The organism is Mycobacterium sp. E1214 (assembly GCF_001666755.1).
Classification (GTDB): Bacteria; Actinomycetota; Actinomycetes; order Mycobacteriales; family Mycobacteriaceae; genus Mycobacterium.
The window spans coordinates 1-56,471 of record NZ_LZJC01000021.1; the positions used below are offsets into that span (position 1 = coordinate 1).

The window sequence follows — 56,471 nt, forward strand, 5'->3', positions numbered from 1 at the left end:
CCCTGCTCACGGCGCCCCCCGGGGGGGGCCCCCCCCCCGCGGCCGTGCGATTCGTGGACCTGGCGACCGCGCCGCCACCGCCGCCGCCGGGGCCCCCACCACCGGTGGGCCCGCCAGGCACGCCGCCGCCGCCCGGGGCGGACGATGGTGCGGGCGCCACGCTCGAGGACGGGGTGGTGCTGGGCGTGGTGGAGCTGGGGGCCTTATTGCCGCCACCGCAGGCGACGGCCAGAACGAGCATGGCCCCGCCGCCGAACATCGCGACCGCGGTCTTCAGTTCGTGCCTCATCGCAACCCCGCTCTCCCCTCGCAGTCCTGCTCTTCGATACCCCGGCGTCGTGGTTCCCAAACGTCTTGCGAGGCAAGCGGTCGCGGGCACTGCACGGCGAAGGTGCCGATGGCCCGCCGCCTCGGATGGCGGGCCATAGCGGGTCAGCAGTTCTCGCCGGAGACGCAGCCGGTGAGGACCGCGTGGGTGACGGCCGGAGCGGGCGCCGGCGCGTTGCCGGACGCGGGGTGCGCCGGAGCCGCTGCTACCGGCCCGACGCCGGCCCCCCCGAGTGTCAGGGCGGTCGCCGCGCCGGCGGCCGCCGTTGCCAACTTCAGATACGCCTTCATTGGCCTCTCCTCTCGCCCCAGGACGTGGTGCGCCCAGGTTTCGGCGTGTGACAACCCCAAGCGTACACCTCTGCAACTATCGCCAGAGGGCAGATTCGTTGCCGCAGGTCACACCGCAATACCCGAGGAGGCGCGGCGTGCCGGGGTGCCGGCGACCTACGCCTCTTTGGTGATGAGCTTGCGCAGGGCCACGCGGTCGGGTGCGAGCAGCTCGGCGATGCGCGGCTTGTTCACCTCGGCGACGATGATCTCGCCGACTTCCTGGTAGACCTCGCTGAAGATGCCGTGCGACTTCATCTTCTCGGTCTGATACAGGTTGTCCTCGGTCGGCGTCACGTAGTACACGGCGTCGGCCTTGAACCGGTGCACCAGCCACAGGTGAATCAGCGTCATCAGCCGCTTCTGGCGCAGCTTCTCGGCGAAGGTGTTCTGGTCACGCACCTGCAGGATGCTGCGCCCGTGCCGGTCCTTGATCGGGTCGACGACGACGTTGGCGAGTTGGTCGCCGGCCTCGCTGAGGATGCCGAGCTCCAGCACGTCAGATCCGGCCCGGCGGGGCCGCAGCTGCACGCGCAGCTTCTCCCCCAGGTGGTAGTTGTCGCTCCACAGCGCCAGCCACTCCTCCAGCAGCTTCTTGGGCACCTCGATCTGCGCGAGGTGCTGGTGCTGGGTCGATCCCTTGCCCATCGCCTTGGTCGTCGCGGTCCGGCCCGAGGACGCCGCCAGCGCGGCGTCGCTGCGGGGTCCACCGACGAGGGTCTGCGGCGTCCGGTAGGGGGATTCGACCAGGCGCATCTTGCGCTGCAGGCGGGCCAGCGCCAGCATGCCGTCCTGCTGCAGCGACGTGGCGAATTCCTCGGCGGCGACACCGTCGATCTGGTGGCCGCCGTAGGTGATGAAGTTGAAGACGAAGCCCATCTTGCCGAGCTCCTCCGGGAACCGCTTCATCTCGTCGTCGGTCATCCCGGTGGTGTCCCAGTTGAACGACGGCGACAGGTTGTAGGCCAGCATCTGGTCGGGGAATTCGGCGTGGATGGCGTCGGCGAATTGGCGCGCGTCGGCGAGGTCGGCGGTCTTGGTCTCCATCCATAAGATGTCGGCGAAGGGAGCCGCCGCAAGGGATTTCGCGATCGCGTACGGAATGCCGCCGCGGATCTGGTAGTACCCCTCGGGCGTCTTGGACAGCTCGGGGTCCCAGGGCGGGTCGACGCCCAGCTCCTTGGCCTTCTCGCGGGCGGCATAGAGCGACGCCCGCGCGGCGAACTGACGCCACTCGTCGGGCGTCAGCGCGGCCGGCTCGTCGTCGCTGTCCTCGGCCGCGAGCACCTCGGCCACCGCCTCGCCGTAGGTCATCAGCCCGGCGTCGTCCTCCCACGCCGCCACGAACCGCGACTCCACCTGGTCGAACAGGTCGTCGACGCCGGTCTGCCCGTTGTCCCGCCAGGTGCCGACGGCGTCGTCGACCAGGGCCAGGATGCCCTGGCGTTCCAGCCACGCGTTGGCGATGCCGTACTCGCTCTCGGCCAGGGCGTAGAGCAGGTGACCGTTGAGCTCCTTGACGCCCAGCTCGTAGAAGCGCCGGACGAGGGCCAGAAAGCAGCTCTTGTACGACGGGATGGTCAGGTTGGTGGCGCCGAGCAGGAACGGCTGGTCGCGCTCGTCGGCGCGGCTGTCGATGAGGTTCGCCGCCTCGGCGTCGGTGCGGGCGACGATGATGCCGGGCACCTTCATGATGTCGAGCTGGAACCGGGCGGCGTTGAGGCGCTTGATCTGCTCGTCCGACGGCACCAGCACCTTGCCGCCCTGGTGGCCGCACTTCTTGGTGCCCGGCCGCTGGTCTTCGATGTGGTAGCCGGCGACACCGACCTCGACGAACCGGCGGATCAGGTTGCGCACGTGCGGGTCCCCGCCGTGCCCGGTGTCGGCGTCGGCGATGATGAACGGCCGGTAGTCGTAGGCGGGGCTGGTGGCGCGTTGTCGCTCGCTCATGTGGAGCCGCTGGTAGTGCTGGTTGCGGTCGGCGGTGAGCAGCGCGCGCACCAGGACCGCGGCGTCGTCGGGCACCTGGCTGAGCGGGTAGCTGGCGAGGTCGGGCCCGGGGTCCTCGGTGGTGGAGCCCTTGGCCGATGTCGCCCAGCCGCCGAGGTAGATGCCCTCGATGCCCATGCGCTTCATGGCCACCGCCTGCCCGGGCGAGTACGGGCCGAACGTGGTGATGCTCTTCTTCTGGGCGAACAGTTCGCGCAGCCGCTCGTAGAAGGCGGCGGCCGCCTCGCGCGCCACCGTGTAGTCGGTGGGGATGGTGCCGCGTTGTTCCACCACCTGGCGGGCCGTGTAGAGGCGCGTGATGCCGGCAAAGCGTTGGTCGTCGAAGTGTCGCTGCGTGGCGGCGACCTCGTCGTCGAACGATGCCCGGACGCCGGTGTCCGTTTCAATGATGGCCATGGTTATCCGCTCCTGTTCGCACCGGTTTCTTCGCACACGGTTCCGCTGAACGTGAGTCTATCCCCGGCGGTGACGGATCAAGCAGGAGTTTTCGGATCGATCCGGGTGTGCCGCCGATTCCGTTGGGCCGCAACCGAATCGGAGCTTCGCCGCGATGGATCAATCCTGCCGGGCGGCGCGATCGCGCAGCCAGTCCCGCTGACGCCGGACGAAGGCGGCGTCGACGGCGGCGCCGTGGCCGGGCACGTAGACGGCCTCGGTGCCGCCGATCGCCAGCAGCCGGTCCAGGGTGGCCGGCCACGCGGCCAGGTCGGAGTCCGCGTCGATCGCGGGGTCGGCGGATTCCTCGACCAGGTCGCCGGTGAACACCACCGGCCGGTCGGCCCCGCCCGCCGGGGGCACAATCACCACCAGGTCCGAGGTCGTGTGGCCGCGGCCGGGGTGGGTGATCGTCACGGCCCGGTCCCCCAGGTCGAGCACCGCGTCGCGCGTCGGGTGATCCGGCCGGCGCAGGGCGCCGAGCGCGCGGTCCACCTGCGCGGCGTCGGCGCCATGGCGCACGGCGTCCTCGCGGAGTTGGGCCGCGGCCGACGCCAGGTAGTCGGCCACCTCGGGCGCGCAATACACCTCGGCGTCGCCGAACTGGGACGACCCGAGCACATGGTCGAAATGCTTGTGCGTCAAGACGATACGGGTGACGACGCGTCCGGCCAGCCGACGCGTGTCGGCGTCCAGGGCGGCCGCCTCGGCCGGCGTGGTGCCGGTGTCGACGAGCAACGCACCGGCCGAGCCGCACACCAGGCCGACGGTGACGTCGCAGAACGCCAGCCGGCACCGGTGGACGCCGTCGGCCAAGCGTTCCCAACGCAGCTGCACACCCGCGACGGTAGTCGCCGCGGGCGTCGCGAGTTTTGACCGGCACGGCACTGGTTATCTTCCGGGCATGGCTATCACCGATTCCCGCGAAGTCGTCATCGAGGCGCCGCCCGAGGACGTCCTGAAGGTGCTGTTCGATATCGAGTCGTTGCCCGAGTGGTCCTCGGTCCACAAGAAGATCGAGGTCCTCGACCGCGACGAGGAGGGCCACCCGCGCCGCTCCAAGCAAGTGGTCAAGCTCGTGGGCGTCAGCGACGAGCAGGAGCTGGAGTACACCGTGCACGACGACGGCGTGAGCTGGACGCTGATCGAGGCGAAACAGCAACGCGCGCAAGACGGCCGGTACACGCTGAGCCCCGACGGGGACTCCACCCGGGTGCGCTTCGAACTGAGCGTCGACCTGGTCATGCCCGTCCCGGGCTTCCTGGTCAAGAAGGGCACCAAGAGCCTCATGGACACCGCGACCAAGGGCCTGCGCGATCGCGTCCTGGAGGTCCGGAAGAGCGGCGCGTAGCGCGGCGGCGTCCGGCCGCGTCGCGGGCTTTGTTCTCGGCGCGCGCTCGGCCACACTGGTCTGATGCACCCTCGGCGCGTGGCAGCGAGCACGGCGAGTCGGCTGGCCTTCGGCGGCGTGGGCCTGGCCCTGTTGACCGTCGCGGTCGGCTGTGGGGCCCACGGTGACAGCGGCACGCCGTCGTCGGCGACACCCAAGGTCACCACCTTGGCGCGCACGGTGCCCGACGCGCCGGCCGACCGGCCGTTGACGATCAGTAGTCCCGCGTTCGCCGACGGCGCCCCGATCCCGGTGCAATACACCTGCAAAGGCGCGAATATCGCGCCGCCGCTGGCGTGGTCGGCGCCGCTGGGCGCCGCGCTGGTCGCCGACGATCCCGACGCCGTGCACGGCTTGTTCGTGCACTGGATCGTCGTGGGGATCGCCCCCGGCGCCGGCAGCACGGCCGACGGCCAGACCCCGGCCGGCGCGACGACGCTGCCGAACACCGCCGGCCAAGCCGCGTACAAGGGACCGTGCCCACCGGCCGGAACGGGCGAGCACCACTACCGATTCACCCTCTATCAACTCCCGAACGACTACCAGTTGCCCGGTGGCCTGTCCGGCGTGCAGGCCGACCAGGCGATCGCCGGGGCCGCGACCGCGCGGGCGCAGCTCACCGGGTTGTTCGGCGGCTGAGCCAGCCCCCGCCGATCAGCCGGCGGCGGCGCTGGCGGCCTCGACGAAGTGGCGCAGGGCCGCGCTGCGGGCGTTCTTGAGGAACGCCAGGCCGACCGGGATGTCCGGCGCCCCGCGCAGCGCGATGAACCGCACGCCGGGGTGAATGCTGCGCCGCACCGCGACGTCCGGGATCACCCCGATGCCGCGGTCGGCGGCGACGGATTCCAGCCACTCGTCGAAATTCGTTGTCTCCACGACGGTTTCGGGGCCGGCGCCCGCCGGCCAGGACCACGGCCCGGTGGTGCCGCTGGCGGTGTTGACCACCAGCGGCCACCGCGGCACCTCGGCCCAGTCCAAGGCCACCCTGTTGGCCAGCGGTGACTGCGCCGCGCACACCGCCACGCGAGACTCGTTGAACAGGTGCACGACTCGCACGGCCGCGGAGCTCACGCGCCCACGCACCAAGGCCACGTCCACCCGGCCCTGCCGCACCGCGCCCAGCGCGTCGTCGGTCCGGACGAGGTGCACGGTGGCCCCGGTCGCCCGCTCGAACCGCGCGACGGCGTCCTGCGCCCACGGGTCGGGCAGCAGCCAACTGAACCCCAGGCGAATGCTGGCCCGTTGCCGCATGGCGTCGAAACCCCGCCCCAACTCGGCGAGCGCGCGTTCGACGTGGTCGAGGAACACCGTGCCCGACGGCGTCGTCTCGACATGGCGCGAGCTGCGATCCAGCAGCGTCACCCCGAGCGCGTCTTCGAGTTGCCGCACGGTGCGGCTCAGGGCCGGCTGGGTGACGCGGAGCTCCTCGGCGGCCTGGGTGAAGGACTTGAGGCGAGCCACGGCCTCGAAGGTCCGCAGGTGCCGCAACTCGACCCTGTTGCGCTGGACCGCCTCCATGCCTGGCAAGCATAGATGCTCGACAACAGGCATTTCACACGCGGTCGGCGCCGACCTAACGTCGTCGGTGAGGCGGATATCGCCCGCCAGACAAAGGAGGCAACATGCCGCTGCTGTACATCGACCTCATCGAGGGCCGCAGTGCCGCACAGGTTCGCGACCTTCTCGACGCCGCCCACGACGCCGTCGTCGACGCGTTCGAGGTGCCCGCGCGCGACCGCTACCAGGTGGTGCGCACCCACCCCGCGTCCGAGATCGTCGCGTGGGACACCGGGCTGGGCATCGACCGCTCCGCCGAGTTGGTGGTGGTGCACGTGGTGAGCCGGCGGCGCACCCGCGAGCGCAAAGAGCGATTCTTCGAGCTGCTCGCCGGCAAGCTCGCCGAACGGTGTGGGCTCGATCCGGCCGACCTGATCGTGTCGATCACCGAAAACGGCGACGAGGACTGGTCTTTCGGCCACGGCCGCGCCCAATTCCTCACCGGCGAACTGAAGTAGGTGCCGCCATGCCGTTGACCACCCGACTCACGAAATTCTTCGGGATCGAGCACCCGATCCTGCTCGCGCCGATGGCCCTGGTGGCCGGGGGCCGGCTCGCGGCGGCGGTGACGGCCGCCGGTGGCCTGGGCCTCATCGGTGGCGGGGGTTGCGTCGGCAACCTCTGCGGCGGCTACTGAGCGCCGAACCGATATTCGACTTGTTTCCCTAGCCGGTGGGGCCATGAGAATCTGGCCCCACCGGCTGAGCACTATCTGGTCCTTCCCTTCCGCCCCGGCGCGGAGCAGTGTGAGTGATGTCAGCGGACTCGACTGCGAGGGAGCTTCATGACCAAGCTGAGGTTCGGGTACTTCATCGCCCCGTTTCACCGCGCGGGCACCAATCCCACGCTGGCCTTGCAACGTGACCTCGAGTTCATCGAGCACCTCGACGCCCTGGGCTTCGACGAGGTGTGGCTGGGCGAGCACCACTCGGCCGGCAGCGAGATCATCAGCTCGCCGGAGGTCTTCATCGCGGCCGCCGCCGAACGCGCCAAACGGATCCGGTTCGGCACCGGCGTCATCTCGCTGGCCTACCACAACCCGTTGTGGGTCGCCGACCGGCTGATGCTGCTGGACCATCTCACCCACGGCCGGGTGATCGGTGGCTTCGGCCCGGGCTCATTACCCACCGATTCAGCGATGATCGGGCTGAACCCGACCGACACCCCGAACTGCTGGAAACCAACCTCGATATCGTGCGCCTGCTGGCCGGGGAGGCGGTGACGGCCAAGACGCCGACGCACGAACTCGTCGACGCCCGCCTGCAACTGGCTCCGTATTCGGACGGGGGAATTCCGCTCGCGGTGGCCGCCGTGGCGTCACCGACCGGGGCGCGCCTGGCCGGCAAGCACGGCATCGGGCTGCTGTCCATCGGGGCGACGCTGACCGTCGAGGGGTTCAACGCGCTGTCCTACCACTGGGGCATCGTCGAGGAGCGCGCGGCGGCGTTCGGCACGCAGGTGGACCGCAGCAATTGGAGCCTGGTGGGGCTGTTCCACCTCGCGGAGACCGAGAAGCAGGCCCGCGAGGAGGTCAAGTTCGGCATCGAGCCGTGGTTCCGGTACTTCCAGAAGGTGGCCGCCTTCCCGCAGATGACCATGCCGGGTGAGCAGCTCGACGAGATGATCGACGTCATCAACGAGAACGGCGCCGGGATCATCGGCACGCCGGAACGGGCGCGGGCCCAGGTGCAGCGGCTGTGGGACCAGTCCGGCGGGTTCGGCTGCATGCTGCAGATGGGCCACGAGTGGGCCAACCCGGCGGCCACCAAGCGGTCGGCCGAACTGTTCGCCGCCGAGGTGATGCCGCACTTCCAGGGCCTGGCGCGACCGACGCTGGACGCCGCCGAACGCGCGGGTCAGATGCGCGAGGACCTGGCGCTGACCCAGCTGCAGGCCGTCGAACACATGACGAAGAAATACCAGGACGAGGTCGGCGCGGGCTAACCACCCGCAAGGTCGGGCGTGGCGACGCCGAACCACCGCGCCAGGGTGTCCCGCAACCGGCGCAGCTCGTCGTCGTCGGGCGCGGACGCCGACGACGCCCAGGCGACATAGCCGTCGGGCCGCATCAGCAGGGCGCTGGCCGGGACCGGACCGTCGGGCCGGCCCGCGGCGACCGTCAGCGCGTCGTCGTCGGCGCGGTCGGCGACCGCGGCGGCGACCACCGCCCCGTCGGTGAGGTCGATCAGCAGCGGTCGGCCGGTGCGCGCCAACTCGGCGACCCGTCGGCTGCCGCGGCCGTCGACCACCGCGAAGTCCGGCACCCAGTAGCCGGTCAACGGATGCTCGTCGGCGCCGTCCGCGCCCGCCAAATACCGGTTTTCGGCCCCGGACACCAGGTTGGTGAGGCGCCGCACGGCCTCGGGCGCCGCGAGCAACTCCCCGAACAGTTGGCGCAGGGCCGTCACTTCGGGGCCGGGCCGGACCAACGCCAGCTGGGCGCGGCTGTGCATGATCACCCGTTCGGCCGCGGGTCGGCGTTCGGCCTCGTAGGTGTCGAGCAGCTCGCCGGAGGCGCGCCCCTGCACGACGGCGGCCAGCTTCCAGCCGAGATTCACCGCGTCCTGCAGTCCGAGGTTCAGCCCGGGGCCGCCCATGGGGGAGTGCACGTGCGCGGCGTCGCCGACCAGGAACACCCGCCCGGCGCGGTAACTGGAGGCGATGCGGGAGTTGATTCCGGAAAAGCGGCGCAGGTCCAGGGGCGTGCCGGGCGCGGCCGGGCGCAGGGGCAGGTCGGCGCCCAGCACCCGCTTGGCGCTGGCCTCCAACTCCTCCAGGGTCATGGGCGGCTCAGCCACGGTCCCGGTGTCCGGTGGCGACAGGCGCGGGGTGCTGTCCAGCTCGAACACGATGACCGCCGGGCGGCCGCCGAGTGCGCCGCTGGCGATGACGCCGCGCTCGGCGCGGTGGAAGTGCAGCGGCGGGATGCGGCCGTAGCCCGGCACGTCCACGCCCCCGGTGGCGGGGTCGATCCAGTCCGCGGGCGGCAGCACGTCGAAACCCATCCGGGCGGTCACGTCGTACGACGACATGCCGGGAAAGTCGATGCCCGCGAGCTTGCGGGTCCTGCTGGTGCCGCCGTCGGCCCCGACGACATACCCGGCCCGCAGCTCGTAGGGCCCGCCGGGTCCCGTGACGCACAGCGTCACCGCGTCGGCGTCCTGCTCGAACCCGGTCAGCGCGTGCCCCCACCGGATGTCGACGCCGCGTTCGGCCGCCCGGTCCGCCAGCGCCTGCACCAACCGCGGCTGCTGCACGGCCAGCAGGAAAACTTGCGTCTCCGGCACCGTCGCCAGGTCGAGCGGGAACGCGGCGAACATCGCGCGCGGGTTCAGTTGCGGTGGCCCGTCGCTGCCGGCGAGATCGTTGTACAGGCCGCGGTGGTCCAGGATTCGGACTCCCTGGCCGATGACGCCGTTGGCCCGGCGGCCCGGATTGGGGCCGGGCATTGGATCCAGGACCACCGGCCGCAGCCCGGCCAAGGCCAACTCGCCGGCGAGCATCAGCCCGTTCGGACCCGCGCCCGCGATGACGACGTCAATCACTTCGCCCAGCGTAATGCGGCGCGCACCCGGCAAACGGCCACGAACCTCACAGGTGGCCGATAGCCCCGCCCCAGGCGGTAGCTAGCGGCGCGGCGCACGCTGCGAGCATGCCCGCCACCATCTTCCGCCGCCGGCGCCCCCCGCTTCCGCTCCTCGGCGTGTCGATCGCCGCCGCGCTCGCCGCCCTGCTCACGGCGCCCCCCGGCCCGGCGGGCCCCACGCCCGCGGCCGTGCGATTCGTGGACCTGGCGACCGCGCCGGCAGCACCGCCCCGCACGCCGCCCGGCTTCGCCGGTTTTGCCGTCGACGACAGCGACGATCAAGCCCAGCTACAGCAGCAGCAGGCCCTGCAGCAGATGTTGCAGTCCGAGCAGCAGACCGAACAGCTCAACGAGCAGGCCGAGCAGCAGTTCGAGCAGGGCATGGAGCAGGCTCAGCGGGACGAACAGCAGGCCGACAACCCGTGAGCCGCGCGAACTAGCGGGCCGACTGACGCTCGGCCGTCTTGACGAGTCGGCCGGCGAAGAACTGCACCGCCCCGCGCAGCGCCGCCCGCACCGCGGGGCCGGTCCCGCGAACGCCCTCGACGAACGAACCGCTCCAGCGGATGTCCGTGCCACCGGCGGCGTTCGGCGTCAACACGACCTCGCCGGTGTAATCCTTCGCCGGGGTCGCGGCGCCCACCAGCTTGTAGACCTGGCGGCGGTCCTGCTCGTATTCGACGATCTCCTCCTGGATGAGCACGGGCCACAGCCCGAGCCGGCGCACCGCCCCGACCCCGCCGGGCGCCGGGTTGCCCTGGCGCGCCCAGCTGGAGTGCACGACGATCGGCCTGGCCCAGGCCGACCAGTTCGCGCCGTCGGCCACCAGAGCGAACAGCGCCGCGGCGGGCGCGCTGCTGGTGCGGTTGATCTCGAAAGAAAACTTCCGGCCCGACATGCCCGACTCCCTTGCGTTTGCTGAGCGGCCCTCAGCGACTGCGCGTACCTTAGCGCGGGCGCCGGCGGCCGAACCATCCGGTCGCAGCGTGGGCCCCGACGGCGGGGGCCCGGTACCGCACGTGCCGACCGTCACGCCCGCGCACGCGGCGTTCGCCGAATTGCCTTGCCTACAGTGGCTTTATGGATCGCGGCTCGCCGTCAAGCGGCACCCCTGGCCTGCTCCGGATCGAGGACTGCCTGGACGCAGCGGGCAACATCAAGACCCCGCAGGGGGTCACACTGATCTCCCTCATCGACCGCAACATCGCCAACGTCGGCGACGCGGTGGCCTACCGATTCCTGGACTACAGCCGCTCGCCCGACGGTGTCGCCGACGAGGTGACCTGGCGGCAGTTCGGCGTCCGACTGGAAGCCATCGGCGCGCGCATCCAGCAGGTGGCCGGGCGGGGCGAGCGGGTGGCGATCCTGGCGCCGCAGGGCCTGGACTACGTCGAAGGCTTCTACGCGGCGGTCAAGGCCGGCAGCGTGGCGGTGCCACTGTTCGCCCCCGAGCTGCCCGGCCACGCCGAGCGCCTACAGACCGCGCTGCGCGACTCGCAGCCGACGGCCGTACTGACCACCCGGGCGGCGCGGGGCGCGGTCGAGGCCTTCCTGTCCGACCTGCCGCGGCTGCGCAGGCCGCAGGTCGTGCTCCTCGACGAGGTACCCGACTCGGCGCGCGCCGCGTTCGCGCCCGTCGACCTCGGCCACGACGAGGTCTCCCACCTGCAGTACACGTCCGGCACCACGCGGCCCCCCGTCGGCGTCGAGATCACCCACCGCGCCGTCGGCACCAACCTGGTGCAGATGATCCTGTCCATCGACCTGCTGGACCGCAACACGCACGGCGTCAGCTGGTTACCGCTGTACCACGACATGGGTCTGTCCATGATCGGCTTCCCCGCCGTCTACGGCGGCCACTCGACCCTGATGTCGCCCGCCGCCTTCGTGCGGCGCCCGCAGCGCTGGATCAAGGCCCTCTCGGCCGAGACCTGCCGGGCCGTCACCGCCGCGCCCAACTTCGCCTACGAATGGGCCGCGCAGCGCGGCCTGCCCGCGCCGGGGGACCCCGTCGACCTGAGCAACGTGGTGCTCATCATCGGCTCGGAACCGGTCAGCATCGACGCGGTCAACGCGTTCAACAAGGCGTTCGCCCCGTACGGCCTGCCGCCGACGGCGTTCAAGCCCTCGTACGGCATCGCGGAGGCGACGCTGTTCGTCGCGACCATCGCGCCCGACGCCGAGGCGACCGCCGTGTACTTCGACCGCGAGCGCCTCGGTGCGGGCCACGCGGTGCGGGTCGCGGCGGACGCTCCCGGCGCCGTGGCCCAGGTGTCCTGCGGCCAGGTCGGCCGCAGCGAGTGGGCGGTGATCGTCGACCCCGACGCGGCCACGGAGCTGCCCGACGGGAGCGTCGGGGAGATCTGGGTGCAGGGCGACAACGTCGGCCGCGGCTACTGGGGGCTGCCCGGGGACACCCGCCGGGCGTTCGGCGGCACGCTGCGGTCGCGGCTGCCCGACGGCGGGCACGCCGACGGTGCCGATCTGGACCGCCCGTGGCTGCGCACCGGCGACCTGGGCACCTACCTCGACGGGGAGCTGTATGTGACGGGCCGGATCGTCGACATGATCGCCGTCGACGGCCGCAACCACTACCCGCAGGACATCGAGGGCACCGTCGCCGAGGCGTCAACGTTGGTCCGGCGCGGCTACGTGACCGCGTTCACGGTGCCCGACGGCGACCCCGACGGCGCCCCGCGGCTGGTGATCGTCGCCGAGCGGGCCACCGGCACCAGCCGCGTGGACCCACAACCGGCGGTCGAGGCCATCGCGGCCGCCGTCCGCCGTCGCCACGGGGTGCCGGTCGCCGACGTGCGGTTCCTGTCGGCCGGCGCGATTCCGCGCACCACCAGCGGCAAGCTGGCGCGCCGCGCCTGCCGCGACCACTACCTCGCCGGCACCCTGAGCTCGCACTAGCCGCCGCGTCCGGCACGCGGTGGCATCCTGGCCGTGTGGGTTTGCTCATCCGGCTGGCGGAGCTGCTGATCGTCGTCCTGCCCCTGGTAGGTGCGGCGGTGGCGGTGGTCCGCTCGTTCGGCGGTGCCAGGCGGCAGGCCGAGCGCCCGGGGGAGACCGCCGCGGCGCGGGACGACGCGCCCGCCCCTGCCGCGAACCCGGCGAACCAGTGGCGCTCGATCCGACGCGTGGTGGACGAGCACGCCCGCACCGACGCGCGCTGGCTCGACTACGAACTCGACGCGGGCAAGCTGCTGGATTTCCCGCTCATGACCGACATGCGCGATCCCCGAACGGTCGCGTTCCACAAAGCCAAGTTGCGGGCCGAGCTGTTGCGGCCGGTCAAGGCGGAGGACCTGCTCGACGATCGGGACGCCGCCGAGCAGTATCGGGCCGCCGTCGAGGACTACGTCACCGCGTTCGACGTGGCCGAGGCGGAGGCGATGCGCCGGCGACGCACCGGCTTCTCGACCGCCGATCAGCAGCGCCTGGCCCGCGCCCAAAGCCTGCTGCGGGTGACGTCGGACGCGGCGGCGGCGCCGCAGGAGCGGCAGCGCGCCTACGAGCGGGCCCAGCGCGAGCTCGACGGCCTGCTGGTGCTGCCCGCGACCACCCAGGCCAACATCGAACGGGGAATCGCCGGCGAACTCGAGGGGTAGGCGTGGGGCTCACGGGCAGCTGTAGCCGCCGTCGATCACCACGTCGGAACCCGTCATGTAGCTCGACGCCTCGCTCGCCAGGTACACGTAGAGGCCGGCCAGTTCCTCGGGGTGGCCCATCCGACCCAGCGGTATCTTCGGCTCCCACAGCCGGTGGTAGTCAGCAAGCGGCTCGACGAGTTCGGTGCGGATGTATCCGGGGCTGACGCTGTTGACCCGGATGTTGTGCGGCGCCAGCTCGACGGCCATGGCCTTGGTCAGGTGGATGACGGCCGCCTTGGAGGCGCAGTAGTGACCCACGCGCTGCGGGACGTTGATGATGTGCCCCGACATCGAGGCCGTGGTAATAATCGCGCCGCCGCGGCCCTGGTCGACCATCGCGCGCGCGGCGGCCTGTGCGGTGAGGAAAACGCCTGTGACGTTGGTGTTTTGGAGGCGCTGGAACTCCTCGGGCGCCATGTCGAGCATGCCTTGCACGCTGATGATGCCGGCGTTGCACACCGCGACGTCCAGTCCACCGAACTCGGTGCTCACCCGGTCCACCATCGCCGTCACCTGCCCGGCATCGGTGACGTCGCACGGGACGGCGATGACGCGGCCGTCGCCGTGCCCGGCGATCTCACCGGCGACGCGGTCCAGCGCGTCCGCGTGCCGCGCCGCGATCGCCACGTCGGCGCCCGCCTGCAGGTAGGCCTGGGCGACCCGCTTGCCGATGCCGCTGGACGCCCCGGTCACCAGAGCCCGCTTGCCGTGCAGGCCGAACAACCCCATGACGTTCATCCGCGATCCCCGTTCCGACCCGTGACCAATACATAGAACACGTTCTAGTGTGTCCGCCATGGGCAAATTCACCAGGGCAGAAATCGAGCGGGCCGTCGAGCATTACACCACCGTCGTTGAGGGATGCAGCGCATCTGGGGACTGGCGACCGTTCGCCGATCTCTTCACCGACGACGTCGAATACATCGAGCACCACTACGGGGTCTTCCACGGGCGCGAGGCGGTGCGGGACTGGATCGTCGCCGTTATGGCGCCGTTCCCGCACATGCGGTTCCCGACGGGCTGGACCGCCTACGACGAGGACAACGACGCCGTCGTCGTGATGATCAAGAACCTGCTCGACCACCCGACCGATCCCGACGGTGAGCCCTTCTGGTTTCCGAACTGGACCCGGCTGGTGTACGCCGGCGACGGGTTGTTCTCCAGCGAAGAGGACATCTACAACCCCGACCGCGACGCGCCCGGCGTGGTGACCGCCTGGCTGCAGGCCGGCGGCCAGCTGGCCTCCGAGGAGATCCTGCAGCCCGGCGCCTGACCGGCCCGGCGCGCCGCTCAGGACGGGCGACCTGGCCCGTGGGGTCCGCCGCGCGCTTGGCAGACTGTGCTCATGGCACAGATAACCTTGCGTGGAAACCCGATCAACACCGTCGGCGAGCTGCCCGCGGTCGGCTCGCCGGCCCCCGCGTTCACCTTGACCGGCACCGACCTGGGCGCCGTCAGCAACGACCAATTCACCGGTAAGACGTTGGTGCTCAACATCTTTCCGTCTGTCGACACGCCGGTGTGCGCGAAGAGCGTGCGGACGTTCAACGAGCGCGCCGCCGGCGGCGGGGCGACGGTGGTGAACGTGTCGAAGGACCTGCCGTTCGCGCAGGCCCGCTTCTGCGGCGCCGAGGGCATCGAGAACGTCAAGACCGGGTCGGCGTTCCGCGACAGCTTCGGCGAGGACTACGGCGTGACCATCACCGACGGCCCCATGGCCGGGCTGCTGGCCCGCGCGGTCGTGGTGATCGGCGCCGACGGCAACGTCGCCTACACCGAGTTGGTGCCGGAGATCGCGCAGGAACCCGACTACGACGCGGCGCTGGCGGCCGTCAGCTGACGCCGGCGCGGCGTTTGCAGCGCACCTCCTTCGCCGGCCGTGACCTGTGGTTGCGGCGTCAATCCGTGTTAGCCTGATCGTCGCAGGTAACCGGCTGGCGAAGGAGCACCGCGCGATGTTGCGTACCGCGGACAAGAGCACTTGGTTGGCGACCGGCCTGCTGGTGGCGGCGGCGCTCGCGGGCTGCAGCGGCAAGACGACCGTCAAGGCCGACGGCGCCGCGCAGTCCGTCGTCGACGTCGTCTACAAGCAGACCGGATTCCGCCCCGGCGACGTGCACTGCCCGTCCGGAGTGGAGGCGAAGGTCGGTCAGCAGTTCGACTGCCACTTCACCGGTCCCGAGGGCAAGGCGTACGTCGCCAACATGCGCATCACCACGGTGGAAGGTGAGCGGGTGGACTTCGCGGTGAACACCCACCCGGCCTAGGGACGGCCCGGCGCCGCGTCCGCGACCTCTTCGACGGCCGTCGTACGGATGACCCGCATCGTCGGGTTCGTCGCCGCCGCGGTCACGCGCCGCTGCGACCGTCGATGACGTCGCGGAAGCCGGCGGCGGGCTGCACGGAGGCACCCAGCGCCGCGACCCGGCCGGACAGGCCCTTGTCGGACGTCACGACCCGGATGTCGGAGGGGTGGGCGTCGGCCCGCACCCGCCGCACGATCTCGTCGTCGGCCGAATCCGCGGCGGCCCGCGGGGCGTAGGCCACCTCCACCATCGCCGAGGCGATGGCGTCGCGCGGGGGCCGCTCGAACACCACCGTCACGGCCTCGGCGCGCCCGGCCGCCCACCGGTCCAGGCTGTCGACCAGGGCCACCATCGCGCCATTGCGATCCCGCCACCACCCGTCGGGCCGGCAGCCGATCACGTTCATGCCGTCGATGATCCACCGCACCCGGCCCACGGTAGAGCGTTTCGTCGGCCCGGTCCGGCCGCCCGCGCAAATCATTCATAAAGCGGTCAATGATTGGTACCGTCGCGGTGTCCCGGCCCGCACGCGGGCGGCGTCCGGACTGAAGGAGAACGACGATGACGTCGATAGCCGAAGAGCGGGTCGTGGCGCTGGCCCGGGGAATGCGGGACCTGGTGCGTGCCGAGGCCGCGGAGTCCGAGCGGCTGCGCACCACGAGTCCAGCGATCGTCGACGAGATGTGGGCCAGCGGGCTGATGTCGGCGTTCAATCCGGCCGCGGCCGGCGGCGTCGAGCCGTCGTTTCCCGAGATGATCGAGACGTGGATCGAAATGGCTTGGCAGGATGGGTCTTTCGGGTGGATCGGGATCGCCAATCTACCGTCATCCTTCGCCGCCGCGGCGTACCTACCCGACGACGGCTACGCCGAGGTCTTCACCGCGCGCGACAATCGGGTCACCGTGGGCGGCCAGTTCTTCCCCAACGGGCAGGGCAGGGCCGTCGACGGGGGTTACCGGGTGAGCGGGGCGTGGAACTTCGGGTCGGGCATCGGGCATGCCCAGTACGTCGCCGCCGGGTTCTTCCCGATGGACGACGGCCAAGTGCGGTCAGCCGGCGAGGGTCTCCCCGAGATGCGGGTCGCGGTGATCCCGCGGGAGCAGGTCAGCTTCGACGACGGATGGCACGTCCAGGGCCTCAAGGGAACCGGCTCTTACGACTACAGCGTCCAGGACGTGTTCGTGCCAGCGGGCCGCACCTTCGAGTTGTTCGCGCGCCGGCCGCTGCGCGGCGCCTCACCGGCCACCCGCATGGGCCTGATGCCGGTCACCGCGGCCGGGCACGCTTCGTGGGCGCTCGGCGTCTCGAAGAGCATGCTCGACGACGTGCAGGACTTGGCCGCCACGAAGTACCGCATGAGTGACATGGCGTCCCTGGCGAGCCGGCCGACCTTCCAGAAGGGGCTGGCGCACCACCGCGCGGCCTGGCGCGCCGCCCGCTTGTTGGTGCTCGACGCCTTCACGTGCGCCGAGGCCGCGGTGGCGGCGGGCGACGACCTGACGCCGGGGCTGCGGGCGGACATGCGGGTGGCCGCCGTCTACGCCACCGATACGGCCCGTGCCTGCGCGGAGTGGGCGCACCTGGTCGCCGGTACCAGCTCGATCCGCGAGGGCTCCCGGCTGGAGCGGGCTTTCCGGGACATCTACACCGGCACGCAGCACGCGTTCATCAGCGAGAAGGTGGCCATCGACGCTGCCCAGATCTGGCTGGGCCTCATCGACGACCAACCGGGGCTATAAACCGCGGGCCGCGCCCCGGCTAGAGCAGCCGCTCGCCGTCTCGGGGTCCCGCCTCCCGGTCGGTGTCGTCGCCGCGCGAGGTGTCGGTGAGCGAGGAGGCCAGGCCCGGTCCCGCGGCGCCGCCGGCCGACGCGCCCTGGGCGAGCGAGCTCAGCGAACTCAACGGGCCCGCGCCCGCACCCAACGCCGTCGACGCGGCGTTGACGACGCCCGGCAGGCCGGCCGCCGGGACCCCCGCGGTGGGGGTCGGCGGAGGCACGACGGGGGATGCGGGCGTCGACTCCAGCAGGCTCGTCAGCAGCGGGGTGCGCGCAGCCGAACCGCCGGCACCCGGCAGCGCCCCGCCTCGAGCCAGGCCGCCGCCCGCGCCCGCGGCGAAGGGCTTTCCGACGAACTGCGCGCCCGCCACCTCCAGCATCCCGGCGGCCTCGCCGTCGACTTCGGCATACCTGCGGGCAATGTCGCTCAGGGTCACGCCCGCGCGGGCCAATTCCTCTTGAGCGGCCGCGTGCGCGGCGAGCAGCGCCGCGCCGTCTTCGGCGAACGCGATCGCGGCCTGGGCGGACACCTCGTCGACCCCGGCGGGCACCAGCGCGGTCACCGCCGGCGCCGCGGCGGCACCGGCCGCCAGGCCGCGCGCGGCGACGTCGACCAGCTGGACTCCGATGGTGCCGGCGACCGGATCGTGTGACATCGACTCCATGCGCGCGCTGCTCCTTCGTCGCGGGACCGCCGCTGCGTCGCCCCCGCGTCGCGGGGCGCCGAGATCATCGTAAGCGGCGCGGGGAGTTTCGACCACGCGAACGAGGCGCACACCGCGGCCTACCGGCAACCCGGCCCAGGGCGAGCACAATGCGCAAAACTGCCGAATCGTCGCTTATTCCCACTATTGACCACAAGAGCGACAGGGCCCCCGCCGCCGCCATATGTTCAATTCGACCGCAGTCATGGCCCACCACTCGGGATCGCGAAATGCACTGAGGGAAAACCGAATTGATCGGCGCAACAGCCGCCGACTGAAGATTGAGGAGCACGCAAATGGTCGCACTGGGCAGCATCAACGGATGGCAGGCACCCGACGGACCGGTGACCACCTGGACGGCGTCGCCCGCGACGCGGACGGCGGCCGCGAGCGCACCCCGAAGCGACCAACCCGCGAGTTACCAACAGGCACAACACATTCGAGTCGCTCACTACGCCGAGGCACTGGGCAGGCAATTGCCGCGCCTGATGGTCGTCGCGTGGGACGTCCCCGGCGTGTGCGACATCCCGGCGATGACGGCCGTCATCAACGCCCACGTCCGCCGCCACGACACCTACCACAACTGGTTCGAATTCGACGAGGGCGACGTCGTCCGGCACACGATCGACCCGGAGGTCATCGACTTCGTGGCCGAGCCGATCGGCACCATGACCGCGGCGCAGATTCGCACGCACGCGATGACGACGACGCCCGGGACCCTCGAGTGGGGTTCGTTCACCTTCGGGGTGATCCAGCACAGCCAGTACTTCACGGTCTACGCGAGCGTCGACCACCTGCACATCGACGGCCTCTCCGCCAGTCTGATCTTCCTCGACCTGCACCTGACCTACCAGGGCCGGCGGCACGCCAGCCCGATCGCCCTGCCCGCGGCCGGCAGCTACACCGACTACACCGCGCGGCAGCACCAGCAGCTGGCCGCGCTCACGCTGTCGTCTGCGCAGACCCAGGGCTGGCTCGACTTCGCCCGTGACAACGATGGCAACTGGCCCAGTTTCCCGCTGCCCCTGGGTGACACGCACGCCACCGCCAAAGGCGACTTCCTGACCGTCGACCTCCTCGACGCCGACGAGACGGAGTCGTTTGACACCGCCTGCCGGGCGGTCGGCGCCCGGTTCAGCGGTGGCGTGCTCGCCTGCGCGGCGCTGGCCGAACACGAATTCACCGGTTCCAGCACCTATTTCGGTTTCACGCCCTATGACACGCGAATGCCGGGCGTGGACACGATGAGCGTCGGCTGGTTCGCCAGCCTCATCCCGGTCGTCGTGCCAACGGCCAGCGGGTCGTTCTTCGAGGCCGCTCCGGCGGCACAGCGCTCGTTCGACGGCGCCAAGCATCTCGCGGGCGTGCCGTTCGAGCGGGTGCTGGAGCTGCTGACGCCGGATCAGCCGGCCATCAAGCTGCCGACCCGTGCGGCGATGATGGTGTCCTTCCTGGACTTTCGCAAGATTCCCATCGCCTCGTTGTGGGAAGAGACGAACTTCGGCACCTACGGCGACAACCTGTCGCACGGCGGGATCAACATGTGGATCAACCGGCACGCCGCGCGCACCACGGTCACCATCTCGTTCCCGGACAACACCACCGCACGCGAATCGGTGCACCGCTACCTCGCGGCGCTGCTAGGCACGTTCAAGGCCGTCGTCAAGAACACCGCGGACTGGGTGGACGAGGTGGCCGAGCACGCGAACTCGACGGCTCAGCTGCCGGTCGCCGGCCGCTGATACGGACCTCAGCGAGAAGGGACTTCACCATGAGCACCGTGCTCGATCTGACCGATCAGGTCCATTTCCTCGGCGAGCAAGCCACCGGAACCAGCATTGTCCTGCAATGCGTCTGGGTGTACGACACCACGATCGATCTCGAGGGTTTACGACGGTTCCACCACCACCTGCAGCGCGGCCGGTTGGCCCGCCGCATCGACCCGTCACCGCTGCCCTTCGGGCGGCACCGCTGGGTCGCCGCCGACCGGACGCCCGATCTGCACGTCGCCCAGCCACCCAGGCCGCGAGGCGAGTTCGACGCCTGGCTCGACGAGCAGGCCGAGCTCCCGCTGGACGCCGAACAGGGGCCCGGATGGCGCCTCGCCGTCCTGCCCTTCGCCGAGGGCGGGGCCGGGGTCACCCTGGTCATCTCGCACTGCCTCACCGACGGCGTCGGGCTGTGCGAGGCGCTGGCCGACGCGGCGACGGGTCGCGGCGACGCGATCACCTGGCCGGCCGCTCCCGGGCGCCGGCGTTGGCCGACGGTGCGCCGCGACCTGCGCCAGACCGCGAGCGACCTGCCCGACATCGGCCGCGCCGTCGCCGCCGCGGTCCGCGCGCTGGGGTCCGCGCCGCGCGCCGCGGCACCCGCCCGCACAGCGCGCCGAGAGCTGCCCAGCGGGCGCGGCCGGGCCGCCAGGCTGTCGACCGCGACGGTGCTCGTCGACGCGACGCACTGGGACATGCGGGCGCAGGCGCTGGGCGGGACGAGCAACACCATGCTCGCCGCGGTGGCCGCGCGGCTGGCCGTCCGCCTGGGCCGCGTCGGTGCCGACGGCTCGGCGCTGCTGGCGATGCCCGTGAACAACCGGCTCCCCGGCGACACGCGGGCCAATGCGCTCACCGGCATCGAGATCTCCGTCGACCCGCGTGCCGTGCTGACCGACCTGCGCGACGTGCGCGCCGCGACCAAGCGGGCGCTGATCCACCGCCGCGACGTGCCGGACGAACGCTTCGCCTTGCTGCCGCTCACGCCCCTGCTGCCGAAGTGGTTGGTGCGGCGCATGATCGGCATGGCCGTCGGCGAGGCGGTCACCGGGTCGTCGAACCTCGGCGCCGTAAACCCCGCCGCGCTGCGGCCGGACGGCACCGAGGCCGACAGCTTCGCCATGAAGATGCGCTACCCCCGCATGACCGAGGCGACCATGCGGCACACCCGCGGACTGCTGAGCCTACTGTCCGGCAGGACGAGCGACACGGTCTTCGTCTCGGTCGTCGCCCATCAGCCCGTCGGCGCCGAACATAGCCTGCCACAACTCATCTCGTCCGCGCTCGCCGATTTCTCGCTCACCACAACGACGCAGCGCCGAACCCCCGAACGGCTCGCCGCTGCGCGCGGCCGCCCATAAGTCCCCGCCCCTTAAGAAGGTTCACCATGGCTACACAACTCACCATCTTCGCGGCCGCGCGGCGCATCGATGCGTTCGCGCTGCTGGGCCGCCTCGTGTCACGCGCGCCGTGGCTCGTCATCGCCGGCTGGCTGGCGGCGGTCGGCGTCCTCGGCGCGACGTTCCCACCGCTGACCGAGGTGGTGCAGCGCCAGCTGGTTCAGGCCCTCCCGGCCCGGGACATGGCGGCCGCCAACCAGATGGCCGCGGCCTTCGGTGAATCCGCGCAAAACATCCTCATCGTCGTACTCACCGACGAGCGCGGGCTGACCCCCGCCGACGAGGCCGCCTACGGCACGCTGGCCGCCACGTTGCGCGCCGACTCCCGCGACGTGGCCGCCGTGCACGACATCGTCGCCACGCCGGCGCTGCGTCCCTCGCTGGTCAGTGCCGACCACAAGGCGTTCTACTTGGCGGTGGACCTCAAGGCGCCGGCCGGCTCCCCGGAATCCTCGCAGGCGTATCAGCGCGTCGCACAGACCGCCACCCGGCTGGCGCCGGGGCCCTCGTTGACGGCGGCGGTGACCGGCCAGGCCGCCATCGTCGGGGACATGTCCATCGTCAGCGCCCGCGACATGCACATGATCGAAATCGCAACCGCCGTCTTGGTTCTCACCATCCTGTCGGTCATCTACCGGCGGCCGGTCACCGTGCTCGTTCCCCTGCTGACCATCGGCATCTCGGTGGCCTGCGCCCAGGGCGTCGTCTCCGCGCTGAACCAGCTGGGGCTGGGGGTGTCCGCACCGACGATCGCGCTGATGACCGCGATGATCGTCGGCGCCGGCACCGACTACGCCGTGTTCCTGATCAGCCGGTACCACGAATTCGTCAGCGCAGGCAGCGATTCCGATGTGGCGGTGCAGAGGGCGCTGAGCTCGATCGGCAAGGTCATCACCGGCTCGGCGGCCACCGTCGCGCTCACCTTCCTGGGAATGGTGTTCACCCGACTGCCGGCCTTCACCACCGTTGGACCGGCGCTGGCGGCCTCGATCGCCGTCGCGTTCCTGGCGGCGATCACGCTGTTGCCCGCCATCCTCGTGCTCGCCGGCCGGCGCGGCTGGGTCGCGCCCCGCGCGGCGCTCACCGGACGACTCTGGCGGCGGTCCGGCGTCGCGATCGTGCGCCGCCCCAGAGTGCACCTCGTGGTCAGCCTGATGGTGTTGAGCGCGCTGGCGTGCTGCGCTGCCTTCCTCGCGCCCACCTTCAACGACCGGATGCAGTTACCCCAATCTGCACGCAGCAACGTCGGGTTCGCCGCGATGCAGCGTCACTTCACGACCAGTGCGCTGCTGCCGCAATACCTTTACGTGCACTCGCCGCGCGACCTGCGCACCCCGCAGGCCCTGGCCGACCTCGAGCAGATGGCCCAGCGCGTCGCGCAACTGCCCGACATCGGCACCGTGCGGGGCGTGACGCGCCCCAACGGGCAGCCGCTCGACCAGACGAAGATCAGCTATCAGGCCGGGCGGGTGGGCACCAACCTGGAGAACGCGTCGACCCAGGTCTCGGACAGAACCCACGACCTCGACGCCCTGAGCGCCGGCGCCGACAAACTCGCGGCCAGCCTCGCCCAAGTGCGCGACCAGATCCGCGGCGCCAACGGGCTCACCGCCGAGGTGGACGCCACCTTGGGCCAGATGCGGCAACAGGTGAGCACGGCGACCCAGCTGTTGGACACGGTGCGCGGGCTGGGCGACAGCGGGCCCGCCGCCGCGCTGGGCAGCCGCGCCGTCGACGCGGCCGGCCCCATGGTCAACGCGCTCAACGCCAGCCCGCAGTGCGACGCGGACCCCGCCTGCGCCGCGGGCCGCTCCCAGCTGCAGCGGCTCGTTGCGGCACGCGACGACTCGACGTTGACCAAGCAGATCGTCGCGGTGGTCGGCACCCTGCAACAGAAGCTGCAACGCCTGAGCGCCCTGCTGACGACGGCGGTCAACGCCGGGGCACCCCAGCGGGTGGCGCGCCTGCAGCACGGCGCCGACGCGTTGGCCGACGGCAGCCAGCGGCTGGACCAAGGGGTCAAGGCGCTCGTCGAACAGACCAAGAAATTGGGCGCGGGCATGGACCAGGCGGCCGACCTGCTGTTGTCGATCAATCGCGACGCCTCGCGAAACACGATGGCCGGCATGTACATTCCGCCCACGGTGATCACCTCCGAGGATTTCAAGACCGCCGCGAAGATGTTCATCTCGGCGGACGGGCATTCGGTCCGCTTCATCGTCGAGACGCGATTCGACCCGTTCAGCACCGCCGCGATGGATCAGGTCGCCTCCATCCTGGCAACGGCTCGCGGGGCGCAACCCAACACTTCACTGGAGGGCGCCTCGATCTCGGTGGTGGGCACCACGGCGATGTACAGCGCGATGCGCGACTACTATTACGGCGACGTCCGATTGATCGTGGTCGTCACGCTGGTCGTGGTCTTCCTGATTCTCGTGGCGCTGCTGCGGGCGGTGGTCGCACCGCTGTATCTCATTGCCTCCGTTGCTATTTCGTTCCTGTCGGCGCTGGGCATCGGGGTCGTGGTGTTCCAGTTCGTGCTTCATCAGGCCATCAACTGGAACGTGCCGGCGATGGCATTCATCGTGCTCGTCGCGGTCGGAGCGGACTACAACCTGCTGCTGATCACGCGAATCCGCGAAGAGTCCACCGCGGGCGTGCGCACCGGGGTGGTCCGCGCCGTCCGCTCGACGGGGGGCGTCATCACCTCAGCGGGCATCATCTTCGCCGCGTCCATGTTCGGGCTGTTGTTCGGCAGTCTGTCGACCATGGTGCAGACCGGGGTGATCATCGGTGTGGGTCTGCTGGTGGACACCTTCGTGGTGCGCACCATCACCGTGCCGGCCCTGGCGGCGATGTTGGGATCCGCGAACTGGTGGCCCGCGCGGCCGTCACCGCGCTAGCGCCCGCGCTTGCCGACGGCCAGGAACTCCTGCTCCGGCCGGCCCGTGGTCCCGTAGCGCAGCCCGACGGTGACCTCCGCGGTGGCCGCCAGCGCCGCCAGATACCGCTGCGCCGTCGCCCTCGAGATGCCGATCGCGGCGGACACCTCCGCGGCCGACATCGGGCGCTGCGCGGCCCGCAGCGCGTTCAGGACAAGATGTTTGGTCGACGACGCCGCCACGGTGGCGGGCTGCGGCGCCGCGACCCTGGGCCGCAGGGCGTCCAGCGCCGCGTCCACGTCCGCGGCGGTCAAGTTGGGGCTGGCCAAGATCTTGCGGTAGCGCGCATAACCGGCCAGCCGCGCCGCCAGGTCGGTGCTCGCGAACGGCTTCACCAGATAACCGACCGCGCCGGCGGACATCGCCGCGCGCACGGTGACCGCCTCGGTGGCGGCGCTCAAGATCATGCTGTCGCCGCGCAGTTCGCGGATGAAGTCGATGCCCGACCCGTCCGGCAGGTAGACGTCGACCAGGGCGAGGTCGACGGGACCGACCTGCCGCGCCGCCTCGAGCGTGTTGGCGGTCGCGCTGACCGCGAAGCCCGGGAGGGCGTTGACCACCTCGGCGTGCAGGTTGGCGACCCGGAAGTCGTCGTCGAGCACCAACACCGTCAGATCTGCGTCGCCCACTGTGCCTCCTCCGTCAGCACTCCCGGAAGCCGGGCGATGAATTCCGCGCCGGGCAGCCGCAATCCGGCGTCGGCGCCGCCCGGGCTGGACAGCCAGAGGTCGCCGCCCAGCGAGCGGGCGATCTGGCGCGACAGGGCGAGCCCGATGCCGCGGCCGCCGGGGATGCCGGAGTCCGGTTTGGTCGACGTGCCCTCGGTGAACAGTTCGTCGACGAAGTCGGCCGCGACACCGTCGCCGCTGTCGGCCACCGTCACGTGCAGCGTCGAATCCTCTTGCAACAGTTCGATTTCGACCTCTGCGGCCGACGCGTCGCCGGGTATCGCACCGGCCCGGGCCGCGTCGATGGCGTTATCGAGCAGATTGCCGACCACCGTCGTGACGTCGACGGGCAGCGCCAGCCGCCCGGCCACCCAGGTGTTCTCGCCGAGCTTGAGCGTCACGCCGGCCTCCCGCGCGGCGGCGGCCTTGGCCGCCAGGAAGGCCTGCAGATAGGCGTCGCGGATCGCCTCGATCCCCGGTATCGCCGAACCCAACGGCCCCGACCCGAGGAGTTCCTCGAGGTATTGCCTGCCTTCGTCGACATGACCGGCGTGCAGCAAGCCGTTCAGCAGGTGGAGGCGGTTGGCGAACTCGTGGCGCTGGGCGCGCAACACGGTGCTCATCACCTGCACCGCGTCCAGCTGGCGGGTGAGCTGTTCGACGTCGGTGCGGTCCCGCACCACCAAAACGGTTCCCAGCGAGCGCCCCTCGCGGCGCACCGGCCGCGCCGACACCACGACCACCAGGTCGCCGACCGTGGCCAGGGTCGGCGTGGCGGCGGCCGACCGCAACACCTCGAGCACCCGCGGCGTCAGCCCGATCGCCTCGACCGGTCGGCCCGTCCGGCTTTCGATCCCGAGCAGCCGGCAGGCCTCGTCGTTGACGAAGGTGGTGCGCCCGGCGGTGTCCACCGCGAGCACGCCCTCGCCGATGCCTTGCAGGACGGCCGCCTGGCTGCGCACCAGTTCGGTGATCTCGGTGGGCCGCAGTCCCAGCGTCAAGCCCCCCAGCCGACGGGCGAGCAGCCAGGAACCTGCCACGCCCATCAACAGCAGGATGCCCGCCATGGTCGCCAGCGCTTGCACGTTCTCGGCGAACTCGTCGTTGAACGTCTTCGTGGAGATGCCGACGGCGACGATGCCCAGAACCCGGCCGGTCGCATCCTGCACCGGTGCCCTGGCGACGATAACCACGCCGAAAGCCGTTGACTCCTCGGCGGTCTGCTCGCGGCCGGCCAGCTGCGGCGCGAAATCCGCCGCCACCGGATAACCCAGCAGGTCGTGGTCGGGCGCGGCCAGCCGCACCTGGTTCCTGTTGGTGATGACCACGAACAGCACATGGGTGCGCTGCTGCACCCGTGCCGCGACGCTTTGGATAGGGCCGCCCGCCAATTCGGCGACGAACGCGGGGGTGGGGGTCCGGGGCGCGTCCTGGTAGCGCGTGATGTTGTCTTGCACGGTCGGTGCGGAGGCCACCACCCGCGCGATGTCCAGGGCGTGCACCCCGTATTGGACGTTCAGCCGGTGCCGGTCGAACATCGCGAAGACCATGAAGGCGAACACCAGCGTCAGCGTCACGATGACGAGTTGCACCACCAGGATCTGGGTGGCGAGTCGCAGGTCGATGCGACCCTTCTCGGCCATGACTGGACCCTACCGTGCCGCTGAGCACAACGCGCAAAATTGCCGATCTGCTGTCGCGCTTGACGATTGCCTGGTTACCATCGGCGGATGCGTGGCTCCAAGATCCTGATCACCGGCCCGACCGGTCAAATCGCCGCCCCGGTGGCCAGTGCGCTCGCGGCCGACAACGAGGTGTGGGGCATCGCGCGCTTCACCAATCCCGCCGCTCGAGAGTCGTTGCAGGAGGCCGGGATTCACTGCCAGACGGTCAATCTGGCCGCGGGTGATTTCACCGGGTTGCCCGACGACTTCGATTACGTGTTGAACCTGGCGGTCGCCAAGAGCGGCAACTGGGACAAGGACCTGGCCGCCAACGCGGAATCGGTAGGGCTGCTGATGGCGCACTGCCGCGCGGCCAAGGCCTTCCTGCACTGCTCCTCGGCCGCCGTGTACGACCCGCCCGACGAGGAACCGCGCGACGAGCAGGCCGCGCTGGGCGACAACCACAAAGCCCTGTTCCCCACGTATTCGATTTCGAAGATCGCGGGGGAGGTCGTCGCGCGGACGATGGCGCGAGCGCTCGGAGTGCCGACCACCATCGCCCGCCTCAACGTGCCGTACGGCGACAACGGCGGGTGGCCGTTCTACCACATGGAGATGATGCTGGCCGGCATCCCGATCCCGGTGCCCCCGGGCGCACCGGCGCGCTACAACCCGATCCACGAGGACGACGTCATCGCGACCATCCCCAAACTGCTGGCGGCCGCGTCGGTCCCGGCGACCACGGTCAACTGGTGCGGGGACCAGACCGTCAGTCTGCAGGAATGGTGCGAGTACCTAGGCTCGCTCGTCGGCAGGGAGCCGGTGTTCGAGCAGAGCGAGCAGGCGTTGCGGGCCAACCCGACCACGCTCGACCGCATGCACGAACTCGTCGGCGCCACGACGGTCGACTGGCGTGACGGCGTCCGGCGAATGGCGGCCAAATACCACCCGGAGCTGGTGGGCGCTTAGCCGGGGCGCCGACCGAAACCCCGGGCGCCGCCTGCAGCCCGACCGCGGCCCACTTTCGGCCTGAACCGGCGTGGCGGCTACCCGAGCGCCGCCTTGACCGCGCCGCGCCCGCGGTGCTAAGCAAGTGCTCAGCACCGCCGCAGAGGGGCGCCGGTCGTGATGAGGGCGAAGGGTCACATGACGCTGCAGACGGTATTGGACGACATCCGCAAGCGCCCAGGTTCGGGGGAGTCCATCGCGGTCATCAACCCCGCGACCGAGGAGACGATCACCGAATTCACCGACTGCGGGCCGGAAGCGGTCGACGACGCAGTGACGCGGGCGCGGGCGTCGTTCGATGCGGGCGTCTGGTCCGCGTTGCCCGGCCGCGAACGGGCCAAGATCATGTGGCGCATCGGCGAACTGATCGACGAGCACGCCCAGGAGTTCGCCGAACTCGACTCGCTGAACACCGGAATGCCGTTGCTGCAGGCCACTTTGCAGATGTCGACGTGTTCGGAATTCTTCCGCTACTACGCGGGCTGGTGCTCGAAGCTCAACGGCGTCGCCTACGACGTGAAGACCGACGGCATCGCCACCGACGCCTACGTCGACATGCACGCCTACACGCTCAAGCAGCCCTACGGCGTCGTGGGGTTGATCTTTCCGTGGAACGGCCCGATCTTCAACGCCTGCGCCAAGCTCGCGCCGGCGCTGGCGGCCGGGTGCAGCATGCTCGTCAAACCCGCGGAGGAAACACCACTTTCGGCGCTGCTGCTCGACCAGCTGGTGCACGACGCCGGGGTGCCCGAGGGCGTCGTCAACCTGCTCACCGGTTACGGCCACACCGCGGGCGCCGCGATCACCGCCCACCCCGGCGTCGAGAAGGTCGCCTTCACCGGCTCCACCGAAGTCGGCAAGGAGATCGTCCGGGCCTCCGCCGGCAACCTCAAGAAGGTGACCCTCGAACTCGGCGGCAAGTCGCCGGTGCTGATCTTCGACGACGCCGACCTGGACAAGGCCATCCTGATGGCCTCGCTGGGCATCTTCGTGCACTCCGGCCAGGGCTGCGTGTGCGGGTCGCGCATCTTCGCGCAGCGCGGTGTCTACGAGCGCGTCGTGGAAGGCATTGCGCTGATGGCCAATACGTTCAAGCTGGGCGCCCCCAGCGAGGAAGGGTGCGTCAGCGGGCCGTTGATCAGCCAGAAGCAGCTGCACCGGGTCATGGGTTTCATCGACGAGGGCAAGGGCGACGGCGTGGACGTGGTCGCCGGCGGCTACCGCCTGGACCGCAAGGGGTACTTCGTGCACCCGACGGTGCTGACCAACGTCGACCCCGGCATGCGGCTCTACCAAGAGGAGATCTTCGGCCCCGTCGTCAGCATCCTGCCGTTCGACGACGAGGACGAGGCGGTCGCCCTGGCCAACGACACCACCTATGGGCTGGCCGCCACCGCGTGGACGGAGAACCTCGGTCGCGCGCACCGGATCGTCAAGCGGTTGCAGGCGGGCAGCGTGCAGGTCAACTGCCAGTTGGTGTTCGACCACGACGTGCCGTTCGGTGGCCACAAGCAATCGGGGTGGGGGCACGAGTTCGGCAAAGAGGGCATCGACATGTACATGAAGACGAAATCGGTGTGGGCGCAACTATAAAAGGGGCTGATCACGACGGGCGCCCCGAAGGCCCTGCCGCGCCGTTGTCGGCTCGCGGTGGCGCAGAATCAGCCGAACCGGCCGCGGCCATCTACGCTGCACCAGGAACCGTCGGATCGAAAGAGGCTGGCCGCGTGAACGTGACCTCGCGAAATGCGCTGGCGCTGTATGGCACGGCGCTGCTCGTCGCCGCGACGGCGCCCGGCCCCGCCGGCGCCGACCCGGCGCCCACCCAGGTGATCACCACCGTCGCGGTCGGCCCGGGTGGCAACCCGATCAACGGATACCGCGAGGCGCCCCCGCTGGGCAACGTGAGCACCGTCAACGACTGCACGTCACCGTCCCCGTCGGCGGTCGCCGACAACGTCTACTTCTGTTCGCCCAGCGCGGCCGACGCGGGCACCTGCTGGCCGTCGAACGGCCGGTCGTTGCTGTGCATGGACAATCCCTGGGACATGCGGCTGCACCGCGTGAGCTATGACGGCGCGCTGCCACCCGTGCAGCCGACCCCGGCGCCGAGCCCGTTCGCCGTGGTCCTCGACGACGGGACGCGCTGCTTGCTGCGCAACGGGGGAGCGTGGGGCGGCCGCGCGGACGGATACGTCGGCGCCTACGGCTGCGGCGACCCGCACGCCGGCCTGGCCGTGCTGTGCATACCCAGCCAGCCCGCCGGAACCTGCCCGGACCGCTCGTCGCCGACGTGGACGGTGAGGGTCGGCCAGCTTGGCGGCCCGGACGCCGCGCTCCCGGCGCCCCAGACCCACACCGTCGCCACCGCCTGGATGGCCGGGGGCAAGGCCGGCCCGTAATCGGTTGGCCGTCTTGCCGCGCCGCGGAACCGGCCGGCTACCAGACGCGGATCCAGTCGACGAGCATGTCGGCGGGATAGCTGCCCGGTCCTGGATCGCCGCCGCCGGAGCCCGCGACCGCGAGGTTGAACACCGGATAGACGGTGTAACCCGGGGCGTTGAACGGCCAGTCCGGTAGCGAGCTGGCGGGCACGTCGAAGTACGGCTGCGCGCCGTCGACGTAGTCCTTCCAGAATCGGATGCCGGCCGCGTCCCACTGGCAGCGCCAGGTGTGCCACGCGCTGTCCAGCGCGATGTTGTGCGTCTTCCACTCCCCGCCGTTGGACTTCGCGTGCACGGTGGTCGCGGCGGGCCAGTTGCCGTTGCCGTACCACTCCATCGTGTCGATCTCGCCCTGGTCCTCGTTGCCGAGCCAGTAGGCGGGCCACGCGCCGGCCGTCAGGCAGTCGAGCTTGATGCGCGCCTCCCAGGTGTGTCCGACGCCGCCCCGCCAGATGCTTTGGACCTTGCCGCTGTAGTAGGTGGGGCCGTCCTTGGCGGCGCGCAGCACCAAATTCGACTTACCGTCAACGAAGACGTTGCGGCGATCGTCCCGATATTGGCCGATATTCTCCGGCCGCTCCCAGTAGGTGGGATCTTTGATGGTTTCGCGAGCCTTCGCAACGGCCCATTTCGACGGATCGGGGGCCGAGCCGGCGGGGCCGTCGAAGTCGTCAGAGAAGATGTAGCTGCCGGGCTGCCCACTCGGCGCGTCGGGCGGCGCCACCCGGCCGACCGGGCTGGCCTGCGCTTTCGAGACGGGCAGCGCGGCGGCCAGCACACCGATCCCGGTCGTCAGGATCATCCGGCGGCGGTCGATACCCGGCATAAGCAAGGGACGATAGCAGCCGCCTGCGGGCGGCCGGAAACGAGAGTTGCCCCGCGCGGTTGGCGGAAAAAAGATGTCGGTGGCCGCCGTTAAATTCGTGCACGCGGCCCGACCAGCACGGACGGCGCCGCGATCGGGGTACCGGAGCGGTCGAAATTCACGGCCAATTCTCATCTTCGCGGATGGTTTGGTCTCAGGATTCGACGGGCATCCTGGAATCACGATCCGATAACCAATGTTTTACCCGACGCGGGTTGCACTGAGAGGAGTTACCGATCGTGGCACAAACTCCAGAAGCGACGGTCATTTTCCTCCAGTCCCACCCCCGGTGGGTCGCGGCTCAGCGGCACGAACGCGAGCGTCGTGAAGCTATGAGCCGACACCCCTCGTTTCGCGCCCGTCAGCGCGCCACGGGAACCGACCGCGCGGTGGTTCCGATGATTCGCGGCTTCAAGGCGTACTCCAGTTCGGACACGCCCGCCTGAATTCCGGCCGCCCATTGCGGCGGCCGCTTTTGCGCACCACCGAAGAATTGTCGTTTTCCGGCCCGGCTCCATAACGGTTTCGCCGACAATCCCCGTGCCTCGCTACCACTTGGCGCCGATTGCGCGGGTGCCTATTCACTCGATCTCCTATTGCTACTACGGTTCGTAGTTGCTCATCGTGGGGAGACGACCATGTCCGATCACTCCTGACACGACTGGCGCGTGCGGGCTCGCGATAGCGGGCCGACCCCCGAATTAACGTCACGCGGTTCTCCTGGCTCACCGCCGGTCGGCCAAATCGGGACGGGATTGATCCGTGGGGCCGTGGGCCTGCGGTCACACCGCTCACCCACCGGCGGCGCGGCCCCGCGCCTGCTCGGCCTCGGCTGACCCGGGCGCCGCGAGGCCACGCGCCTGCGAAACGCGCGGCTCGGCGCACCTGCCGCGCATTGCATACAACCGCTGCGCAGGCGTAGTGCATCGCGGGATAGCCGCCATTGACACCCGTCAATTCGCCCCTACTGTATACAAAATGGCCGCCTCGCTCGACGCGCTGTCGTCTGCCTCCGAACTCGGCGAGCTGCGCGCCATGGTGCGCAACCTGGTGGCGAGGCACCTGCCCTTGCACGAGACCCGGCATGCCGACCCCGCGTCGGCGCGGCGGGCAGGTTGGCAGGCGCTAGCCGACGTCGGCCTGCTGGGCCTCGCGGTGCCCGAGCGGCACGGGGGCAGCGGGGCAGGCCTGACCGAGCAGGCCGTCGTCGTCGAGGAGCTCGCGCGAGAGCTGGGCGCGGGTCCGTATCTGGCGACCGCCTGCCTGGCGGCCGGCGCGTTGATGGCCGCCGAGGACGATGCGGCCCGCGCCGAGCTGTTACCCGGATTGGTCGCCGGGGATACGACCGCCACGCTCGCCGAAGGCACCGCCCGGGCCGAACGCACCCGCGCCGGCTGGGCGGTGAGCGGGTCGTTTCAGCACGTCCTCGACGGCGCGGACGCCCAGCTGCTGTTGGTGGTGGCGGAAACCGAGGTCGGGGTGACGTTGTTCGCCGTGACCGGTCCCGAGGGGGTGCTCCGCGAGCGGCTGTCCACTCTGGACGCCACCCGTGCGCTGGCCAACCTCCGATTGGACCGTGCACCCGCCCGCCAGATCGGGACCGCGGGCGCGGCGGGGCCAGTGCTGGCCACCGTGCGGATGCGCGCGACGGCGCTGCTGGCCGCCGAGCAGGCGGTGCTTGCCGCACGGTGCGTGGCGCTGACCCGGCAATATCTGTTGGATCGCCGGCAGTTCGGCAGGCAAATCGGCGCTTTCCAGGCGCTCAAGCACCGCCTCGCGGACGCCGCCGTGCGCGCCGAGTTGTCCGCGGGCAGCGCCTGGTACGCCGTCCGGCAGCTATCGGGCGGCGCGGCCGACGCCGAGATCGCCGTGTCGGTGGCCGCCGCGGTGTCCGGCGAGGCGGCCCTGCACAACGCCGCCGAGATGATCCAGTTGCATGGCGGGATCGGCTACACCTGGGACCACGTCGCCCACCTCTACCTGCGGCGCGCCAAGGCGAACCAGTACCTGTTCGACACCCCGTCGAGCCATCGCGACCGGCTCGGCGCGGCGGTCGCCGACAACGACGCGGCGGCAAGCCAGACCGTGTCGGCGGACGCCGACGGCGGGTCGCCCGCCCTCGACGAACTGCGCCGATGGCTGGCCGACAACCTGACCGATGAGGTCGTCAACGCGCCGGCGGCGCCAGCGCCCGGGGACAAGTACTCGCCGGTGCGGCGCGATTGGTACCGCCGGCTCGGCGAGGCCGGCTGGGCCACGCCCACCTGGCCGGTGAAATACGGCGGTCGCGGGTTGGACCCCGACGAGGGCGGCGCCGCGGTGGAGGAGTTGCGCCGCCGGGGCGTCGACCGGCCGGAGGAGGACTTCGTCGGCGTCTGGTTGGCCGGGCCGACAATCCTGCAGTGGGGAACCGACGAACAGCGGGAGACCTTCCTGCGGCCGCTGGCGCGGGGCGAACACCGCTGGTGCCAGCTGTTCAGTGAGCCGGGAGCGGGATCGGATCTCGCGTCGCTGGCCACCTCGGCGGTGCGGATCGACGGTGACCGCTGGCTGGTCAACGGCCAGAAGATTTGGAGTTCGTTCGCCAACACCGCCGACTTCGGCCTGCTTATGGCGCGCACCGATCCGGCGCTGCCCAAGCACGGCGGCATCACCTACTTTCTGCTCGACATGCGCACGCCGGGCGTCGAGGTGCGGCCGCTGCGCCAGATGACCGGCGACGCCGAGTTCAACGAGGTCTTCCTCACGGATGTGGTGGTCCCGGACGCGGCGCGACTGGGTCCGCTCAACGCCGGATGGAAGGTCGGGATCAGCACGTTGATGCAGGAGCGCAACAGCCTGACCGGCCCGCCCGTCGTCGGGCCGGGCGTGGCCGACCGGCTCATCGGCGAGGCCGTGCTCAGTGGGGCGTGGCACCGCACCGACATACGAGATCGCTTGCAACACATGCTCGCCGACGAACGCTCGCTGCAGTGCGCGAGCTTTCGGGCCAGCGTCACGCCGGATCGGGATCCGGGCGCGATCGACTCCATCCGCAAGCTCGTCAGCGCCGAGTTGCACGAGCGGGCGGGCAGCATCCGCGTCGACCTGCAGCCCGAGCTGACGATGGCCTGGCCCGCCGGCGCAGACCTGCCCGCGGGCGCCCGGTCCTTTCTGGAGATGAAGAAATATTGCATCGCCGGCGGCACCTCGGAGATCCAGCGCAACATCATCGCCGAACGCGTGCTGGGGCTGCCGCGGGAGGCCGACCCCGACCGCGACAGGCCGTTCAACCAGCGGACCAGCCGATAGAGGAGAGCGCACCGACATGATGACCGGCGAGCAGTACAAGAACTCGTTACGCGACGGCAGGCGGATCTATCAGGACGGCAAGCTGGTGGCGGACCTGGACACCGAGCCGTTGCTGGCGCCGGCGCTGGAGGCGGTGGCCGCGGGCTACGACGAGTACTACCGCCCGGACGCCGACGCGGTGAATCCGCTTGTGGAGGCGCCGCGCAGCGTCGAGGAGCTGCGCGAGCGCGTGCCGGTCCTCACCGAGATGGACCTGCTGCTCAACGTCACCTACCAGTCGTTGATGACGCTCGTGGTGGCCGCGGCCCGGCTGGCCGAGGGGCACCCGGAGTTCGTGGCGCGCATCAACGCCTATGTGACACAAGCGCGACTGGATGACATCCGCGTCGCGGAGTGCATCACCGACGCCAAGGGCGACCGGTCGAAGGCGCCCGCCGCTCAGGACGACCCCGACCAGTACGTGCGGGTGGTGCAGCGCCGTGACGACGGCGTGGTCATCCGCGGCGCGAAACTGCACATCAGCGCCGCGCCGTTGGCGCACCACCTGTTGGTGATGCCGACGAAGTCGATGAAGCCGGGGGAGGAGGACTACGCCATCGCCTGCGCCGTGCCGGTGAACGCGCCGGGCGTGCACGTCGTCAGCCGCACCGTGCAGGCCCGCGGCGGTGACGCACGCGACTACCCGGTCAGCGCCCGGCGCAGCATGCCCGACGGGTTCGTCATCTTCGACGACGTGTTCGTCCCACACGAGCGGGTGTTCCTCGACGGCGTCGCGGCCCAAGCGGGGATCTTCGCGCACTCGCTGGGCCTCTGGGAACGCCTCGGCGGCACCGCCGTGATGGTGGAGCAGGCCGACGAGATGGTCGGTCTGGCCCAGTTGATGGCCGAGGCCAACGGCACCGCGCGGGTTTCGCACATCCGGGAAAAGATCGACGAGATGATGATCCACGCCACCAACCTGCGTGCTGGCATGGAGGCGGCGATCGGCAACGCCCACACCACGCCGGAGGGCTACTACTACCCCGACGATCTCTACACGAACGCGACCAAGTACCTCGGGGCCGCAAACTTCAACCTGATGGTGCGGCATTTGCACGACATCGCCGGGGGTGGAGTGATCACCACGCCGTCGATGGCGGACCTGGACAACCCGGATGTCGGCCCGCAGCTGCGCAAGTATCTGACCGGGGCGGCCGACGTGCCGGGCGACGTGCGCGCCAAGCTGTTTCACGCCATCCGTGATTCCACGGCCGACTCGTATGGCGGCTGGCATCTCGTCACCAACGTGCAGTCCGGGGGCGGCCTGTTCGCCCAGCGCCTGGTGACCCGCAAGCACTACGACTCCGAGCGCGCCAAGCGGCTGGCGCGCCGGGCGGCAAACCTCGAGTGAGCACGACGGTCCTTGCATGAACGTGAACGTAGACGTAGATTCAGGCCCATGCGCTTTGGTGTGTTCATCGCCCCGTACCACATGGTGGGCGACAACCCGACGCTCGCACTCGAGCGGGACCTGCAACTCGTCGAGGCCGTCGAGGACCTGGGTTACGAGGAGGCCTGGTTCGGCGAACACCATTCCGGTGGCACCGAGATCATCGGCGCACCGGACCTGATGATCGCCACGGCCGCCGCGCGGACCAAGCGCATCCGCCTCGGCACCGGGGTGGCATCCCTGCCCTACCACCACCCCTTCATGTTCGCCGATCGCATGGTGCAGCTGGACCATCTGACCCGCGGCCGGTTGATCGTCGGCGTCGGTCCCGGTGCGCTGCCCGGCGACGCGTACATGATGGGCATCGAGACGACACGACAGCGCGACATGATGCTCGAGTCGCTGGAGGCGGTCCTCGAGTTATGGCGCGACGAGGCCCCGGTGTCCCGGGAGACCGATTGGTTCACGTTGCGCGACGCCCGGTTGCAACTGCGGCCCTACAGCAAGCCCACCATCGAGGTCAGCGTGGCGGTGACGGCGTCACCCTCCGGCCCGGTGGCAGCCGGCAAGTTCGGCATCGGCCTGCTTTCGATCGCGGCGACGCAGGCGAAGGCGTTCGACGCGCTGGCCCGCAACTGGCGCACCGCGACCGAAACGGCCGCCGCACATGGCAACACCGTGAGCCGCGAGGGCTGGCGGTTGTGCGGGCCCATGCACATCGCCGAGACCGAAGAGCAGGCCCGCCGCGATGTCGAGGCCGGACTGGCGCAATGGGTCGATTACTTCCAAAACGTCGGCGCCATCCCGATTCTGGGCGACTTCGACCCGGGCGAGGACATCGTGGCCGCGGTCAACGACACCGGCGTCGGGGTGATCGGGACCCCGGAGATGGCCGTCGAGCAACTGCGTCGTCTGCACAAGCAATCCGGCGGTTTCGGAACCTACCTGTTGATGGCGCACGAGTGGGCCAACCGGGAGGCCACGCTGCGGTCCTACGAATTGATCAGCCGCTACGTCATGCCGGTGTTCCAGGATTCCCTCGAGCCGTTGGAACGCAGCCGGGACTGGACGATCTTCCATCGTGAGACGCTGATGGGCAACATCACCAATGCGATCGTCGGGGCCACTCAGCAGTTTCTCGACGAGCGGGACGCGCGCCGCCGCGCCGAACGCGAACAGGTTCAGACCGAGACCCTGCCCGCCGGCCGGTGACCGACTTCGGGGCGCTGCTCTTCCCGAACGCCCCGTGGGCCACGCTGGTGGACCGCTGCGAACACGCCGAAGAGCTCGGCTTTCGCAGCCTCTGGATCGACGACCACGGCGCCAACCCCCAGGCACCCCGCTCCAACTGGTTCGAGGCGTTCACCACGCTGGCCGGGCTGGCCACTTGTACCCGCCGAATCCTGTTGGGGCCGTTGGTGTCCAACGTCATCCTGCGTCACCCGGCGGTGTTGGCGCGGCAGGCCGCGACCATCGAGGCGATGTCGGGCGGTCGCCTGCAGCTGGGCCTCGGAGCCGGTTATGCGCCGACCGACCACGCGCTGGTGGGCGGCGATCGGTGGCCCCGCGACGAGCGCGTCGAGCGGTTCGCGGAGGCCGTCGAGTTGATCGATGCATTGCTGCGCGCCGATCCCGTCGACTTCGCCGGCGCGCACTACCGCGCCGAGGGTGTGCGTCTGCGGCCCGCGCCGGTTCAGCGGCCGCGACCGCCGCTGTGCGTCGCCGCTCATGCGCGTTCGAGCCTGCGGCTGGTCGCGCGGTTCGGCGACATCTGGAGCTCGTTCGGCGGGTGGGGCCTGTCCTCGCATGAGCTGATCCGCGCCACCAGGGACCGCGGCGACGCCCTCGACGAGTTCTGCGCCGACTGCGGCCGCGACCCCGCCACCGTGCGGCGGCAGATCCTGGCCGGCAGCCCGGCGACCACGCCGGACCCCATCTGGTCCTCGGTGCAGGCGTTCGACGACTGGGTGGCGGCCTGGGAGCAGGTCGGCATCGACGAAATCGTGCTGTATTTTCCGCCCGAGCTGTTGTACGAGCCGGCGTTGATCGATCCTCGGGTGCTCGACCATTTGGGCGGCCTGTTGTCCGCGCGCCGGTCAGGTGATCAGGGCGCCGCCGTCGACGGGCAGCACCGCGCCGCTGACGAATGACGCGGCCGGGCTGGCCAGAAACAGGACCGCGGCGGCGACCTCGTCGGGTTCGCCCAGCCGGGCCGCGGGCACCCGGCCGGCCACGAAGTCGTCATTGAAGCCGTCGGGCGTGAGCGTGGCCAGGCCGGTGGACAAGAAACCCGGCGCGACGGCGTTGACGCGAATTCCCTTGCGGCCGGTCCATTGCCGGGCCAGGTCCCGGGTAAGCCCCAACAACCCGGCCTTGCTCGACACGTATCCCGCCTGCGGCAGAGTCGTCGTCGTCAAACCCAGGATGCTGCTGATCATCACCACGGCGGAGCCGGGCCGCATCACCCGCCCACAGGCCTGGCTCATCCAGTACGCGCCCATGAGATTGACCTCGAGGGTGCGCCTGAATTGGTCGGGATCCTCGCGGGTCGCCGGCGCGGCGGTGCCCACGCCGGCGTTGTTGATCAGCACATCGACAGCACCGAACCGCTCCACAACCTCTCGCGTTGCGGCGGTGCAGGATTCGGGCTGGGCGACGTCTACGCGAAACGCCGCCGCGTCGACGCCGCCGTCGCGCAGGGCGGCGCAGCGCGCCTCGACGTCGTCGGGGCGCCGGCCGGCCAGCGCGATCCGGGCGCCGGCGCCGCCGAGCGCGCGGGCGATCGCCACGCCCAGCTCCGAGGTCGCGCCCGTGACCACCGCGACCCGGCCGTCCAACCGGAACCGCCCGCTGACCGTCACGAAGCGTGGGTCTCGGTGTCGCGGTTGCGCCGCGCGTGCAACGCCAGCAGCGAATCGCGGCCTTGCAGGATGTGTTCGGCCATCAGCGCGGCCGCGCGCTGCGGGTCGTTGGCCGCGATCGCGTCACGCACCATGCGATGGAACAGATTGGACCGCTCGCGCTCGGCCCGGGTCTGATGACGAAACACTTGATACACCAGGGGAATGTCGACGGCGTGCTCCAGCAACGCCGACAGTCGCCGATGCTGGGCCCCCGCGACCACGGCTTGATGAAAGGCGCTGTTGGCCGCGGTGATTCGCCGCAGGCCGACGTCGAGTGAACCGCTCGACATCAGCTCGATGCCCTCGTCGAAGTCGGCGATGGCGGCGTCGAGCGCGGCGACGCCCTCGGCACCCATCCGGGACGCGGCGCGCTCGGCCGCCAGCGCCTCCAGCCGCGCGCGCAACTCGTACTGGTCGCGGATGTCGGTCTCGGACATCGTCGCCACGATGGCGCCGCGGTTGCGCTCGATCGTGACCAATCCATCGGCGGCCAACGCACGCAACGCTTCTCGCACCGGGGTGCGGGACAGCGAGAACATCTCGCCGATGCGCTGTTCGACCAGGCGCGAGCCCGGCTCGAAGTCGCCCTCGGCGATCCCGAGCCGGATGAGTCGGTAGGCCAGCTGCGCCCGGCCGTCCATTTCGGCCACGTCAGTCGCGCCCGGACGTCGCGGCCCCGATGTCGAGGACGCCGCCGCCCTCCGGGTCGGCCACCTCCACCACGGGGTCGTCGACGTCGTCGAATTCCAGCCGCAGCGCGCGGGACATGATCGCGTGCATGACGTACATGGTGGTGGTGTAGGTGAATTCGAGGATCTCGGTGTCGGTGAAGACTTCCCGGAGCTGGGAGAACAACTGCTCGGGCACCCGACCCTGTTGTCCCGCAAGGCAATCGGCGTAGGCGAGCAGCAGGCGTTCGGTGTGATCGAAGCAGTCCGCGGTCTGCCACGACGGGATGGCCTGGATTTTCTCCTCGGACAGTCCCGCCGACCGGCAGGCCTTGCAGTGCTGGGAAAAGACGAATTGGCTACCCACGACCCAGCCCGCGCGGATCTGCCCGAGTTCGCGGTGGTCGGGCCGGATGCTCACCTCTTGGCGGTACAACCGGAAGCCCCGCACGGCGTGGCGCAGCGCGGCGGGGGATTGCGCCATCACGGTCCACCAGTTGCCGGGGGTGCCGCCGACCGCGCCGGGTTCGGCCACCGGATCGCGATCGCCGAACATGAAGTCGTACATGGAGCGGGTGAAGTCGTCGGTGACTTCGCCGCGGGGGATGGGCGTCAGGCGTGGCATGATTGCATTCAATCCCAGGCCTGGTTGCGCCGTCAACGCAGCTCGCGCGGCCGTCGAATTCCGGATTGCGTACAGTCGGCGAAACTCAGGGGCGCAGGCCGGCGAGCACCAGCGCCGCGAAGGCGTCGCCGATCTCGGCCAGCGAGTTGCGCCCGCCCGGCACATACCACCGGTGAATCCAGTTGTGCATGCCCAGGATGCCCAGCATCGCGAGCCGCGGATCCACGTCGGCGCGAAAGGCCTTGGCGGCCACGCCCTCTTCGATGATCGCCAGCAGCGTCTTGCCGTAGGCGTCGGCGTTGTCGACGATGCCCCGCGCCTCGGGGATCGTCGCGAAGTGCTGGCTCTCGCCGAACAGCAAGAACAACTCGGGGTAGGTCGCGAGGTCCTCGATGTAGGCCCGCAGGGCTCGGCGCAGCTTGGCGTCGGCCGGCTCCGCGGAATCGAGGGCCTCCTGGCAATGCCGGGTCATCTCGTAGGCCGGTTGTTCGATGAGCGCGACGAGCAGTTCCTCTTTGGTGCCGACGTAGTAGTACAGCGAGGCCCGGTTGATGCCCACCTCCATGGCCACGTCCTCGAGCCGCGCCCGGGCGAAACCCTCCCGGCGAAAAACCTCCGCCGCGCCTTTGAGGATGGCCTGCCACCGCTCGTTGGAGGAGCGGCGGTCGGCGTTGCGTCGCTCCTCGCGGCGACGAGCGTTGTCGCTCGGCTGACGTGCGGCGGGAATCGGCGGGCTCCTCGAGATGCGGGGGTGAACGTTGCAGCCAATCTACGGTATCGACCGGCCTGACCTGAGGCTTAATCGATTTATCAACGTGAACGTTGACGTTGACAAACCTGCCGTCGGCACTTAACGTCCGTGATGATGCGACCTCACGTGCGGCCCAGTTTCGCCATCGCGGCGCGAAAGTCGTCGTGGTCCATGGCGGCCGCCTCCAGCGCCAGCGACAGCGGCAGGACCGCGCCGCAGGCCGCCGCGAGCAACCGATTGACCGCCGCCTTGGTGCCCTGGACGGCCTGCGGCGCCAGCGCCGCGAGCCGCTCCGCCATCGCTATCGCCGACGGCAGCGCGTCGGCCGGCGCTACGACCCGGGTAATCAGCCCGAAGCGCTCCGCCTCCGCCGCGGTGAGCAGTTCCCCGGCCATCAGGAGCAGCTTCGCCCGGTTGAGGCCGACCAGCAGCGGCCAGATCGCGGCGGCGCCGTTGCCCGCGGGCAGGGCGGCGTGTACGTGCAGGTCTCCCAGCTTCGCCGCTTCCGACATGTACGAGACGTCGGCCAGCGTTGCCAGCACCGCGCCCAACCCGATCGCATGCCCGTTGACCGCGGCGATCATCGGCTTGGTCAACCCGACGATGTCGTCGACGATGTGGCGCGCCTCCTCGATCGGCGTGCGCCCGGTCGCCGTCACGTACCGACGGTCGCCGGATTCGTCACCGCCGGCAGAGAAGGCCCGGCCCGCCCCGGTCAGCACGACGGCCCGCACCCGAGGGTCGTCCTGGGCCGCGGCGAAGACGGTGGACAGTTCCGAGTGCATCACGTCGTCGACGGCGTTGGCCTTGTCCGGGCGGTTCAGCGTCAGTACCGCGACGCCCGTCGCGGCGTCGACGGCGACGTCGATGGTGCGGTACGCGTCGAGCATGAGCCACCCTCCGTTGAACATGAACGTTGACGTAGAGCATAGGAGCTGATCGGCATGCTGCGTTTCGGAACCTTCATCGCGCCCTATCACCCCGTGCGGGAGAGCCCGCTGACCACCTACGAGCGCGACCTCGAACTGATCGAGTGGTGCGACCGGTGGGGATTCGACGAGGCCTGGGTCGGTGAGCACCACTCGGCCGCGTGGGAGAACATCGCCGACCCGGCCGTGTTCCTGGCGGCGGCCGGGCAACGAACCCGGCGGATCCGGCTCGGCTCGGGGGTGGTCAGCCTGCCCTACCACCATCCGATGATGGTGGCCGACCGGTTCGTGCAACTCGACTACCTCACCCACGGCCGGGCCATGCTGGGCGTCGGGCCTGGCGCCTTGATCTCCGACGCGACGATGATGGGCATCGACCCGGTGACCCAGCGGCCGCGGATGAACGAGGCGCTCGGGGTGATCACGCGTCTGCTCGCCGGTGAGACGGTCACCCACCACAGCGACTGGTTCACGCTGGAAGAGGCCCGCCTGCAACTGCTTCCGGTCAACGGTGCGATGCCGATCGCGGTCGCCTCGAGCACCTCGCCGTCGGGCATGGTGGCCGCGGGCACGCACGGGGTGGGCGTGCTGTCGTTGGGCGCCGGCCTCATCGGCGGCAAGAAGGATCTGGCCGCGCACTGGGCGCTGGGGGAGAAGGCCGCCGCCGAGAGCGGCAAGCAACTGCGGCGTGAGGAGTGGCGGCTGGTGATCCGCGCCCACCTGGCCAACACCCGGGAGCAGGCGAAAGCCGAAGTGCGCGAGGGCCGGGAGGCCGAGCGGGTCGGTTACTTCAAGCGGGTGGCCGGGTTGAAGAACGACTACACGCTGGAGCAGGAGATCGAGGAGGACGCCGCGATCGTCGGCACGCCCGACGACATGATCGAAGCGCTGCATCGGCTACAGAGCGCCACCGGCGGGTTCGGTGGCTTCCTGGTGCTCGCGGGTGACTGGGCCGACCGCGAAAACACTTTGCGCAGTTACGAATTGATGGGCCGATACGTGATTCCCGAATTCCGGGGCCACCTCGATCCGCTGCGCACGAGCTACCAGACGGTGATCGCCAAGAAGCGGGACTACGGCGCGCCGGCGATGGCGGCGATCAAGAAGGCCTACGAGGACGCCGGGCAGCAGATGCCCGAGGACCTCAACCCCACCAACCTGCGCTAGGCATGCCCCGCCGGGGTCTGTTCGGTCCCGTTTTGCATGACCGCCTGGCGCAAGGCGTCGTCCCAGCGCGGGAAGACGTCGGTATGGATGCCGATTTGGTCGAGGGCCCGCCCGACGGAATGGTCGACAATGTCCTCGATGCTGTGGGGCCGGAAGTAGAACGCCGGCACCGGCGGAAAGATGGTGCCGCCAGCTTCGGTGATGGTGGCCATGTTGCGCAGGTGGATGAGGTTGAACGGTGCATCGCGCACCATCAGCACCAAGCGGCGGCGTTCCTTCAGCACGACATCGGCGGCGCGGGACAGCAGCGAGCTGGACACGCCGGTGGCGATCTCACCGACGCTGCGCATCGAGGCCGGGGCGATGAGCATGCCACGGGTCAAGAACGACCCCGACGACATCGGGGCGCCGACGTCGTTGACGTTGTAGACGTGGTCGGCGCGGGCCTCGAGATCCTCGCGGCTCAAGTCGGTCTCGTAGGCGCGGGTCAGATGCCCGGCGCGGGTGACGATGAGGTGCGTCTCGACGCCGACGCTGCGCAGGACATCGAGAGCGCGTGCGCCGTAGACGATGCCGGTCGCGCCGGTGACACCGACGATGAGGCGGCCGGGCTGGTCGGGCTGGTTCATCAGGGATACTCCAAGTCCAGGTCGGGCGCGTACGGGCGGGGGTCGACGTCACGAAAGTGGGCCCGCTCGAACTGGGCTTTCATCCGGTAGGGCGCGGTGGCGTCGTAGATGGTCTTGCAGGTGGTGCCCTTGGCCGGCAGCGTGGGGTCGTATTCGGGTTGCTGGCTGGGGTCGAGCACGTGGCCCGACACGCCGGGGACGGTGAGGATGTCGCGGTCGCCCTGCATGCGGGTCTGCATCGCCCACAACACATCGTCGGTGTCGAACAGATCGACGTCGGCGTCGACCAGGATGACGTTCTTCAGCTCCCGGTACACCCCCAGCGCCACCAGCGCGGCTTGGCGGACGCGGCCGTCGTCGGCGACACCCGTCTTCGTGCACCTGAGGACGGCCAGGAACTTGCCGCCGCCCGCGCTGTGTGCATAGACGTCGTTCACCAAGCCGGGCAAGGCGTCCTGCAGGGCATTGAAAATGCTTGCCTCGGTGGGGATTCCGGCGAGGCTGACATGCTCCTCACCGGGACCGACCAGGGTTTGCAGGATGGGATCGGTGCGCGTGGTGACCGCGGTGACCTTGATGACGGGTAGCGCCGGGTTGGCCGGCCCGTGGTAGCCGGGAAATTCGGGCATGGCCCGCCCGGTGTGGGTGTTCTGGTCCTCCGCCTGACGTTCGCCCGGGATGATGTAGCCCTCGACGACGACCTCGGCCGAGGCGATCGCTTTCTGCTCCACCGTGACGCCGTCGACGAGCTCGACCGGTTTGCCGCGCAGGCCGCCCGCGATGGCGAGTTCGTTGTAACCCAGCGGCGTCGTGGGCGCCTCGAACGAGGCGCTGAGCAGGATCGCCGGGTCCAAGCCCATGTTGACGGTGATCGCGAAGCCGCGGCCGTCGGCCTCCGCGCGCTGCCGGAACTCATCGATGTGGCGGCCCGGCGCGAAGAAGATGGTCATCTCGTCGCGGTTTTGCACGCACAACCGGTGAATGGTGACGTCGGTACCCAGCTCGGGGTCGCTGCCCAGCACCAGGCCGAGGCAGAAGTACGGGCCCGCGTCCTGGTCGGTGTTGGTGGGTGCCGGCAGCAGCGTGCGCAGGTCGAAGTCGGGGTCCTCGGCGCGGTGCACCACCTGTTGACACGGCACCTGGTTACCGGTGAAACCCGTTGGAGCGAGCGCCTTGTCGTAGGCCTCGGCCATCCGTTGGGTGAGCCGGTCGGGCGGGGACTCCAACAGGATGCCCACCCGCTTGCGGCTGGCCATGACCCCGACGAGCACCCGCCAGCCGGGGAAACCGGTGACGTCGTTGAACATCATGGCCGGCCCGATGCGAGTGGGGCGTTCGACGGTGCCGCCGGCACCGACACGGCGGTAGACCCCGGCCAACTCACCGATCGGGTCGATGCGGTGGTCGGTCTCGATCAGCTGACCGCGGTGGCGCGCCAGCCGGGCCAGCGCGGACCTGAGGTCGACAATCGGGTCGTCCGGCACGGCAGGGGTGGGTGACGGGTGCTCCACGGGCATCTGTACCTAGTACCCGAACGCGCCGGGATAAACGGTGACCGCGCCGGCCAGGGTGCGGGGTTCAGAGCTTGCCGGCGACGAAGTCGGCGGCCTGGTTGGCCATGCCGGCATCGACGTAGGCGCTCGCGAGGTGCTGCGGCCAGTTGTCCTGCCAGGTGTTCGGATCGGCCGGATTGCACACTGGGTCGGCGCCGTGGCACAGCTCGATGGTCCGGTCGTTGTAGGTGGGGTTGAAGTTCGTGATGGGCCCCACCCATTGGCTGCCGTTGCCGAACAACGCGACGGCGGCGACGTGCTGATCGGCGCCGGGCGGCAGGGGACTGTCGAAACCTAACGCGGAGAACGGCACCGCGAGCACCACGTCGGTGACGGCCGCGCCCAGCGAATAGCCGCCCAGCACCAACCGGGTGTCCGGGCAGTCGGCGATCATGTCCTGAATGTGGTGGCTCATGTCGTTGGCGCCGACGTCCACCTCGGTGTCGGCGGGATAGCGCACGGCGTAGGCGCCGACGCTCTTGGATACCTTGCCGCGCAGCGCGCCGATGAACGCGTTGCCGAGCACGCCCGGTCCGGGCGACTCGTAGCGGCCGCGGGCGAACACGACCTGCACCGGCGGGCAGCGCGCGGCCGCGGCCCGCGGCGGGACCGGGCACGCCGCGAGCCCGGTGGCCGTCGCGGCCACCGCCACGGCCATCACCAGTACGTCGCGCCCGGGCACGCCCCCGATCGTAAAACGCCCGTGACGCCGCCGCTGGGGAACCGTGGCGGGGTAGCAAACGGTCGCCTGAGTCGATCGCCGGGCCGCCACCAACCCGGCCAGCCGGCGCGCCCGCACCGCCCGATAGGTTCACGGTGTGACGCATACCGACACCAATTCCACCGAGAAGCTCTTCGCGCTCGCCGAGCAGGTGCGGGGCTTCATGCCCGCCGACGAGGGGCGGGCGCTGCACGACGCCGCGCTGCGCTACCTGCGCGGCGGCGTCGGCGTCGAAATCGGTACGTACTGCGGGAAATCCACGCTGCTGCTGGGGGCCGCCGCGCAGCAGACCGACAGCGTGCTGTTCACGGTCGACCATCACCACGGCTCCGAGGAACACCAGGCGGGTTGGGAATTCCACGACGCCTCGCTGGTCGACGAGGTCACCGGCCTCTTCGACACGCTGCCGGTGTTCCGCCGTGCGCTCGACGCCGCGGCGCTGGACGAGCACGTCGTCGCCGTGGTCGGCAAGTCCCCGATCGTGGCGCGCGCCTGGCGGACGCCGCTGGACTTGCTGTTCATCGACGGCGGTCACAGCGAAGCCGCCGCGACTCAGGACTTCGAGGGCTGGGCGAAATGGGTGGCCCCGGGCGGGGCGCTGATCATCCACGACGTCTTCCCGGATCCCAAGGACGGTGGTCGGCCGCCCTACTACATCTACTGCCGCGCCGTGGATTCCGGGCAATTCCGAGAGGTGTCGGCCACCGGATCGTTGCGGGTGCTGCAGCGCGTCGGCGGGCAGCCGGGGGACCGGGTCTAGCGGATCTGATCCGGGATCGCCGTCATGTCGGCGGCACTCTCAGCTAACGCGCCCGCCTCGATGTCGTCGCACGCTGTGTCAGCGGCCGGTGGCGACGCACTCGCAGTCGAAGTCGGTCTGCAGGCCCAGCGGCAGCGCCTCGCCGCGGAACAGGCCCGCGGCTCCGGTGGTGTCGGACAGGGCGTCGGCGGCCAGGATCATCGCGGCGCCGGTCCAGGTGGTGCGTTCCTCGGGCCACCGCTTGCCGTCGGCGAACACCAGCCCGGTCCAGTACGAGCCGTCGTCCTCGCGCAGGTGTTGCATGGCGGCGAACTGCTGGTGCGCCACCGACCGTTGCCCGAGGGCGTCCAGGGCCATGACCAGCTCGCAGGTCTCCGCGCCGGTGACCCACGGTCGGTCGCTCACGCACCGGATGCCCAGGCCGTCGACGACGAAGTCGTTCCAGCGCTGCGTGATGCGCGCGGTCGCGGCCGCACCGCGCAGCGCACCGCCGAGGATGGGGTAGTACCAGTCCATCGAGTAGCGGTCCTTCTCGTTGAACGCCTCGGGATGGGCGGCGATGGCGTGTCCCAGCCGTCCCAACGCCAACTCCCATTCCGGTTGCGGATCCCCGACGAAGGCGGCCAGCGCCAGGGCGCAGCGGATGCTGTGGAACACGCTGGCACACCCGGTCAGCAGTGCCTCCGTGAGCGGCCCCGCTTCGCTTCGCGCCCAACCGATTTCGCCGTACCCGGTCTGCAGGTCGATGACAAAGTCGATCGCCTTGCGCACGACGGGCCACATGTCGTGGCCGAACGCCGCGTCGTTGGTGACCAGGACGTGGTGCCACACGCCGGTGGCGATGTAGGCGCAGAAGTTGCTGTCGCTGTTGGCGTCCTCGATGACGCTGGCACGTAGCTGGATGGGCCAAGAGCCGTCAGGCCGCTGGGTGCGCCGGCTCCATTCGAACGCCGCCCGCGCGGGCTCGAGCAACCCGGCCGCGGTGAGCGCCATCGCGCACTCGACGTGGTCCCACGGGTCGGTGTGCCCGCCCTCGGACCACGGGATGGCGCCGGAGGGCTCCTGCGTGGCCGCGATGGACCGCGCGGTCTGCCGGCATTGCCCGGGGGTCAGCACGCCCGGAACTGCCGGCGCCTCAGACCGACGCAACTGAATACCCCGGCGTCGTCGCGTCCTGCGCCACAGGCTTTTTCACGAAGTACATCGCCACGCTCTTGCCCACCAGGGGATTGAGCACCGACTCGGCCAGCTGGGTGATCCTCGGCCGCTGCATCAGGTCCCACACCAGCAACTTGTGGTAGGTGGTGACCGCGCGATGCTCGGTATTCGACACCCCCACAGCGCATTTCAGCCACCAGAACGGGGAGTGCAGGGCGTGCGCGTGGTGGGTGTGCGTCAAGTCCATCCCGGCGCCGGCGATCTTGCCCCGCAACTCGTCGGCCCGGTAAATGCGGACGTGGCCGCCCTCGTTGCTGTGGTATTCGTCGGACAGCAGCCAGCAGATCCGCTCGGGCAGCCAGCGCGGCACGCTGACCGCCAGCGTCCCGCCCACCTTGAGCACCCGGATCAGCTCGGCGATCGCGGCGTCGTCCTGCGGCACGTGTTCCAGGATCTCCGAGGCGATGACGCAGTCGAAAGTCTGGTCAGCGTAGGGCAATTGGAGGGCATCACCGACGACGACCGTCGCCGACGCGCCGGCGGGCGCCTCGCCGTTCTCGCCCATCGCGCGCAGGATGGCGTCCACGTTGCGCAGCTCGGCCGCGTCCTGGTCGAAGGCGACGACGTCGGCGCCGCGGCGGTAGGCCTCGAAGGCGTGCCGGCCGGCGCCACAGCCCACGTCGATGACCTTGCTCGACGGGCCGATCCGCAACCGGTCGAAATCGACGGTCAGCACGGCGCGTGGCCCTGCGCGCCGACGCTGGCGCCGCGCGACGCGCCGCGGGCGATCGCCCTCTCGTAGACGCCGACGGTCTGCGCGGCGACCGCCGACCAGCTGAACACGCTGACCGCGCGGGCGCGGCCGGCCCGGCCGAGGCTGCGCCGCTTCTCCGGGGAGTCGAGCAGCGCGCCGAGCGCCCCGGTCAACGCGTCGACGTCGGCGGGCGGCACCAGCTCGGCGCAGGCGCCGTCGGTCCCGAGGACCTCCGGCAGCGCGCCCACCCGGCTCGCGACGATCGGGGTTCCGCTGGCCATCGCCTCGACCGCGGGCAGCGAAAAGCCTTCGTAGAGCGAGGGAATGCAGGCGACCTCGGCGGACGCCAGCAGCCCGGCCAGCTCGGCGTCCGACAGCCCGCTGGTGACGTGGACGATGTCGGAGATGCCGAGCTCGGCGATGAGCTTGTGGGTGGGTCCGTTGGGTTCGACCTTGGCCACCAGCCGCAACTCCAGGTCGCGGCGGGTGCGCAGCCGGGCCACGGCGTGCAGCAGGGTGCGGACGCCCTTGAGCGGGGTGTCGGCGCTGGCGATGGCGATGACGCGGCCGGGCTGCCGCGGGCCCGAGCCCGGCTTGAACAGCTCGGTGTTGACACCTAACGGCACCACATGCAGCTGGTCGGGCGCCACGCCGAAGTCGCTGACGATGTCGGCGGCCGACGACGACGACACGGTCAGCAGGTCGGGGATCTGGCGGGCCACTTGCTGCTGCATCGCCAGGAAGCCATACCAGCGGCGCACCAACGGTTTTCGCCACCAGGGTGCGGCCGCCAGGTCCAGCACCCGGTCCCGGGTGATCGGGTGGTGCACCGTGGCCACCACCGGCAGGCCCGCGCCGGCGAGCCGCAGCAGGCCGGTGCCCAGCGACTGGTTGTCGTGCACGACGTCGAAGTCGGCGACCCGGTCGGCGAGCAGCCGGGCGGCGCGCAGGGTGAACGTCCGCGGTTCGGGGAAGCCCGCCGTCCACGTGGTCAGCAGTTCGCGCAGGTCGATGGAGTCACGGATCTCGCCCGGCCGGGGCACCCGGAACGGGTCGGGTTCGCGGTAGAGGTCGAGGCTCGGCACCTCGGTGAGGCGCACCCGCGGGTCGAGCAGGTCGGGATAGGGCTGACCGGAGAACACCTCGACGTCGTGACCCAGTTCCACCAGACCGTGGCTGAGATGGCGCACGTAGACGCCCTGTCCGCCGCAATGGGTTTTACTACGGTAGGACAGCAGGGCAATTCGCATACTCAACTCTTCTTTGCTGGAGAATGACCGCGCGATGGCGCCGACTTCGTCGCGGTCAACGGACTCCCGAACCCCGCGACAGCAAACTGGACATGTGTCCAGACTATAGTTCGATGACCTAATCGAGCGCAACGAACCGGGCCGCCACCCGTCCGCGTCGACTCGGTCCGCGTGATGTCTGACACGCAAAGATCATGCCACTAGCGCGTAGCCGCCACCTGTCCGACCGGTTCGGCGCGGCCGGCCGGGCGGTGGGGCACCCCTCGACCGGGCGCGCCAAACGGGCCCGGGGCGGCGGGCGGTGCTTTGTTACCATCGCGCGGTGCGCGAATCGGCGAGCCCCGGTGGTGGCGGCGACCGGCGTGTTCTGCGCCGTCGCGAGGCCTTGCGCTTCGCGGCGGCACCGCTGCTGCTGAGCCTGGGCGCGGGCGCCGGCAGTGCGCGGGCCCACGCCGCCAGTGTGCAGCTCATCGACTTTGCCGAGCGCAGAATCCCACCGAGCGAGATCGTGGCTGCCGGTTATGCCGGCGTCGTGAACTACGTGTCGCAGTCGCGGCCGGGTGCCAACTTCGAGGCGAAGCCGCTCACCCGGGACTACGCCGACGCGCTGCGGGCGGCGGGGCTGCACATCGTGAGCAACTTTCAGTACGGCAAACCGGGTTGGCCCGACCCCTCGGACTTCACCCGCGGCTTCGACGGGGGCGTCGCGGACGCGCGCACCGCCATGCAGCTGCACGCCGCGGCGGGCGGCCCCGACTCGGCGCCGATTTTTTTCAGCGTCGACGACGACATCAACGCCGACACCTGGAATGGCGTTGCCGTGCAATGGTTTCGGGGCCTCAATTCGGCCCTGGGCGTGGAGCGCACCGGCATCTACGGGCACGCCCAGGCCTGCGGCTGGGCGATCAGGGACGGCGTGATCGGACACTCCAGCAGCGCCGGGCACCGGTGGGCGTGGCAGACGAGGTCGTGGTCGCACGGGGAGCGCGAGGCCGCCGCGGTGCTTTATCAGACGGTCGTCAACAGTCCGGGCAACCCCGGCCCGCTGCTCGGGGGCATCAACGTCGACGTCGACGACGTCCTGGCCGCCGACTACGGGCAGTGGGACCTCAACCGGTAATTCCGCTGTGCACGACGAAACGGCACCCCGCGAGCCGCGCTCGCGGGGTGCCGTCCCAGGTGCGGCCGTGCCTCAGGCGAGGTCGTACCGATCGTTGTTCATCACCTTGACCCAGGCGGCGACGAAGTCCTCCACGAACTTGCCCTTCGCGTCGTCCTGGGCGTAGACCTCCACCAGCGCCCGCAGCACCGAATTCGAGCCGAAGACAAGGTCATTGGCGGTCGCGGTCCACTTCGGCGCGCCGGTGACCCGGTCGTGGCCCTCGTAGACGTTCTCCGTGGTTTCCGAGACCTTCCACTCCGTGCCCATGTCGAGCAGGTTGACGAAGAAGTCGTTGGTGAGCTTCCCCGGCCTGTCGGTGAACACCCCGTGCTTGGTGCCCCCGTGATTGGCCCCGAGGGCCCGCAGCCCGCCGATGAGCACCGTCAACTCCGGGCCGGTCACGCCCAGCAGGTAGGCCCGCTCCAACAGTTGCTGCTCCACCTGCCCCTTCTCGCCGGGGCGGATGTAATTGCGGAAGCCGTCGGCCCGCGGTTCGAGCACCGCGAACGACTCGACGTCCGTGGACTCCTGGGAGGCGTCGGTGCGGCCGGGCGCGAAGTGCACCGAGATCTCGTAACCGGCGTCGCGAGCCGCCTTTTCGACCGCCGCCGAACCGGCCAGCACGATGAGGTCCGCCAACGAGATCTTCTTGCCCCCGGACGCCGAGGCGTTGAAGTCCTGCTGGATTCGCTCCAGGACGGGCAGCACCTTGGACAGCTCGGAGGGCTCGTTGACCTCCCAGTTGCGCTGCGGCTCCAGCCGCAGCCGGGCGCCGTTCGCGCCGCCCCGCTTGTCCGTGTTGCGGTAGCAGCCCGCCGCCGCCCAGGCCGTCTTCACCAGCTGCGGGACCGACAGGCCCGCGTCGAGCACCGTCGCCTTGAGCGTCGCGACATCCTGCTCGTCGACCAGTTCGTGGTCGACGGCCGGAACCGGGTCCTGCCACAGCTGCGGCTCGGGGATCCACGGTCCCAGGTAGCGCGAGATCGGCCCCATGTCGCGGTGCAGCAGCTTGTACCAGGCCTTGGCGAAGGCCTCCGAGAGCTCCTCCGGGTGGTCCAGCCAACGCCGGGTGATCTCCCGGTAGATCGGGTCCTCGCGCAGCGCGATGTCGGTGACCAGCATCGTCGGGGCGCGCCCCGGTCCGCCGAACGGATCGGGGATGGTGCCCGCGCCGGCGCCGTCCTTGGCCTGGAACTGCCACGCCCCGGCCGGGCTCTTGGTCAGCTCCCACTCGTAGCCGTAGAGGTTCTGCAGGAAGCCGTTGCCCCATTTGGTCGGGGTGGAGGTCCAGATCACCTCCAGGCCGCTGGTGATGGCGTCCTTGCCCTTGCCGCTGGCATACGAACTCTTCCAGCCCAGCTGCTGCTGCTCGATCGGGGCGCCTTCGGGCTCGGGGCCGACCAACTCGGCGTCCCCGGCGCCGTGGGTCTTACCGAAGCTGTGCCCGCCGACGATCAGTGCGGCGGTCTCCTCGTCGTTCATCGCCATTCGGCCGAAGGTCTCGCGGATGTCGATCGCGGCGGCCACCGGGTCCGGCTTGCCTTCCGGTCCCTCCGGGTTCACGTAGATCAGACCCATGGTGGTCGCGCCGTACGGCTCCGCGAGGTCACGCTTGCCCGAGTAGCGCTTGTTGGTGCCCAGCCACTCCTCCTCCTCGCCGAAGAGCACCTCCTCGGGCTCCCACACGTCTTCGCGGCCGAAGGCGAACCCGAACGTCTTGAGCCCGAAGGATTCCAGGGCGACGTTGCCGGCCAAGAGCAACAGGTCCGCCCAGGAGATCTTGCTGCCGTGCTTCTGCTTCACCGGCCACAGCAGCCGGCGCGCCTTGTCCAGGTTGGCATTGTCGGGCCAGCTGTTGAGCGGCGCGAAGCGCTGCAGGCCCTGACCGCCGCCGCCGCGGCCGTCGTAGATCCGGTAGGTGCCGGCGGCGTGCCAGCTCATCCTGATCATCAGGCCGCCATAGTGGCCGAAGTCGGCGGGCCACCAGTCCTGCGAGGTGGTCAGCACCTGCAGGACGTCGGCCTTGAGTGCCTCCACGTCGAGCTTGGCGAACTCCTCGGCGTAGTTGAAGTCCTCACCGAGCGGGTTGGACTGCGGCGAGTGGGGGTGCAGCTTGGACACGTCGATCTGGTTGGGCCACCAGTCCTGGTTGCGCAGCGCACCGTGGACCTTGGGGGTGGGCGACGGGATCGCCGGGTTCTCGCTCTCGCTGTTGCTTGCGGTCGCGCCGTCCGGTTGCGGCGGACGGCTCTGGGATACATCGGAGGACACAGCATTCCTTTCTTGGGGGGTTGGGCTGTTGTCTAGGAAGTCGCGGTCGAGCAGTCGGAGCACAGGCCCCAGTAGATGACCTCCGCCTCGTCGAGGACGAAGCCGTCGAGCGCGTTGTCGTCGTCCGCCGGCGTCAGGCACGGGGCCTCGCCGACCGCGCAGTCCACGTCGGCGATGACGCCGCAGGACCGGCAGACGGCGTGGTGGTGGTTGTCACCGACGCGCGACTCGTAGCGGGCGACCGAACCCGACGGCTGGATGCGCCGCACCAGGCCGACGGCGGTCAGCGCGTTGAGGACGTCGTATACCGCCTGCCGGGACACCTCGGGCAGGCCGCGGCGCACGGCCGAGAAGATGGTCTCGGTGTCGGCGTGGGGGTGGGCGTCGACGGCGTCGAGCACGGCAACCCGTGGCCGGGTCACCCGCAGGTCGGCGACACGCAACCGCTCCGCGTGATCGGCCGTCGATGACACCGCACCAATATGGCGCACTTATTTGGAACGAGTCAAGACTTTGTTGTGAACCAGAACACAATTGTCGCCGACGAACTCACGCGTCACTCGGACGGTTTGAGGGCGCTGCCGTGCCGCCACTGGTCCCAGGTCAGGGTCCAGTCGCCGTTCTGCGCCAGCGTGAGCGGCGGCCCCCCGCTGTTGCGCACCTCGACGACGTCGCCGGGCACCGAGAAGTCGTAGAACCACTTGGCGTTGTCGGCGTTGAGGTTCAGGCAGCCGTGCGAGGTGTCGCGGCTGCCCTGCGCCCACACCGTCGCGTCCAGCTCGTGCAGATAGATGCCGTCGGTGCTGATCTTGGTGGCCCAGTTGATGGTTTCGCGGTAGCCCAGGCGCGAGTTCTTGGGCAACCCGAACGTCGAGGAGTCCATGATCACCGGGTTGCCCTTGTCGAGCACGGTGTAGATGCCCGACGGCGTCCACAGCGAGATGCTTCTGCCGCCGACGTTCTCGGTGCCGCCCATGCCCATGGACGTCGGCATGGTGCGCTGCAGCGCGCCGTTGCTGAAGACGCTCACCTGGTGGGTGGCGTCGTCGGCGATCGACACGTGCGCGTCGCCGATGCGGAACGACACCCGGGTGTCGTCTTGGCCGAACAGGCCGTCGCCCAGCGCGATCCCGTAGATCTTGGCCTCGGCGGTGACGGTGGTGCCCGGGGCGTAGTAGTGCTCGGGCCGCCAGTGCGCGTTCTGGTCGTCGACCCAGTACCAGGAGCCGTCGACCTTCGGGTTGGTGCTGACCGCCAGCTGACGCTCGGCGGCGGCCCGGTCGGCGATCCGCTCGTCGAAGTGCGCCACGAGCACCGTCCCCACACCGTAGGTGCCGCCGTCGCGCAGCGCGGTCTGCGCCGTGGTGGTGAAGGACACCTTGGTCTGGTTCGACGGGCGCAGCGTCGAGAACGTCGAAACCTGGTTGGAAACAACGCCGTTGGGCCCGCGGCTGCCGATCGTCAGGGTGTAGGTGCGCCCGTAGCCCAGTGGGACGGTGGGCTTCCACACGGTGTTGTCCGGGGTCATCACCCCCTGGACCGATGTGCCACCCTCGTTGACCATGCGGACCTCGGTCAGCGTGCCGCTCTTGGCCTGCACCGTGACCGGGGCGACCGGGTCGACGTTCTGGGCGCCCCCGGCCGGTGTCACCGAAACCTCGGCGGGCCCAGTGGTTTTCGATGCGTCGTGGGGCAAGCACGGGCCGCCCGAGCACCCGGGGGAGACCGCCAGTTCCACGGCCGCCGCCACCGCGACCACCACCAACACCGCCAGCAGCAACCAGCGCGACCGGTCGATACGCCGGATCCGGTCGACGAACCGCTCACGGGTCTCAGGCATCATGAAACTTGCGAATCCTTGCGTCGATGTTGGGTTGCCGGCTCGAACATTGCGGCCCAGCGGCGATGATGGTGTTAGGGGCATAGCCCGCGACGTGCAGCGGCAAACCTGCCACGTGCCGCGTCACAGGCCAACCGCGGGTGGATCATGGCGTGATGGCCGAAGACACAGCCGACGCCAAGCCCGACGCCGAACTCGAGGCTGCGCTCGACGACTTGTATCGTGCGCCGCCAACCGAATTCACCGCCCACCGCACCCGGTTGGCCGCCGCGGCCAAGAAGCGCGGCGACGCCGCGGCGGCCAAACGACTCGGCGCGGCGCACAAGCCGACGACGGCGGCGTGGATCGTCAACCGGCTCGCGCTGACCCGCTCGGACACCGCCGGGCGGCTGGCCGAGCTCGGGGACAGGCTGCGCGACGCGCACGCCGCCATGGACGGCGCGAGCATCCGGGAGTTGTCGGCGCAGCAACACCGCCTGATCGGTGAGCTCGCCCGCGACGCCCTGCGGGCCGCCGGCGTCGACCGGCCGTCGTCGAGCGTGCGCGACGACGTGACCAGCACGCTGCAGGCCGCGGTCGCCGATCCCGACGTCCGGGGGCGCCTTGGCCGGTTGGAGCGGCCGGAGCAATGGTCGGGGTTCGGCGGCCCGGCCGCGGCCGACCGGGCGGGCCGCGCACCCCGCCGCACGCCCAGGGCCCCCGCCCGGTCCGGTACCGCCGCGGCTGCCTCCGCGGCGCGCGACCGGGACCGCGCGCGACGGCGCGACGAGTTGAATGCCGCCGTCGCCACCGCCCAGCGACATCAGGAAGCGGCCGACGACGCGCTGGCCCGCGCCGAGGCTGCGCGGGCCGCGGCCCGGCGCAGCCACGAGGAGGCGCGCCGGGCGCTGGGGGCTGCCGAGCGCGCGCTCGGCCGCGCCGAGGACGAGCACGCCGAAGCCGAGCGGGCCAGCCGCGCGGCCGCGCAATCGCTGCGCGAGGCGCAGGCGAACCTGCGGCGGGCCTGAGTCACACCGACCGGCGCCGGGCGTTTCCGGGCGATCGGTCCGGGTATCAGCACAGCCGTGACCTCTTTATGGATGGCCGATCGAACCGAACGCCCGTGGGACGCGACGCAGCTTGACGGCGGCTCCCGCTCCGCCGATGTCATCGTCGTCGGCGCCGGGATCACCGGCCTGATGACCGCGGTTCTGCTGGCCCGCGCCGGCAAGGACGTGCTGGTGGTCGAGGCACGCACGGTCGGCGCCTGCACCACCGGCAATACCACCGCGAAGATCAGCCTGTTGCAGGGCAGCCACCTGTCCAAGATCGTGCCGCGGCACGGCCGGGACCTGGCCCGCGCCTACATCGAGGGCAACCGTGAGGGCCAGGACTGGATCCTCAACCACTGCGACACCCATGGCATCGCGGTGCAACGCGAGGACGCCTACACCTATGCGCAGTCCGCCAAGGGCGTGCCCAGGGCGCGCGCCGAATTGCAGGCCTGCCAGGCCGTCGGGTTGCCCGCGGTTTGGGACGACGCCGCCGACGTGCCGTTCTCGTACCACGGCGGCGTGCGCCTGCCCGACCAGGCGCAGTTCGACCCCATGCCGTTCCTCGACTCGCTGGTGAGTGAGTTGCTCGGGCGGGGCGGTCGGTTGGTGGAGCACACACGGGTCCGCCGGGTCTCCTGGCGCGGCAAGGGGGTCCGGTTGCGCGTCAACGACGCCGCGCAGCGCGACGTCGAGCTGCAGGCGGCGCAGGTCGTGCTGGCCACCGGCATTCCCATCCT

At 70.3% G+C, this 56,471-nt stretch carries 51 protein-coding genes and 3 pseudogenes (1 of these 54 running past the window's edge); 27 read left to right on the forward strand and 27 right to left on the reverse strand.

Annotation, left to right across the window (positions count from 1 at the left end):
* From A5700_RS26775 to A5700_RS02495, 4 genes and pseudogenes are all read right to left on the reverse strand, one after another.
* Window positions 1-289 (reverse strand): annotated as a pseudogene (locus A5700_RS26775) (hypothetical protein); the annotation flags it as partial.
* Between the two features lie 143 nt (window positions 290-432).
* Window positions 433-618 carry a hypothetical protein gene (locus A5700_RS02485; protein ID WP_068204410.1) on the reverse strand — a complete coding sequence of 62 codons (186 nt, stop codon included), beginning with the start codon at window positions 616-618 and terminating at the stop codon, window positions 433-435.
* Between the two features lie 156 nt (window positions 619-774).
* Entirely contained in the window at window positions 775-3,063 is a 2,289-nt protein-coding gene (aceA, locus tag A5700_RS02490; RefSeq protein WP_068204412.1) for an isocitrate lyase ICL2, read from the reverse strand.
* A 159-nt stretch (window positions 3,064-3,222) separates the two neighbouring features.
* Complete coding sequence (locus A5700_RS02495) at window positions 3,223-3,939, reverse strand: MBL fold metallo-hydrolase (RefSeq protein ID WP_068064719.1); 717 nt, start codon at window positions 3,937-3,939, stop codon at window positions 3,223-3,225.
* Window positions 3,940-4,006: 67 nt separating this feature from the next.
* Between A5700_RS02495 and A5700_RS02500 the strand changes: the two genes are divergently transcribed.
* Window positions 4,007-4,453 (forward strand): SRPBCC family protein, encoded by a 447-nt coding sequence (locus tag A5700_RS02500; protein WP_068064716.1) that lies wholly within the window; start codon window positions 4,007-4,009, stop codon window positions 4,451-4,453.
* A 63-nt stretch (window positions 4,454-4,516) separates the two neighbouring features.
* Window positions 4,517-5,131 (forward strand): YbhB/YbcL family Raf kinase inhibitor-like protein, encoded by a 615-nt coding sequence (locus tag A5700_RS02505; protein ID WP_068204415.1) that lies wholly within the window; start codon window positions 4,517-4,519, stop codon window positions 5,129-5,131.
* Between the two features lie 15 nt (window positions 5,132-5,146).
* Here the strand turns inward: A5700_RS02505 and A5700_RS02510 are convergent, their stop codons facing one another.
* A complete protein-coding gene (locus A5700_RS02510; protein WP_068064710.1) occupies window positions 5,147-6,010 on the reverse strand; it encodes a LysR family transcriptional regulator in 864 nt (287 codons plus the stop codon).
* 104 nt (window positions 6,011-6,114) lie between these two features.
* Between A5700_RS02510 and A5700_RS02515 the strand changes: the two genes are divergently transcribed.
* The 3 genes and pseudogenes from A5700_RS02515 (at window position 6,115) to A5700_RS02520 (ending at window position 7,993) form a co-directional block, all read left to right on the forward strand.
* On the forward strand, window positions 6,115-6,507 hold the full coding sequence (locus A5700_RS02515) for a tautomerase family protein (RefSeq protein ID WP_068064707.1): 393 nt from the start codon (window positions 6,115-6,117) through the stop codon (window positions 6,505-6,507).
* An 8-nt stretch (window positions 6,508-6,515) separates the two neighbouring features.
* A pseudogene (locus tag A5700_RS25875) lies at window positions 6,516-6,653 on the forward strand (nitronate monooxygenase); the annotation flags it as partial.
* A gap of 180 nt (window positions 6,654-6,833) precedes the next feature.
* A pseudogene (locus A5700_RS02520) lies at window positions 6,834-7,993 on the forward strand (LLM class flavin-dependent oxidoreductase).
* Here A5700_RS02520 and A5700_RS02525 read toward each other — a convergent pair.
* A complete protein-coding gene (locus A5700_RS02525) occupies window positions 7,990-9,594 on the reverse strand; it encodes an FAD-dependent monooxygenase (protein ID WP_068074324.1) in 1,605 nt (534 codons plus the stop codon). The pseudogene A5700_RS02520 and the gene A5700_RS02525 sit on opposite strands and share 4 nt — an antisense overlap.
* 107 nt (window positions 9,595-9,701) lie before the next feature.
* On the opposite strand from A5700_RS02525, the gene A5700_RS02530 reads away from it, so the two are divergent.
* Complete coding sequence (locus A5700_RS02530) at window positions 9,702-10,061, forward strand: hypothetical protein (protein ID WP_068074273.1); 360 nt, start codon at window positions 9,702-9,704, stop codon at window positions 10,059-10,061.
* A 10-nt stretch (window positions 10,062-10,071) separates the two neighbouring features.
* Here A5700_RS02530 and A5700_RS02535 read toward each other — a convergent pair whose 3' ends face one another.
* Window positions 10,072-10,533 carry an SRPBCC family protein gene (locus A5700_RS02535; protein ID WP_068074272.1) on the reverse strand — a complete coding sequence of 154 codons (462 nt, stop codon included), beginning with the start codon at window positions 10,531-10,533 and terminating at the stop codon, window positions 10,072-10,074.
* A 182-nt stretch (window positions 10,534-10,715) separates the two neighbouring features.
* Here A5700_RS02535 and A5700_RS02540 point away from each other — a divergent pair, with 182 nt between their 5' ends.
* Both A5700_RS02540 and A5700_RS02545 read left to right on the forward strand, forming a co-directional pair.
* Window positions 10,716-12,551: a fatty acyl-AMP ligase gene (locus tag A5700_RS02540; protein ID WP_068074271.1), complete on the forward strand. Its 1,836-nt coding sequence runs from the start codon at window positions 10,716-10,718 to the stop codon at window positions 12,549-12,551.
* 35 nt (window positions 12,552-12,586) lie between these two features.
* Window positions 12,587-13,249 (forward strand): hypothetical protein, encoded by a 663-nt coding sequence (locus A5700_RS02545; protein WP_068074270.1) that lies wholly within the window; start codon window positions 12,587-12,589, stop codon window positions 13,247-13,249.
* Window positions 13,250-13,258: 9 nt separating this feature from the next.
* Here the strand turns inward: A5700_RS02545 and A5700_RS02550 are convergent, their stop codons facing one another.
* Window positions 13,259-14,029 (reverse strand): SDR family oxidoreductase, encoded by a 771-nt coding sequence (locus tag A5700_RS02550; RefSeq protein WP_068074269.1) that lies wholly within the window; start codon window positions 14,027-14,029, stop codon window positions 13,259-13,261.
* A gap of 58 nt (window positions 14,030-14,087) precedes the next feature.
* Between A5700_RS02550 and A5700_RS02555 the strand changes: the two genes are divergently transcribed.
* The 3 genes from A5700_RS02555 to A5700_RS02565 all read left to right on the forward strand — a co-directional run bounded on the left by A5700_RS02555 (window position 14,088) and on the right by A5700_RS02565 (window position 15,558).
* Window positions 14,088-14,564, forward strand: a complete 477-nt coding sequence (locus tag A5700_RS02555) for a nuclear transport factor 2 family protein (RefSeq protein WP_068074322.1) — start codon at window positions 14,088-14,090, stop codon at window positions 14,562-14,564.
* Window positions 14,565-14,636: 72 nt separating this feature from the next.
* Window positions 14,637-15,131, forward strand: a complete 495-nt coding sequence (gene tpx / locus A5700_RS02560; RefSeq protein ID WP_068074267.1) for a thiol peroxidase — start codon at window positions 14,637-14,639, stop codon at window positions 15,129-15,131.
* A gap of 115 nt (window positions 15,132-15,246) precedes the next feature.
* On the forward strand, window positions 15,247-15,558 hold the full coding sequence (locus A5700_RS02565; protein ID WP_068074265.1) for a DUF4333 domain-containing protein: 312 nt from the start codon (window positions 15,247-15,249) through the stop codon (window positions 15,556-15,558).
* A gap of 82 nt (window positions 15,559-15,640) precedes the next feature.
* On the opposite strand, the gene A5700_RS02570 is transcribed toward A5700_RS02565, so the two are convergent.
* The gene (locus tag A5700_RS02570) at window positions 15,641-16,024 is read right to left on the reverse strand and encodes an NYN domain-containing protein (protein WP_068074320.1); all 384 of its coding nucleotides are present in this window, start codon (window positions 16,022-16,024) and stop codon (window positions 15,641-15,643) included.
* Window positions 16,025-16,158: 134 nt separating this feature from the next.
* On the opposite strand from A5700_RS02570, the gene A5700_RS02575 reads away from it, so the two are divergent.
* Window positions 16,159-17,337, forward strand: a complete 1,179-nt coding sequence (locus tag A5700_RS02575; protein WP_068074264.1) for an acyl-CoA dehydrogenase family protein — start codon at window positions 16,159-16,161, stop codon at window positions 17,335-17,337.
* A 19-nt stretch (window positions 17,338-17,356) separates the two neighbouring features.
* Here A5700_RS02575 and A5700_RS27275 read toward each other — a convergent pair whose 3' ends face one another.
* Window positions 17,357-18,040 (reverse strand): PE domain-containing protein, encoded by a 684-nt coding sequence (locus A5700_RS27275; protein ID WP_068074262.1) that lies wholly within the window; start codon window positions 18,038-18,040, stop codon window positions 17,357-17,359.
* A 335-nt stretch (window positions 18,041-18,375) separates the two neighbouring features.
* Between A5700_RS27275 and A5700_RS02585 the strand changes: the two genes are divergently transcribed.
* The 3 genes from A5700_RS02585 to A5700_RS02595 are packed head-to-tail and all read left to right on the forward strand — an operon-like array spanning window position 18,376 to window position 24,151.
* Complete coding sequence (locus tag A5700_RS02585; protein WP_068074259.1) at window positions 18,376-19,821, forward strand: condensation domain-containing protein; 1,446 nt, start codon at window positions 18,376-18,378, stop codon at window positions 19,819-19,821.
* 29 nt (window positions 19,822-19,850) lie between these two features.
* Complete coding sequence (locus tag A5700_RS02590; RefSeq protein WP_068074257.1) at window positions 19,851-21,209, forward strand: hypothetical protein; 1,359 nt, start codon at window positions 19,851-19,853, stop codon at window positions 21,207-21,209.
* Window positions 21,210-21,235: 26 nt separating this feature from the next.
* Window positions 21,236-24,151, forward strand: coding sequence for an RND family transporter (locus A5700_RS02595; protein WP_068074255.1), 2,916 nt, complete (start codon window positions 21,236-21,238; stop codon window positions 24,149-24,151).
* Here A5700_RS02595 and A5700_RS02600 read toward each other — a convergent pair.
* Both A5700_RS02600 and A5700_RS02605 read right to left on the reverse strand, forming a co-directional pair.
* Window positions 24,148-24,819: a response regulator gene (locus A5700_RS02600; protein WP_068074253.1), complete on the reverse strand. Its 672-nt coding sequence runs from the start codon at window positions 24,817-24,819 to the stop codon at window positions 24,148-24,150. The genes A5700_RS02595 and A5700_RS02600 overlap by 4 nt on opposite strands.
* On the reverse strand, window positions 24,801-26,501 hold the full coding sequence (locus A5700_RS02605) for an ATP-binding protein (protein ID WP_197502940.1): 1,701 nt from the start codon (window positions 26,499-26,501) through the stop codon (window positions 24,801-24,803). The genes A5700_RS02600 and A5700_RS02605 overlap by 19 nt, the downstream gene beginning before the upstream one ends.
* Before the next feature lie 87 nt (window positions 26,502-26,588).
* Here A5700_RS02605 and A5700_RS02610 point away from each other — a divergent pair, with 87 nt between their 5' ends.
* From A5700_RS02610 to A5700_RS02620, 3 genes are all read left to right on the forward strand, one after another.
* Window positions 26,589-27,491 (forward strand): NAD(P)-dependent oxidoreductase, encoded by a 903-nt coding sequence (locus A5700_RS02610; protein ID WP_068074250.1) that lies wholly within the window; start codon window positions 26,589-26,591, stop codon window positions 27,489-27,491.
* A gap of 177 nt (window positions 27,492-27,668) precedes the next feature.
* Entirely contained in the window at window positions 27,669-29,123 is a 1,455-nt protein-coding gene (locus A5700_RS02615) for an aldehyde dehydrogenase (RefSeq protein ID WP_068074249.1), read from the forward strand.
* Window positions 29,124-29,257: 134 nt separating this feature from the next.
* Window positions 29,258-29,932, forward strand: coding sequence for a hypothetical protein (locus A5700_RS02620; RefSeq protein ID WP_068074248.1), 675 nt, complete (start codon window positions 29,258-29,260; stop codon window positions 29,930-29,932).
* A gap of 37 nt (window positions 29,933-29,969) precedes the next feature.
* Here A5700_RS02620 and A5700_RS02625 read toward each other — a convergent pair whose 3' ends face one another.
* Window positions 29,970-30,800, reverse strand: a complete 831-nt coding sequence (locus tag A5700_RS02625) for a family 16 glycosylhydrolase (protein WP_068074247.1) — start codon at window positions 30,798-30,800, stop codon at window positions 29,970-29,972.
* A 1,017-nt stretch (window positions 30,801-31,817) separates the two neighbouring features.
* Here A5700_RS02625 and A5700_RS02630 point away from each other — a divergent pair.
* The 4 genes from A5700_RS02630 to A5700_RS02645 are packed head-to-tail and all read left to right on the forward strand — an operon-like array spanning window position 31,818 to window position 37,709.
* Window positions 31,818-34,130, forward strand: a complete 2,313-nt coding sequence (locus A5700_RS02630; RefSeq protein WP_068074242.1) for an acyl-CoA dehydrogenase — start codon at window positions 31,818-31,820, stop codon at window positions 34,128-34,130.
* Between the two features lie 16 nt (window positions 34,131-34,146).
* Window positions 34,147-35,520 (forward strand): 4-hydroxyphenylacetate 3-hydroxylase N-terminal domain-containing protein, encoded by a 1,374-nt coding sequence (locus tag A5700_RS02635; RefSeq protein WP_068074240.1) that lies wholly within the window; start codon window positions 34,147-34,149, stop codon window positions 35,518-35,520.
* A 48-nt stretch (window positions 35,521-35,568) separates the two neighbouring features.
* Window positions 35,569-36,771, forward strand: coding sequence for an LLM class flavin-dependent oxidoreductase (locus A5700_RS02640; protein ID WP_068074237.1), 1,203 nt, complete (start codon window positions 35,569-35,571; stop codon window positions 36,769-36,771).
* Window positions 36,768-37,709 (forward strand): LLM class flavin-dependent oxidoreductase, encoded by a 942-nt coding sequence (locus A5700_RS02645; RefSeq protein ID WP_068074235.1) that lies wholly within the window; start codon window positions 36,768-36,770, stop codon window positions 37,707-37,709. Before A5700_RS02640 ends, A5700_RS02645 begins: the two co-directional genes overlap by 4 nt.
* On the opposite strand, the gene A5700_RS02650 is transcribed toward A5700_RS02645, so the two are convergent.
* The 5 genes from A5700_RS02650 to A5700_RS02670 form a co-directional block, all read right to left on the reverse strand.
* The gene (locus A5700_RS02650) at window positions 37,656-38,420 is read right to left on the reverse strand and encodes an SDR family NAD(P)-dependent oxidoreductase (protein WP_068074234.1); all 765 of its coding nucleotides are present in this window, start codon (window positions 38,418-38,420) and stop codon (window positions 37,656-37,658) included. The two genes, A5700_RS02645 and A5700_RS02650, sit on opposite strands and share 54 nt — an antisense overlap.
* The gene (locus A5700_RS02655; protein ID WP_068204436.1) at window positions 38,417-39,103 is read right to left on the reverse strand and encodes a GntR family transcriptional regulator; all 687 of its coding nucleotides are present in this window, start codon (window positions 39,101-39,103) and stop codon (window positions 38,417-38,419) included. The genes A5700_RS02650 and A5700_RS02655 overlap by 4 nt, the downstream gene beginning before the upstream one ends.
* Before the next feature lie 10 nt (window positions 39,104-39,113).
* Entirely contained in the window at window positions 39,114-39,755 is a 642-nt protein-coding gene (locus A5700_RS02660; protein ID WP_068074232.1) for a carboxymuconolactone decarboxylase family protein, read from the reverse strand.
* A gap of 85 nt (window positions 39,756-39,840) precedes the next feature.
* Window positions 39,841-40,389, reverse strand: a complete 549-nt coding sequence (locus A5700_RS02665; RefSeq protein ID WP_068074231.1) for a TetR/AcrR family transcriptional regulator — start codon at window positions 40,387-40,389, stop codon at window positions 39,841-39,843.
* Between the two features lie 239 nt (window positions 40,390-40,628).
* Window positions 40,629-41,396 carry an enoyl-CoA hydratase/isomerase family protein gene (locus tag A5700_RS02670; protein WP_068074315.1) on the reverse strand — a complete coding sequence of 256 codons (768 nt, stop codon included), beginning with the start codon at window positions 41,394-41,396 and terminating at the stop codon, window positions 40,629-40,631.
* 54 nt (window positions 41,397-41,450) lie between these two features.
* On the opposite strand from A5700_RS02670, the gene A5700_RS02675 reads away from it, so the two are divergent.
* On the forward strand, window positions 41,451-42,602 hold the full coding sequence (locus tag A5700_RS02675) for an LLM class flavin-dependent oxidoreductase (RefSeq protein ID WP_082960653.1): 1,152 nt from the start codon (window positions 41,451-41,453) through the stop codon (window positions 42,600-42,602).
* On the opposite strand, the gene A5700_RS02680 is transcribed toward A5700_RS02675, so the two are convergent.
* From A5700_RS02680 to A5700_RS02690, 3 genes are all read right to left on the reverse strand, one after another.
* Complete coding sequence (locus A5700_RS02680) at window positions 42,599-43,231, reverse strand: UbiX family flavin prenyltransferase (RefSeq protein ID WP_068074223.1); 633 nt, start codon at window positions 43,229-43,231, stop codon at window positions 42,599-42,601. The genes A5700_RS02675 and A5700_RS02680 overlap by 4 nt on opposite strands.
* Window positions 43,231-44,748, reverse strand: a complete 1,518-nt coding sequence (locus tag A5700_RS02685; RefSeq protein ID WP_068074222.1) for a UbiD family decarboxylase — start codon at window positions 44,746-44,748, stop codon at window positions 43,231-43,233. Before A5700_RS02685 ends, A5700_RS02680 begins: the two co-directional genes overlap by 1 nt.
* 61 nt (window positions 44,749-44,809) lie before the next feature.
* A complete protein-coding gene (locus A5700_RS02690) occupies window positions 44,810-45,442 on the reverse strand; it encodes a cutinase family protein (RefSeq protein WP_068204439.1) in 633 nt (210 codons plus the stop codon).
* A 226-nt stretch (window positions 45,443-45,668) separates the two neighbouring features.
* On the opposite strand from A5700_RS02690, the gene A5700_RS02695 reads away from it, so the two are divergent.
* Window positions 45,669-46,265, forward strand: coding sequence for a class I SAM-dependent methyltransferase (locus A5700_RS02695; RefSeq protein ID WP_156671051.1), 597 nt, complete (start codon window positions 45,669-45,671; stop codon window positions 46,263-46,265).
* A gap of 78 nt (window positions 46,266-46,343) precedes the next feature.
* Here A5700_RS02695 and A5700_RS02700 read toward each other — a convergent pair whose 3' ends face one another.
* From A5700_RS02700 to A5700_RS02710, 3 genes are read right to left on the reverse strand one after another with little or no spacing between them, the layout of a single operon-like run.
* Window positions 46,344-47,414: a prenyltransferase gene (locus A5700_RS02700; RefSeq protein ID WP_068074218.1), complete on the reverse strand. Its 1,071-nt coding sequence runs from the start codon at window positions 47,412-47,414 to the stop codon at window positions 46,344-46,346.
* On the reverse strand, window positions 47,401-48,159 hold the full coding sequence (locus A5700_RS02705) for a class I SAM-dependent methyltransferase (protein WP_068074217.1): 759 nt from the start codon (window positions 48,157-48,159) through the stop codon (window positions 47,401-47,403). Before A5700_RS02705 ends, A5700_RS02700 begins: the two co-directional genes overlap by 14 nt.
* Window positions 48,153-49,427 (reverse strand): glycosyltransferase family 4 protein, encoded by a 1,275-nt coding sequence (locus A5700_RS02710; RefSeq protein ID WP_068204418.1) that lies wholly within the window; start codon window positions 49,425-49,427, stop codon window positions 48,153-48,155. Before A5700_RS02710 ends, A5700_RS02705 begins: the two co-directional genes overlap by 7 nt.
* 322 nt (window positions 49,428-49,749) lie before the next feature.
* Between A5700_RS02710 and A5700_RS02715 the strand changes: the two genes are divergently transcribed.
* Entirely contained in the window at window positions 49,750-50,547 is a 798-nt protein-coding gene (locus A5700_RS02715) for a DUF1906 domain-containing protein (protein WP_068204421.1), read from the forward strand.
* A gap of 72 nt (window positions 50,548-50,619) precedes the next feature.
* Here the strand turns inward: A5700_RS02715 and katG are convergent, their stop codons facing one another.
* The 3 genes from katG to A5700_RS02730 all read right to left on the reverse strand — a co-directional run bounded on the left by katG (window position 50,620) and on the right by A5700_RS02730 (window position 54,703).
* Window positions 50,620-52,860: a catalase/peroxidase HPI gene (gene katG / locus A5700_RS02720; protein ID WP_068074213.1), complete on the reverse strand. Its 2,241-nt coding sequence runs from the start codon at window positions 52,858-52,860 to the stop codon at window positions 50,620-50,622.
* Window positions 52,861-52,892: 32 nt separating this feature from the next.
* The gene (locus tag A5700_RS02725) at window positions 52,893-53,333 is read right to left on the reverse strand and encodes a Fur family transcriptional regulator (protein ID WP_068074211.1); all 441 of its coding nucleotides are present in this window, start codon (window positions 53,331-53,333) and stop codon (window positions 52,893-52,895) included.
* Between the two features lie 83 nt (window positions 53,334-53,416).
* Entirely contained in the window at window positions 53,417-54,703 is a 1,287-nt protein-coding gene (locus tag A5700_RS02730; protein WP_068074209.1) for an Ig-like domain-containing protein, read from the reverse strand.
* Window positions 54,704-54,855: 152 nt separating this feature from the next.
* Between A5700_RS02730 and A5700_RS02735 the strand changes: the two genes are divergently transcribed.
* Window positions 54,856-55,707, forward strand: a complete 852-nt coding sequence (locus A5700_RS02735; protein ID WP_068204423.1) for a hypothetical protein — start codon at window positions 54,856-54,858, stop codon at window positions 55,705-55,707.
* A 72-nt stretch (window positions 55,708-55,779) separates the two neighbouring features.
* A protein-coding gene (locus A5700_RS02740) for an FAD-dependent oxidoreductase (RefSeq protein ID WP_068074205.1) crosses the window boundary here: on the forward strand, window positions 55,780-56,471 show its beginning. It continues 808 nt past the right edge of the window; the window shows 692 of its 1,500 coding nt (coding positions 1-692); its start codon is at window positions 55,780-55,782; its stop codon lies off the right edge, out of view.

Excerpts from the sequence above, each read along its gene's own strand:
- A5700_RS02485 (WP_068204410.1), bottom strand. The coding sequence starts at position 618 with ATGAAGGCGTATCTGAAGTTGGCAACGGCGGCCGCCGGCGCGGCGACC.
- aceA (WP_068204412.1), bottom strand. The coding sequence starts at position 3,063 with ATGGCCATCATTGAAACGGACACCGGCGTCCGGGCATCGTTCGACGAC.
- A5700_RS02500 (WP_068064716.1), top strand. The coding sequence starts at position 4,007 with ATGGCTATCACCGATTCCCGCGAAGTCGTCATCGAGGCGCCGCCCGAG.
- A5700_RS02505 (WP_068204415.1), top strand. The coding sequence starts at position 4,517 with ATGCACCCTCGGCGCGTGGCAGCGAGCACGGCGAGTCGGCTGGCCTTC.
- A5700_RS02510 (WP_068064710.1), bottom strand. The coding sequence starts at position 6,010 with ATGGAGGCGGTCCAGCGCAACAGGGTCGAGTTGCGGCACCTGCGGACC.
- A5700_RS02515 (WP_068064707.1), top strand. The coding sequence starts at position 6,115 with ATGCCGCTGCTGTACATCGACCTCATCGAGGGCCGCAGTGCCGCACAG.
- A5700_RS02530 (WP_068074273.1), top strand. The coding sequence starts at position 9,702 with ATGCCCGCCACCATCTTCCGCCGCCGGCGCCCCCCGCTTCCGCTCCTC.
- A5700_RS02535 (WP_068074272.1), bottom strand. The coding sequence starts at position 10,533 with ATGTCGGGCCGGAAGTTTTCTTTCGAGATCAACCGCACCAGCAGCGCG.
- A5700_RS02540 (WP_068074271.1), top strand. The coding sequence starts at position 10,716 with ATGGATCGCGGCTCGCCGTCAAGCGGCACCCCTGGCCTGCTCCGGATC.
- A5700_RS02550 (WP_068074269.1), bottom strand. The coding sequence starts at position 14,029 with ATGAACGTCATGGGGTTGTTCGGCCTGCACGGCAAGCGGGCTCTGGTG.
- A5700_RS02555 (WP_068074322.1), top strand. The coding sequence starts at position 14,088 with ATGGGCAAATTCACCAGGGCAGAAATCGAGCGGGCCGTCGAGCATTAC.
- tpx (WP_068074267.1), top strand. The coding sequence starts at position 14,637 with ATGGCACAGATAACCTTGCGTGGAAACCCGATCAACACCGTCGGCGAG.
- A5700_RS02565 (WP_068074265.1), top strand. The coding sequence starts at position 15,247 with ATGTTGCGTACCGCGGACAAGAGCACTTGGTTGGCGACCGGCCTGCTG.
- A5700_RS02575 (WP_068074264.1), top strand. The coding sequence starts at position 16,159 with ATGACGTCGATAGCCGAAGAGCGGGTCGTGGCGCTGGCCCGGGGAATG.
- A5700_RS27275 (WP_068074262.1), bottom strand. The coding sequence starts at position 18,040 with ATGGAGTCGATGTCACACGATCCGGTCGCCGGCACCATCGGAGTCCAG.
- A5700_RS02585 (WP_068074259.1), top strand. The coding sequence starts at position 18,376 with ATGGTCGCACTGGGCAGCATCAACGGATGGCAGGCACCCGACGGACCG.
- A5700_RS02590 (WP_068074257.1), top strand. The coding sequence starts at position 19,851 with ATGAGCACCGTGCTCGATCTGACCGATCAGGTCCATTTCCTCGGCGAG.
- A5700_RS02595 (WP_068074255.1), top strand. The coding sequence starts at position 21,236 with ATGGCTACACAACTCACCATCTTCGCGGCCGCGCGGCGCATCGATGCG.
- A5700_RS02605 (WP_197502940.1), bottom strand. The coding sequence starts at position 26,501 with ATGGCCGAGAAGGGTCGCATCGACCTGCGACTCGCCACCCAGATCCTG.
- A5700_RS02610 (WP_068074250.1), top strand. The coding sequence starts at position 26,589 with ATGCGTGGCTCCAAGATCCTGATCACCGGCCCGACCGGTCAAATCGCC.
- A5700_RS02615 (WP_068074249.1), top strand. The coding sequence starts at position 27,669 with ATGACGCTGCAGACGGTATTGGACGACATCCGCAAGCGCCCAGGTTCG.
- A5700_RS02625 (WP_068074247.1), bottom strand. The coding sequence starts at position 30,800 with ATGCCGGGTATCGACCGCCGCCGGATGATCCTGACGACCGGGATCGGT.
- A5700_RS02630 (WP_068074242.1), top strand. The coding sequence starts at position 31,818 with ATGGCCGCCTCGCTCGACGCGCTGTCGTCTGCCTCCGAACTCGGCGAG.
- A5700_RS02635 (WP_068074240.1), top strand. The coding sequence starts at position 34,147 with ATGATGACCGGCGAGCAGTACAAGAACTCGTTACGCGACGGCAGGCGG.
- A5700_RS02640 (WP_068074237.1), top strand. The coding sequence starts at position 35,569 with ATGCGCTTTGGTGTGTTCATCGCCCCGTACCACATGGTGGGCGACAAC.
- A5700_RS02655 (WP_068204436.1), bottom strand. The coding sequence starts at position 39,103 with ATGGACGGCCGGGCGCAGCTGGCCTACCGACTCATCCGGCTCGGGATC.
- A5700_RS02660 (WP_068074232.1), bottom strand. The coding sequence starts at position 39,755 with ATGCCACGCCTGACGCCCATCCCCCGCGGCGAAGTCACCGACGACTTC.
- A5700_RS02670 (WP_068074315.1), bottom strand. The coding sequence starts at position 41,396 with ATGCTCGACGCGTACCGCACCATCGACGTCGCCGTCGACGCCGCGACG.
- A5700_RS02675 (WP_082960653.1), top strand. The coding sequence starts at position 41,451 with ATGCTGCGTTTCGGAACCTTCATCGCGCCCTATCACCCCGTGCGGGAG.
- A5700_RS02680 (WP_068074223.1), bottom strand. The coding sequence starts at position 43,231 with ATGAACCAGCCCGACCAGCCCGGCCGCCTCATCGTCGGTGTCACCGGC.
- A5700_RS02685 (WP_068074222.1), bottom strand. The coding sequence starts at position 44,748 with ATGCCCGTGGAGCACCCGTCACCCACCCCTGCCGTGCCGGACGACCCG.
- A5700_RS02690 (WP_068204439.1), bottom strand. The coding sequence starts at position 45,442 with ATGGCCGTGGCGGTGGCCGCGACGGCCACCGGGCTCGCGGCGTGCCCG.
- A5700_RS02695 (WP_156671051.1), top strand. The coding sequence starts at position 45,669 with ATGCCCGCCGACGAGGGGCGGGCGCTGCACGACGCCGCGCTGCGCTAC.
- A5700_RS02710 (WP_068204418.1), bottom strand. The coding sequence starts at position 49,427 with ATGCGAATTGCCCTGCTGTCCTACCGTAGTAAAACCCATTGCGGCGGA.
- A5700_RS02730 (WP_068074209.1), bottom strand. The coding sequence starts at position 54,703 with ATGATGCCTGAGACCCGTGAGCGGTTCGTCGACCGGATCCGGCGTATC.
- A5700_RS02735 (WP_068204423.1), top strand. The coding sequence starts at position 54,856 with ATGGCCGAAGACACAGCCGACGCCAAGCCCGACGCCGAACTCGAGGCT.